The organism is Lujinxingia sediminis (genome assembly GCF_004005565.1).
GTDB classification, from domain to species: Bacteria; Myxococcota_A; Bradymonadia; order Bradymonadales; family Bradymonadaceae; genus Lujinxingia; species Lujinxingia sediminis.
The window spans coordinates 1-57,671 of record NZ_SADD01000017.1 but is presented as its reverse complement, the minus strand read 5'-3'; the positions used below and the strand labels follow the sequence as shown (position 1 = coordinate 57,671).

The window sequence follows — 57,671 nt, the reverse complement described above, 5'->3', positions numbered from 1 at the left end:
CCACCTTTTGAACAGGCATGCCGGGTGCATCAGGCATCATTCGGCGCAGTCACCGTGTCCGATAGCTCGCAGGGAACCTTAGGAGCGAGACGGAAGGTGGCAAGGACGTGTGCGGATTTTTTTGAACAGGTTTTGAAATTCCGCTGAACAGGTCTAGCGCAGCGATTCAAGAAGTTCGCTTAAGCCTTTGTCCGGCGGGATATAGCAACCGCCCAGACAGGGAGGGGTTTCGTCGACGTTCTGAAGATCATCTTTGTAGAGTGACCAGCCCTGGCGGTAGTTGCCCAGGTCTTGACCGGCGAGCTCGCGAAATGCGTCGAACTCTTGCTGCCGCATGCGGGCGTGATGGCCGGGGTGCCACTCGAAGTGAAAGATGTCGTCGTAGCGCGCCCCCCAGATGATCCCGAGTCCTTCGGCCAACTCACCGATGCGCTCCCACTGGTTGCGGTCGGCCTCGTAGTGGCGGTTGGCCTCGCTCATGGTGGCGCGGTGGGTGAGGTTGAGGTCGAAGGCCATGCCGACGTGATGCCAGCTGGCCAGACGCCGCCCGCCGGGAGGACTCCAGCTGCGGTGGCCGGAGATGAACACCACCTCAATGCCCTCATGCTGAAGGAGCGCGTATAAGAGGCGAGCGCGAAGGGCGATCTCGGGGTGGATGGTCTGAAGGTGGTTTCCGCCGCGGATCTCGCCGTAGTCGGGCAGGGTGATGGGCGGAAGCGAGGGGTTGGGGGGAAGCCGCGGTTCGGCGTCGGCATCCGAGAGGGCTGTGGCGGGTCCGGCGAGCTCCGGACTCTCGAAGTCGACCTGGCAGGCGGGGGAGGGGTCGACGCCCATGATGTGGGCGGGGCCCTGGTAGCCGCGCTCGCGCTGGTCGCGAATGAACGCTGCAACCCGGCAAGCATCCACGCCAACCTCTACCATGTGCAGCTCTCCGCCGATGACGCGCAGCTTGCTCAAGCCCTCGAGAGTGGCAAGGCCGGGGAGCCCTACCAGCATCACGTCAGCGCCGACCGCCTCCAGGTTGCGAAGTCCCTCGAGGTGGTTGAGCAAAAAACTCTGCCGGACGATGAGACTGCCCTCGACTCGCTCGATGCTCCCGAGGTCGGGGAGCGCCGACTCCCGGATGTTCTCGATGATCAGGTCGCCGGTGATCCGTGTGCACCCCCCAAGTTCGCTGAGCGGGGCGGGCGGGCATACGCCGGGGCCGGAGCGTGCGCTGTTGGCGCTGCTCGAAGCTCCGGTGGATTGTTCGGCACCCAGGGTCGAGGGGGAAAGCTGGGCGCTCGCGCATCCGGCGAAGGTGAGGAGGGCGGAGGCGGTGAGCGAAGCGACCAGGAGCAGGTGCTCGGCGCGATGTCGTGTAGGGCGGGGAGATACGAGGTTATCAAAAAACATCAGCCAACTCCGGGGTTGGGGGACGCATGAGCATAGCACGGAGCGGCGGTCGCTTCATGGGTTGCGAGTAACCGAGGGTCAGAGGAGGCGACCGAGGGTCGGTCGGAGTGACCGAGGGTCAGAGGAGGCGACCGAGGGTCAGAGGAGGCGACCGAGGGTCAGAGGAGGCGACCGAGGGTTGGTCGGAGTGACCGAGGGTCGGTCGGAGTGACCGAGGGTCGGAGTGACCGAGGGTCGGTCGGAGTGACCGAGGGTCAGAGGAGGCGACCGAGGGGCGGTCGGAGTGACCGAGGGGCGGTCGGAGTGACCGAGGGTCACATTAAGCCCTCTTTTTATGCGGTTTATTGTGGATCCGGTAAAGCGCATGGGTTGTGCGCGAACACGTGTTTGCGGCACTTTTTTGCACATCTCCGGCAACATGTCGCGCCAGCGTTCGATAACGATCGGGAGAGGTACCACATCCCCTCCTTATCGGAGCGTCTTATGACCCGTCCTCGTCGCCATCTTCCCGGTCAGGTTGCTGCGTTGACCCGTCGTACGCACGGTCGTTGCTTTTCTCTGCGGCCCGATGCGCCCATGAACGCCATCGCGGCCTACGAGTTCGCTCGCTCGGCGGAGCGAAGTGAGGTTGAGATGTATGCCGGGGTCGTCATGTCCAACCACGTGCACCTGGTGGTTCACGATAGGCGGGCAAGGCGAAGCGACTTTATGCGCGACGCGATGAGCGGCATTTCGAGCGCTCGCAATAAAGGGCTGGGTCCGGGCGACGGGTTGTGGGACCGCCGTCAGTACGGCGATACGGTGCTGCTTGACCGGGAGGCGTTGGAGAATCACATCCTCTACGTGCTGCTTAATCCGGTGAAGGCCGGGCTTGTGGCGCGCGCCAAAGACTGGCCGGGGTTTAAGATCATGCCCGGGGACTGGGAGAAGACGATCAAAGTGCCGCGTCCAGAGAGCCACTACGGCGACGATCAGCCTGAAACCATTGAGTTTACGCCCCGGCGTCCGCCGGGCTACGACGATATGACACTTGACGAGGTCGTGGCGTATTTTGAGAAGTTGTTGAAAAAGGGCGAGAAGAAGATTCATCGCGAGATGAAGGCGCAAAAGCGTACGTTTTTGGGGGTTGCTGGAGTGCTGGCGACCGATCCTTCGAGCAGCCCCGATACACCGGATCGCCGTGGCGAGGCTGCGCCTAGATTTGCGGCCTGCGAGCCGACGCTACTGGAAGAGGCCCAGGTGCGGGAGAAGGCGTTTCGCGATGCCTATGCCCGGGCGCGTAAGCGCTGGCTTGAGGGGAAAAAGCGCTGCGTCTTTCCCTGTGGCACATTATGGTTGCGGCGAAACGCGCCGATCACGTGTCGGGAGCATGACCCCAGTGAGGCGGGGTTGGTAGCGAATTTTCAGGTCTTTGAGGCTCGCGGTGCGCCCGGGCGAAATGTCGCTTAAAGGTGGCATCGGACGCCGGTTTGAGGGGCGTGTATCGTCGCAAAAGTCCGGCGAAGCGTGATGAAACCGCCAGGACGTAGACAACCCGGGGAGAGTTGTGCTTGTTGCGCGTTGAGGACGCGTTGGGGCGTCGCTCTGTCTGGCGTTGGGTGGCGGGCAGTGGTCCGAGGGCTAAAAACGCCAGAAATCAACGCAAAACTAGCGTGCGGACATGCGAACTGGTCGCTGCTAATCTTGGAGAAGCGGCTCAAGGTTCGAAAGCAACGTGCGGGCGTGTACGTGGCGAGGATATCTGCGCGCGAGGGCTGGCTTTGTGTCGCGTCGACGTTGATGTCAAGGTGCGATCGAGTGCATGAATAAAGGCTGTCGAGCGACTCTCGGTCAGTCTAGCGTCAGTTCGATGACTCTCGGTCACGTGAAGACGACTCTCGGTCACGTGAAGATGACTCTCGGTCACGTGAAGATGACTCTCGGTCTTCTCGTCCTCTGGGGCTTCTTCACCACCTCACCCCGCGCTCCGACCGACCTTTGCCGCCGTTCGTGTGGCCTCCCGTTCGATCAGCCGCGCCAATAGCTCCGGTTTCTCGCTCAAGGGCAGGTGTCCGGCCCCCTCCACCACATCGAGCTGGGCACAGGGGAAGAGCTCCTGCCAGATCGGAATCCCGCGGATCAGCGCCCCGAAGGTGCGCTCGCCATGCACGAGGCTTAAGGGGGTGGTGACCGAGGTGAAGCGGCGTGCGTTGCCCATTCGATCGAGCTCGCGCAGGTACGAAAGTGTGGTGCGGGTCGGTGTTTGGGCGACGGTGGTCATGTCCGGCTGCTCGTCGCTCTGCGCAGCGAGCGAGCGGTTGGTGAGCCATCGCCCCAGAGGGTTGGCAAAGGTCGAGGTGTAGGCCAGGCGACCGAATCCGGGGATGAGAAAGAGCTTCAGATACCAGGGGTTAAACGCAAAGGGCTCGACCATCACGAGGTGGTCAAGCGCGCCGGCGTGGCGGCGCAGAAGCTCAATGCCAAAGAGAGCGCCACTGCAACTTCCTACGGCGATGAAGGGGCCGGGGTGGCGGCCTCGAAGATCGCGCAGCCATCCGGCCACCGGCTCCACGATGGCATCGAGCGTGAAGTCGGCCGGGGCTTGCGAGTGGCCGTAGCCGGGCCAGTCGCAGGCGGCGAAGGCGCGGGTGGGGGGGAGGTGCTCGCGCAGCGGATCGAAGGTGTGGTGGCTTCCGCCCCAGCCGTGCAGGCCGATGATAAGCGGGCCTTCACGCAGTTCTTCTACGACGTGCAGCGATGGCGAGAGGGTGAGGGCGGTGGACATGGAGGGCTCCCGGAAGACGGCGTGTGGGCGGCTGGCAAGATGAGCACCGAGGGTGCGCCGTCCAGAGCCGAAATCTCAGGTGTTGAGCAGACCCTGTAGCTCGCTTACAGCCTCGCGAAGCTGCGCGGGTCGACGGCGCGCGATGTCGAGGAGCTCGACAATAAACTTCATGGACTGGCGCGGGGTGTTGAGAAGCCCGTGGCGATGAAGTCCGCTGACGATGCGGGGAAGAAGCGTGTCGAGGGCGGTGGGAAGGGGCTCTTCGTGGGCATCGCGGTACAGGCGCAGCACCTGGCTTGCGAGTTTTTCGAAGTCATCGCCGTCGAGCAGGTTCAGGTCGATAAAGGCCTCTTTGGGGGCGGCCTGGCGCAGCACGTCAACGCCCTGATCATCGGGGGTCATCGCAAAGATCGCCAGCAGGCCGTGGCGGCTGTGGTAGCGAGCCGGGAGGGTCTGTAAGACGCCCAGCCCACCGCCGGAGAGGTCGTCGCGCTCAAAGGGGGCGGCGTCGGCACCAACGCTGGCTGCCGCCATCGCCTTAAAAAGGTTCTCGGCGTGGGAGCGGTTCTCGCTGGAGAGAAGTGCAAAGCGCTCCGCTTCATCGAAGAGCAGCACCAGCCCCTGGTAGCCGGCGTCGCGGGCCAGGGTGTCGATGCCGCTCAGGAGGTAGGCGTAGATGCGCGCCCAGGGGCGGTAATCTTTGAGGCTGTAGATGGTGCGATGTTTGCCCTGAAGTTTGCGAAGTGCCTGGTCCAGGTCGCGGTTTCGGCCGACGGGCTGACCCTCGATCCAGCGCATCAGGCGGTCGCGAAGCTCGGGGTGAGCGTCGACCGAAAGTCGTTCAAAATGAGTGAGGGCGGCGCTCAGATACAGATGGGGAGAGGGTTCCGGGCGATGACTCTCACGGGTGACCGAGGGTCGTTCTGAGGTGACCGAGGGTCGTTCTGAGGTGACCGAGGGTCGTTCTGAGGTGACCGAGGGTCGTTCTGAGGTGACCGAGGGTCGTTCTGGCGGGGCGGGAAGTTCGAAGCGGGTGCGGGCCGCGGAGCTTTGAAGCGCGCGCTCAAAGAGAGGGGTGAGCCCCTGGCGGGGGGCGTCGGGGCGCTCCGGGTAGGTGAGCTGGTCGATAAGCCCCCGGTAGACACGGCCCGGGTGGCTGGGAGCGGCCCCCTCGGCGTCGAGCACCACACGGGCCACCAGGTAGTTCTGGGCCAGAGCGCGGCGCGCGATGACTTCGAGAAGATGTGTTTTGCCGGCACCGTAGTCGGCCAGAAGCACCCGAAGGTTGCCCGCGCCGTGGGCCAGAGCGCTTAAGTCATCGTCGATAAGGTTGAGCTCGGCGTCGCGGCCCACAGTGTAAGCGTCGACGGACTCGTCGGGCACCACACCCAGACGCATCGCTTCGACAACGCGGGGGGGCAGCCGGGAGTCAGGCGTAACCCGGCAGTCGAGGAGTTCGGCCGGCCCCGGGCCGCGACCGATGAGGGCGGCATGTTGGGCAAAGCGGCGTGCGATCTTCCGGGCGTCATCGGCCTCGATGGGGAAGATTAAAAAGCCATCCTCAACCGGCCACTCGCCGCGGGGATCACGGGCCCGGGTGGGAAGGTGGGGAAGGCTCTTCTGATGCAGAAGGTCGGCCAGTGCGGCGTGAGCTCGGGCGTTCTCGGCAGCGGAACGCAGCCGGGAGGCGGGGTTGTATGCGGTGATCACAGCCCACGGCGTCTGGACATCGAGCCCATCTATACCCAACAAGGCGCCGACATCGTCGCCGACTCGTAACACGATGGGCGCCTCGTCGCGTACGACCTCGTAGATCGCCTCGGTATAAGCCTGAAAGATGGCGTCGTCTGTGGGGGGAGTGGTCATGGAATCGGTGCTCAACATCAAGGGGATGCAGCTTCGGGGCAAGCCTCGACGAAAACGTCGGTGGAGGCAAGCCCGTGAGACGGTGCACGATCTGCGTGTGCGTGGGGGCGCAAGTGCCTGACTCATCTTGAGACATTGCGAAATGAGGTTTTGAACATCGAGAAATTTCGCTACGATGCGAGCATCGAATCTCGAAAGACGTTGTGGGGGCATGTCAACGGCGCATCCCTTTGGCCGGGCCATGTGGGGACATGGTCATAATTTCTGGCGAGGCCTATGGAGATCAGTGAGACGGATGTCACACGCTATCTGAGCTGGGTGGCAGGGGAGCGCGATATGGAAGAGCTCTTCGCGCAGCTGGCGACGTGGGTGGATGGTGACGGGGTGGATACTCTCATCGACACGCTGCCGGCGCGCCTGGCCGGACGTCTGGGGGATGGGTGCGTGGTTGTTGTTGACGATGCGCTGCAGGAGAGCGAGCGCGTGGTTCGGGCGTGGTGCGGTGATGGCGATGCCGGAACGTTGCGGGCGTGGGGTGAGGCGCTGCTCCTGGAGCCCTACGGCGGGGAGGATGATGTTGTGGACCTTTCGCCGCGCGCAGATGAACCCTGGGGTATGGGTCTGGCTCTGCGCCTGGATATCGGTGAGGGCGCCAGGGCGGTGCTGGCGCTGCTGTCGTGGTCGCGTCCTTTTGATGCGACCTCGCGTCGGCTGGCCTCCCGGGCGGCTCGTATCGCCGGCGCTACGATCAAACGTGCGCGACGTACCACCAGGATCGGCGAAGCGCTGACCTACACTCAGTCGCATGCCGCTGAGCTGGAGCAACGCATGGCCCTGAGTCGTGCTGCGGCCCACGGCCTTGGCGAGGGGATGGTGACGCTTGACGCCGCCGGGCGAGTGCAGTTCGCCAACCCCAGCGCTGCCCGGATGCTGGGGCTGAGTGTGGAGGCGATGCAGGGGCGCGACTTTCACTCCCTGGTGCATCCGCAGCGCGCGCTCTGGGCCGAGGAGGGCCCCTGTGCCCTGGAGCTTGCGCTGGCCAGCGGTGCTGATATGCGCTGCCACGATGATACCTTTGAGCGGGCCGACGGCTCGCGTGTTGCCGTCGTCTATACCGTGAGTCCTCTACCGGACGCGGGGGGCGGGCGTGTCGTCGCGATGCGTGACATGAGCGATTATCAAAAGATGCACGCCCATCTCCTCCTCACCGATCGCATGGTTGCGGTGGGCACACTCGCCAGCGGGATTGCCCACGAGATCAACAATCCGCTCTCTTTTGTGGACGCCAACCTGCGATTTTCGTTGCGCGCGCTTCGCAGCGCGACCCCGGCGATCGATGCGGTCGATGCGGTCGATGAGGCGCTTTCCGAGGCGCTCGATGGCGTGGTGCGCATGCGGGGGATTGTTGACGCGATGCGCGCCTTCTCCGGCGGTGCTGACGACGAGGTGAACTGGATCGATCTGGAGCAATGCCTCAAGGACGCGTTGACGATCAGTGCCGGTGAGATTGGCCAGCTCGCTACGGTGCGGCGAGTGGGCGATGGGCTTGGTCAGGTGCGGGCGAATACCACGAGGCTCATGCAGGTCCTGGTCAGCGTGCTGCTGAACGTCACGCACGCCTTTGATGCGAGGACAGAGCGAGGTGAGGTGGTCGTACGCACGCGTCGCGAGCCCGAGCTGGTCACCGTTGAGATTCGCGATAACGGTCGCGGCATCTCCGCCCAGCACCTGCGAAGGATCTTTGATCCTTTCTTCACAACTTCGCCGGTGGGGAGCGGTACGGGGCTGGGGCTTTTTGTGGCCCGCAGCCTTGTTGGGGAGCTCGGCGGGCAACTGACGTGCGAGAGTGTGGTTGGCGAGGGGACCTGCTTTACGCTGCACTTGCCGGTGCAGGGGCGTCAGCGTGCTCGCTGAGTAAGCCGTGGTTCAAGCCCCTCATTCAAAGGTGTAAACCGCATCTTCGCCATGCTCGGCTACCAGGCGGTCGACGTGCATGAGCAACTTCTCGCGTTGCTGCCAGAAGACTTTAAGACGAAGCCGGTCACGGTTGTTCTGCTCAGGAAAGAGGATGGGATCGACGACCTCCGGTCGCATCATGCGCACCGCATCGATCATCGTGCGGCTAAAGCGGGTGACCCCCGGTAGTCGGCGCTCGACCACGGCCATCGGCTGAAACTGGAAGGCCGCACCGTTGTCCAGGCTCATGAAGGCACCGTCCACAAAGTGGTTGTTGACCCCGTAGTACTCCTCCACACCGCTGTAGCGATCGAAGTTGTTGGTCAGGTAATCGAAGACGGTGATGTTGGAGAGCTGGCGCGCGAGTTCGCGCGTCGAAGTCTCTCCCAGCTCTTCTCGAAGTTGGCGGGCCTGGCCGGTTTCATCGCGATCGATGAGCGTCTGAAGGAACTCCGGGGCGGGCTGATCCAAGAGCTTCGGGTCGGCGTTCACGTCAACCAGCGGGTGCCAGATCTCGGTGTATTCAATCGGCCACTGGTAGAGTTCGGGCACCCAGTCTTTGATGACGCCGTGCAAGAATTCCTGCTCCTGCCCGGTTTCATCGCGCTCCAGCACCCAGCGAAGATCGTCGAAGCGGGTCTCGGCGTAGTTGCGCTGACGGGAGGTGTTGATGCGAGCGTAGAGCTCATCGAAGGCCTCGCGGCTCAGGCGCGCGTGTTTGTTTTCGGGCACCCGAAAAGCGCAGGGCAACATCTGGCAGAGGCGGTAGGCGGCGACCTCGGCCTTCCAGCCATCCTCCCACTCAAGCTGGGCGGGTTTAAAGGCGTAGCGACTCTCGCCACCTTCGGTCAGGCGCATACTGACCGAGCGTCCGCCGCCGAGTGCGCGCAGCGCAACCTCTGGCGAGGGCTCAAGCGTCTCGAGCGGAGCATAGAGCGCCGGGTCGACTTCCAGCGATTGGTCGAAGAGCGCCTGCAGGACGCCGGGGGTTAGAGCCTGCGCATACGCACGGGTCAGAATCTCGCGCGCCAGACTGTGGTTGCTCTCGGCCAGGGCGGCTTCGGCGAGCTCGTCGGGGGAGATCTCCAGGGCCTCATCGACGCGGTCGACGGCCACATCGATGGCCTCGTCGATGCGGCGCTGGCGTTCGCGCTCCAGGGCGAAGTCGTCGATGAGCATGGGCTCCACGGCTATCGCCGGAGCATAGGCCCCGCTCTCCGTCTGGGTGGTCGCGGCGGTCGGTGCGAAGGCCGCGTAGGTTACCGCCGCGCTGGCCACGCCTGTAGCCACCAGCGCGAGCGTCCAGGGAAGCACGTGACTGGCGCCGAGGCGACTCCACAGCGAGCGCTCCGCCGGAGCTGGCGTCTCGGCGATCTCGGCGTGGAAGGCCGGCATCTGGCCGGTGTTTGCTGGCGTCGTGCTCTGGCGGGTGGCGTGTGCCAGGAGCATCGCATGCAACCCTCGGGTAAGCGCGGCCTGCACTTTGTCGTAGATCGGGTGCTCTTCGAGGGGCACAAAGGGGCCATCATCTTCGGCGATGGCGTCGGCGATCACCCACACGCCCCGCTGCAAGAGGGCCAGGAGCGTTGGCGTGTCGATGTTGCCGTAGGTCGCATCGCCGATCTTCAGGCGGTAGCGTCGCGCCGAGGGCAGCGCGCTTTCGAGGATGCTCTCGATGTTGAAAGGATCGCGTGTGCCCGATGTCGGCGCAGTACGCGGCGGATCGGGCTGTTGGCCGGGAGGCGCCTCGGCGCGATCTTCCGGCGGAGCGTTGCTCTCCGGGGCGACCCTGGGTTCGTGACGGGAGGCCGGTTCTTGAGGGCGGGGGGCGGGGCCAACACGTCCGGGGGGCAGGTCGCGGGGGGCGAGTTCGGCGTCGTCGATCGCCCCGGTGTCCGGGGCAGACTCGGGCGTGCCGGGGTTCGGGGTATCGGGGATCGGAGTATCAGGGATCGGTGGTGGCGCGCTGCTGGTCGGAGGCCTTGCGTCGTCAGCGCCCGGGAGTCGTTCAAAGGGCGTGGGGGAATCGTCGACGATAAAGATCTCGTCGGCCGCATCGCTGAGTGCATCTCCCAGCCAGCCCTCGCCCCAGCCCTCGTCCAGGGCGCTTAAGTTATCGCCTGCCGGTGCGGCGCGCGAAGGCGTCAGCGGACTTGGCGGGGCCTGGTCGGCGGTCGGTGCGGGCGCTTTGCCACGCAGCTCGCGCAAAAGGGCGGCGGCCAGTGGTCGCATCGGATCGGGGCGATCGGCCTCTGGCGAGCGGTGATGGGCACCGCGAGCCTCAAAGAGGCCCAGACGCGGCTTCGGCAGCGCCGGGTCGACCTCGGGCTCTTCGCTGATTGCGGCCTCACGCCCGGGCACCGCGATGCTCTGGCGTCGCGGTTGCTCGGCGGTGGGAAGCGGCGCCTGGTGGCCAAAGACGCTGGCATGGCTCACTTTCGCAAAACCAGGGTCGCCGCTGCGGTTCAGCGCGATGGGCGCGCCGCATAGCGGGCAGTCCACGCCGGCGGCCAGAGGTTGGCCGGCCGGGCCGCGCACGCGAAATCGCGCCGCGCAGCCGGTGCACTCGATCTCGCGCAGGATGGTGGCGTTGTCCGACATCTTCAACGCAGCGGGAACAGGGAGAGGGCAAGAGGCTTCAAGGGGCGCCCCTATGACGCCTCACTCAGGGTTACCACGACCGGCACGAAATGAAAGAAATTAGCGCACTTCAGGGGCCTCCGCGGCGGGAGCATCCCCGGCGGGTGCGCTGTCAGCCGGGCTTTCCGTTGCATCGCCGCTGCCGGCCTCGGTGGACCGTGGGGCGCTGCTGCGTAGCGTTCCGGCGCTCAACTCCAGAAGCTCCTGTGGGTCGCCCTGCGGGTCGAGCGTGGAGCGCACGCGCTCGATGCGAAGGCCTCGCTCGGTGCGGGTGGCTACGATCTCGGTGATCACATCGGTGGAGGCGCTGCCGTCGTCGACCAGGCTGCGGCCGTGGATCTGCAGGGTGAAGCGATCGTCGTCTTCGCTCAGCGGCGAGGACGGGGAGATGGTTCCGAGGGCGCCCTGGCCGAAGTGGCGCAGGTGGTCGTCCAGGAGCGCGGTGATGGTGTCATCGCCGTGGGTCTCTCGGAGTGCGGGGTCGAGATGGTGCAGCGCGCGCGCCCACTGCGCCTGGCGGGCGGCATTGGCAAAGCGCGTCCAGGTTTCAATCATCTGGCTGCGGGCGTCGTCGGGCTGCGCGGCCGGCGGCAAGCGCTGGCCCTCGCAACTTCCCGTCAGGCGCAGGCTGGCAGACGCCACCTGATCGCCCCGGGGTAGCACCAGCGCGGCGGCAAGAACACGCCCTCGCTCCGAGACCAGGTAGCGAGCGCGAAGGTCGTCGGGTCCGCCCTGCGCAGCGAGGATGAGCGCGCGCTCATCGCCAAGAAGCACGCGGTCTTCGACGCGAACATTCAGCGCGGAAGTCGTTGCCGCGGCGTCTGTCTCCTCGGCGTCGATCAGACCGGGCCAGTCGCGCGCCTCCAGATTCTGAGGCAGGGGCGGAAAGAGCGCTGCCATCGAGAGCATCGAACCGCCCGGCTGCCAGGGCGCGGGCAGGGCCGCAGACTTCAGCAACCCCCGTTCGGGCTGGGTCAGACGAACCGGTTGCAGATCCTCATGCCACCACTCTTTGCCGGGGTGCCTCACACCCCGGTGCACCGGATAAAGACCGGTGGCGCGATTGGCCAGCTCAAAGGCCCCCTGCTCGCGGGGATGTGCGCGCAGCTCCAGCCGACCGGTACTCTGGCGAGCGATGGCGGCGCCCAGCGGCGCGTTAAACTCAAAATCATAGACCAGCGGGCACTCCACGCTGACCTCATAGCCCATCTCGGGCCAGGCCTGTGAGCTCTGCTGTGGCTCCGTCGGCACATCGGCTGTCAATGCCGACCACCGAAGGTCAAGCGCCTGGGTAAGCGCGCGCCCGCGATCGTCCTGGAGCTCGGTAGAGGCCGGCTCTTGCGCCGGCTCCGCCACCACATGACAGCCCGCAATCCCCCATGATAAAAACGCCAGCGTACCGAGCACAGAGCGCCACAGAGCGCCGTGGTGTTCACATGACATCGTCCCCCCTTAAAAGACATATGCGTGTATGCGATAGAAGTGGTGGCTGCGGTGACTACCCTCGCACCTACACCGGCTCGCCGCGGCCACTGCCTTAAGGTGTTCACGGCGAGCGTGCTGGCCAGTTGACTGACAATGACGGTGCGAATGGAGAAGATCCGATGACAGATGCAAACAATCGCGTGGTGGTGGTCACCGGCGCTGCCGGTGCATTGGGCGAACATGTAGTCGCCTACTTTTCGGAGCGTCATGAGCGGGTGGTGTGCTGGGATTTGCACGCTGCCGGCCACGGAAAGCTCGTCGAAGCTAAGGATCGCAGGGGCGTCTGGGAGCAGCAGGTCAACGTGACCGACGCCCAGGCTATCGCCACCGCCGCCGCCAGCGTGCGTGAGGAACTCGGGCCGATCGATGTGTTGGTGCACTGCGCCGGCGGGTTTCGTTGGTCGAAGATCGATGCCATTGCTCCCGACGCCATCGACTTTCTGGTCGACGTGAACCTGCGCTCCTCGCTCTATATGGTGCGTGAGGTGATGGGGTCGATGAAGTCGCGCGGCTATGGGCGAGTGGTGCTTATCAGCTCACGCTCCACGCTCAAACCCGCTGCCGGGGAGGGCGCGTATGCCGCGACCAAGGCCGGGCTCAACGCCCTGGTCAGCGCGGTGGCCGACGAGGTCAAAGGGATGGATGTGACCATCAACGCGGTGCAGCCCTCGATCATCGACACCGAGGCCAACCGTCAGGATATGCCCGACGCCGACTTCGACTCCTGGGTCGACCCCGGTGAGCTGGCGTCGATCATCTACGGGCTTTGCCCGGTCGATGAGCACCCCATCAACGGCGCACTTCTGGTCGTCTCCGGCAGAACCTGAGCGGCGCGCTTGACCGCCCCCGGTCCAGCGGCTACCAACCAGCGGGAAGTTCCCTTTTTGCCTTGCTCAGGAACCCGACCCCACGCGGAGGTGGACCATGGAAGATGTGACCGTCATCGATCACCCGCTGATTCAACACAAGCTCTCGTTGATGCGGGAGAAAGACACCACCACCGCCGCCTTTCGCAGCCTGATGGGTGAGGTGGCGCTTTTGCTCGGCTATGAGGTCACGCGCGATCTGCCGATTGAGTATGCCGAGATCGAGACGCCGCTGACCACGATGAACGCCCCGCACCTGGTGGGTAAAAAGCTCGTGATCGTGCCGATTCTGCGCGCCGGCGTGGGCTTTGTGGATCCGCTTCTCCAGCTTCTTCCTTCGGCCCGCGTCGGCCATATCGGGCTCTACCGTGACCCGGAGACGCTGCAACCGGTGGAGTATTATCTGAAATTGCCCGAGCAGATGGATGATCGCGATGTGATTGTGGTCGATCCCATGCTCGCCACCGGGCATTCGGCGGCCGCGGCGGTCACGCGCATCAAGGCGTTTGGGCCACGCTCCATCAAGTTCATGTGCCTGCTGGCCGCGCCCGAGGGCGTTGAGCATATGCGCAGCGAACACCCGGATGTGCCTATCTATACGGCGGCCATCGACGAGAAGCTCAACGAGAAGGGCTATATCGTGCCCGGTCTCGGGGATGCCGGCGATCGCCTCTACGGCACCAAATAACCCTTCGCGCGCCCGAGCTCGGGCCGCGAGCTCGGGCCGCGTCCTTTTCTTCGAGTACGAGACGATGTCGCAACAGGTTGGTCAGGTGGAGGTCCGTCGCCTCAGCGGCGATTCGGTGCATCAGTACGTCGATGATCTGGCGCGGCTACGCATCCAGATCTTTCGCACCTACCCCTACCTTTACGACGGTGACCTGGATTATGAGCGCCGCTACCTGACGCGCTATCTGGAGTCGAGCGAGAGCGTGCTCGTGGCCGCCTTCGATGGTGAGCGCGTCGTCGGCGTATCGACCGGAATGCCGATGGCCGAGAGCGACGAGGATTTTCAGCGCCCCTTTAAAGAGCTTGGCTATGACGTCGGCGAGATCTTTTATCTGGCGGAGTCGGTGCTTTTGCCGGAGTACAGGGGGCAGGGCGTAGGCGTGAAATTCTTCGGGGAGCGCGAGGCGCATGTAAGTGCGCTTGGGGCCTTTCGTTTCACCTGCTTTGCCGCCGTGGTGCGCCCTCCCGATCATCCGCGCCGGCCCGAGGGCTGGCAGCCCCTGGACGCCTTCTGGCGAAAACGCGGCTACGAGCGTCAGCCTCAGATCCGTACGATGATGCGCTGGAAGGAGATCGGGACGGTCGAAGAGGTGCCGGAAGTCATGGAGATCTGGCTTAAAGATTTGGACAGCGAATGAGCATGGTGCGTGTGGCCACCGCGCAGTATCCGGTGGATTTTCTGGAGGGGTGGAACCATTACGTCGACAAGATCTCGGCCTGGGTCAAGGAAGCGGCCAGTGAGGGGGCGCAGATCGCCGTCTTCCCGGAGTACGCCTCCATGGAGCTGGTCAGCCTCTTTGCCGAAGAGGTACGTCAGGATCTTTCCTTTCAGATGTCGGAGATGCAGCGTCTGCTCGATGATTATCTGGCGCTGCACCGGGAGCTTGCCCGCCAGTACGGGGTCTATGTGATCGGTGGGTCGTACCCGGTACGCCTGCTCGACGGCTCGTATCGCAACCGGGCGTACGTCTTCAGCCCTCAGGGGCGCGTGGACTTTCAGGAAAAGATCCTGATGACGCGTTTTGAAAGTGAGCTCTGGCTGATTTCTTACGGCGACCAGCTCAAGGTCTTCGAGACGCCCTTTGGCGCCTTTGGCATCAACATCTGCTATGACAGCGAATTTCCGCTGCTCGCTCGCCGCCAGGTGGAGGCCGGGGCCAATCTGATCATCGCGCCCAGTTGCACCGATACGCCCTATGGCTACAACCGGGTGAAGATCGGGTGCCAGGCCCGCGCGCTGGAAAACCAGTGTTACGTGGCGCATGCCGTGCTGGTGGGAGATGCTCCCTGGTCGATCGCGATTGAAGAGAACTGCGGGCGCGCGGCGGTCTACACCCCGGTAGATGTAGGCTTTAGCGAGGATGGCATTGAGGCCATCGGCGAGTGGAACGCGCCCTGCTGGGTGTACGCGAATGTGGATCTGGCGCGCAGCGAGGAGGTGCGGGTGCGCGGGGAGGTCTTGAACTTCCGCGACTGGAGCAATCAGGCTGTTGCTGCCAACGCCGAGATCGAGCGGGTGAATCTTGGTACGCCGTGAGCTGTCGTGTCTGGTGCGTTGAGAGCATCCCGGGCGGCGCTGCAAAGCCTCGACGATGCTACAGCATCGCCTGCGTTTTGCGCCGTGCCCGTGCTTCCTCAATGTCGCAGCCATCGACATCACTATCTGCTCACGACGTAGTAAGTGAGAACGTAATTTTACAGCGATGCTATACAAGTTGTTGAAATAAAAGGGGTTTCTGGATCTGCTCTGCGGGGCTAACGTGGCCGAGGTCTGGCTGCACAAGTCTTTCAGAGAGGTCTACGATGAAGTTTCAGAGCCTGATGGCGTTGCTGGCGATCGGTGGTCTGCTGGCGTGCGGGGGCAGCGACGATTTGCGTGTCGATCGCCAGGAGCAGCCCTGTGAGTGGGATTGTGACGAGGTTAGCGAGGTGCCCGAGGTAGCCTGGAGCGAGGGGGATCATCGCACCGAGGTCTACCATCCCGACGAGTCGGAGCCTGAGCCCGAACCTGAGCCCGAGCCTGAGCCCGAACCCGAACCCGAGCCCGAGCCCGAGCCTGAGCCCGAACCCGAGCCTGAGCCCGAGCCCGAGCCCGAACCCGAGCCTGAGCCCGAACCTGAGCCCGAGCCCGAACCTGAGCCCGAGCCCGAACCCGAGCCTGAGCCCGAGCCCGAGCCCGAGCCCGAGCCCGAGCCCGAGCCCGAACCTGAGCCCGAGCCCGAACCCGAGCCTGGCGACGAACTCGCCTGCGGTGCTGTTGAAGGGGTCTGCCGCTTCTGTGGGCCGCCGGCCGACGTGGTCACAAGCTGCCCGGGCAACAGCACCACCTTTGAGTGCGAGGTGTTCCGGCTGACCAACGCCGAGCGCCGTGCTGAGGGGCTTAATGAGTTGACCTACAGCGGGGAGCTCGCCGAGTCGGCGATGATGCACGCCACCGATCTCGATCGTTGCGATTACTTCGCCCACGACTCACTCGATGGGACGAGCTTCTTCCAGCGTTGTGCCGACCAGGGCTACTCTGGCACGTGCACCGGTGAAAATATCGGTGGTGGTCAGCGCACTCCCGAAGCCGTGGTGCAGGCCTGGATGGACTCGCCAGGGCACCGGCGCAACATCCTCTACCCGGCCCACACCCAGCTGGGCGTGGCGTTTCATGAGGGGGATGGGCGCTACAGCCGCTACTGGGTGCAGCACTTCGGGCGCGTGCGTTAAGGGATCAGTGAGAGCGCCCGATGTCCCGTGACATGAAAATCCGCCCGCGAGACTAGCTCGCGGGCGGATTTTTTGGTGCTTGTCAGTGTTTTGTGGATGATATCAAGGGGTTGTGGGCTTGCGTTGCGGCTTTGTTAAGGCAACCAGAGTTCGCCGCGGAAGGTTGCATCCACCATCAAAAACCCCTGTCGAGTGGCCAGGGGCTGAGACTGCTGCAGGGTGAGCTGCAGGTCAGCCAGGGCCGGCGAAAACTCGCCAAGGGCTCCCAGATCCGGCGCAGGCACCGCAAAGGAGAGGCCCTCGCCAAAGGCGCCTTCAATCTCGGGCCAGAGCTGGTCGTACATCAGCTGCTCCAGCATATCGGCGGTGAGTTGAGGCTCGTCCATGGTCGAGCTGATGAGCCACATATGGATGTCGGGTTCTTCGGCCAGGGTGATGCCGATTTCACCACCACTGAGCCCCATGTTGGCACCGACCTTGATACGCGCGCCAAAGCGGTCGACGCGGTCCGGCCAGGTCATCTCGATCTCGAGCTGGCCCAGGTAAATCATCAGGTCGTAGGGCTCGCCGTTTTGCGGGGGGGCGACCAGGGGCGGGAGCTTGCCGTCGATCTGGGCGGCCTGGACCAGCGTGTTGAAGGGGGCCGGGATCATTTCACTGATGTCCATGGTGAGTAGCCCCGCGTTCCACAGGCTGTGGAAAATGCCGTTGACCAGGGCGGTGTTCAGACCGATCTGCAGTCGGGAGCTCTGGAAGTAGGGGAGCGCCGAAGTTGGCGCGCTGAGCAGAGGCACGCCGGGACTCTCGGCAAAGAGGGGGGCAACGCCGGTGGAGAGACGTGCCTGGACGATGCCGTCGAGGCCCTCGCGGTAGACCGGAGCCAGCTGGGAGATCTGGCCGTTGAAGTTCAGCGCGACAGGCTGGCCTGTTCCCAGGTCGAGCTCAAAGCTCTGCTCGGAGATGGCGCCCTCCAGCGAGGTGAAGACGTCGAGAAGGAGCGCGGGAAGTGAATCGATGAAGGAGAGGTTGACGCTCTCTAAGATGATCGATTCGAGGCTTGTGCGCAGGGCGCTGTTGGCCAGCTCAAAGACGGCGTTGACCTCGGGGCTGACGAAGTTGGGCGTGGCTTGTTCGAGGGCGAGCTCGAAGCGCTCCAGTTCGACCTCAAAGGGGGCTTCGGCGCTGGTTTTGGCCACGCTGATCTCGGCGAAGACGGCCAGGCTGGCGCTGAGCTCGCCATCGAGGCTCAACGACTGGTCGTTGAACTCCAGGCCGCCGGCTGTGGTAGCCACCAGGTTGGGGATCTGGGCGAAGAGTTGCAGGCCCTCGTCGGTGACATCGATCTCAACCCGGGGCTCGTTAACGGCGACGTCCAGAATGCGCAGCGTCAGCGCACTGGAGTCGACGACCGGGTCGGGAAGCTGAGAGGTCAGGTCGAGGTAGCGCAACACCAGGTAGAGGATGTCTGCCAGATCATCGGTTGCGACCTGAGCCTCGCTCAAGATTTCGAGAGGTTGGCTGTCATCAAAGAAGTTCTGACCCAGGTTAAGGATCAGGCCGTCGTCCAGGGTCACCGATCCGTCGACGTCGGCCGGGTGATAGGCCGGTGCCCAGATGAAGTTGGCCTCGGCGTAGCCCTCCCGGTCGTGAAGACCGTCAAAGGCGGTGACGTTGACGGCATTAAGCCCGACCCTGGGCTCGAAGGTGGTGCTGAAATGGCCGTCTTCGTCCAGTTCGATCGCCTGTCCGTTGACGTGCACGCTTACGATGGGGTTGGGGTCTGTGACCTGACCGCTGACCTCGATGGTGGGATGCTCGGCTGCCAGAAGCTGCGCGCCGGGAAGCGGGCTCTCCAGCGTGACGGTGGGCGGGCCGGCGTCGACCATCGTGATCCGGCTACCGCAGATCGCCTCGCCATCCTCACGATCGACACATGCCTTGAAGGTCACCGGGCCTTCCTGGCGTACAAACCAGCGATTTTCGTCGCCGTCTTTCTCGACGAACTCGGCCGGGGTGACCAACCAGCGCACCGCCGGCGAGATGCGGCGGTTGAGGCCGTCGTAGACGGTGGCCGTGGGCGTGATGCGCGAGCCGACCGCGTAGGCCTGGCGAGTCGGGGTAACGCTGACACGTACCTCGGCCGGTGCCTCCCACTCGGCGGGTTGGGGTTCGACGTCGGGTTCATCGCCGGCGTCGGTTTCCACGTCCGTATCTTGACCGGTCGTGTTGGGGCCTTCATCGGCACCGCAGGCTGTCAGCGTAAGGCTCCCCAGCGCGAGCGGGAGCAGGGCGATTAAGAGCGTGCTCAGAGGTCGTCGCATAGGTTCACCGGACTCCGAAGTTGCCGCGAAGGATGAGGTGGCGATTGGTCGAATCGAGCGCCGGGTTGGTCAACCCGAGCTCTCCGCCCACCGGCAGGCCGTAAACGCCCAGCGAGGGGGAGATGGCAAAGGAGGGCACCGGGAGCTCCGGCAGCGCCGAGTTAAGAGCATCGTCAAGGAGCGTCTGCAAGAAGCCGCGCAAGAAGCCCTCCAGAATGTCGCGGGTCCCCTCATTGAGCGAGATCTCGTCGGGGGAGAGATGGAACTCGTTGAGGGTGATGTTGGAGAAGCTCAGTTGCCCGTTGTTCATGGCGACTTCGGTATGTGCCGTCGCCCCCAGGCTCAGGGTGACGGGCTCATCGAAGAGGCCCGGGTAGACCATCTCCAGGCGCATGCCGCCCAGCATCAACGTGGCGCTACCGTCGGCGTTGAGTGCGGCCACCGGAGGCAGCGAGGTGCGCAGGCTCACAGCTGCGCCTTCGGCATCTTCGCCAAAGAGGGCCCCGCCAATATCGGCTTCCAGAAGTCCGCCGCGCCACAGCGCGTGCAGGGCCTGGTTGAGCAGCATCAGGTGCACCGACACCGAGGTGTTCTGACCGCCCGAGGGCTCATAAAGGTAGGAGCCCGGGGGCACCGCGACACCCAGGGTCGGGTAGGCAATCGCGGTGGTCTGCGGACGCACCCGGGTGCGCATCCCCAGCAGCATGCGCGCGCTGTTCACCGAGAGCGAGGAGAAGCCCAGGTCGTAGAGGAGCTCGATCTGGCCTGTGCCATCGAGGCGAGGCACCTCGATGCCGCCGCTGAGCGCGTCGGTGCCCAGGTTGCCCAGAAGATCGCCGAGCAGGCTGTCGAAGTTGTCGACGATCGCGGACTCGACGGCGTCTTCGATCATCGATCGGATGATACCCTGGGCCAGGCTGGCGATGGCGCCGTAGACGGCGCTGGAGAACCAGTTGCTGCCGCTGACCGAAATGTTGCCGGAAGTGACTGTGGGGTTGCCCCGAAGGCCCGCGCTGAGCGTCTGTCCATTGAGCGCCAGATCGCTGGTAAGATTCATAGTGACGCTGCTCACATCAGCTTCGGGCTCGAAGGTGCCGACACAGATATTAAAGCCCGACTTGCGGCTGGCGCGAAGTTTAACGCGCACACCGCGGAGGATGGCCTGCATATCTAAACCGCCGCCGACGAGATCGAGTGCGGTGAGGTGACGGTAGAGGTTCCCGGTCCCCAGGTTGATGCCGTAGTACTCAACACCGATGACATAAATGTTGTAGCAGGAGGCGCTGCCAATCGGAGTATTGGGATTAACCACCGCGTCGCGAATCTGCTGCAGCAGCCCGTCGCTGTTGAGCACGCGCAGCAGCACGTCATTGAGGCTCTGAATGGTGGCGGTGTGCCCCTTATCATCGATCGCGTCCTGGGCCAGGCGAAGCGAGACGACATCGTCGGTGGCGAGCAGGTGGTTGCCGTAGGTGTCGGTGGCGAGGAAGGAGCAGGTGCGAACGCTCTCCTCGCCGTAGGTGTCGCGGGCGACCACATCGACAAAATTGATGCCAAATCGGGGGCGGAAGCGAGCGCTGAAGCCGCCCTGATCGTCAAGCGTGGCGGGGCTCCCGTTGACCAGCACCTCTTCGACGCCAAGGCTGTCTTCGACGGTGCCCGTGAAGGTTAGCATCGTGTTGGGGGCATGATTGATCATCGTGCCGTCGCCGGGGCCGGTGCAGACGATCGAGGGACCGTTTTGGTTGACGACGATCTCCACCTCGCGGCTTAGCGGAGCCTCGGTGGCGTTGTTCTCATCGATGGAAGCGCGCAGGGTGTAGACGCCGTCCTGGTCGAAACGGAAGCGGCCGTCACCAAAAGATTCGCCGGCCGGAACCGACTCGTAGGTGATGCGCGCCTGAGGGACGAGGTTGCCGTAGCGGTCCTGCGCTTCGGCGCTCAACGTGATGATTTGCCCGATGCCGTAGACCGGCTGGTCGGGAACCACGCTGACGATGAGCTCCGCGGGAAGATCGGGGACGACCTCCAGGGTGACCTCGTTGAGGTTCTCAACGCCCTCGGCGAAGCAGCTTAAGTTGTAGAATCCGGCGGTGGTGATGGTGGCATCGAGGCCTTCAAGCGTCACCCCGCTGTTGGTCACATCCGAGATCAGGCGGAGCTCGGTGCCGCTTAAATCGACGGGGTTAAAAAACGCATCAAAGCCCCGACAGCTGGCCGATACCGTGTCACCGGCGGTGACCTGGAAGTTGGAGAGCTCGGTGCTCAGAGTGTGGAGCGGACCGGCGACGATCTCGATGGAGGGAGGCGTCTCATCGCGAAGTCCCAGCGCTGGCGAGGCACAGGCGATGGTCGCCTGGCCCACATGTTGCGCTTCCAGCTGGCCGGAGCGAACTTCGAGGAGTCCCGAGGGGGAGTGATCGAAACGAAAAGGTGGCGCTTCACCTTCGGGGTACGCGATGGCATCGCCAGCTTCGTCGAGGAATTCGCACATCACATCGAAGCGCTGACCGGCAATCACCGGCATCGGTACCTCGATCACCGTCACGATGGATGCGGGGCGAGGCGCGAGGGGCTCGGCGTCGGGGCGCTCCTCGTCGACGGGCGCGGTGTCGGCGTCGGCCTCACCACCGGCGTCAGGCTCATCGGTGCTCCAATCGCTGGAGTCGGCGACGTCATCGCCGCCGCAGGCCGCCGAGCCCAGGCTCAGTGTCGCGAGAAGGAGGGACAGCCCCAGACATCGCCGTAGCGCGAGTGCAGGGGTGGGACGGCGTGAAGTGACCATGCGTCAGGCTCCCGTCAGAACGTTGTCAGAAAACAGCGTGTGAATAGCTCAGAGTCTAGCGAGCGGGCGACCGAGGCGCAACTGAGGGTGGTGAACCGTCCTACATGTGCGAGGGTCTGTCTCACCGGCACTAAGGGGTAACGATCAGGGCTCCGGAAGGACTTCTAAGGCGCGTTTAAGGTCGTCGCGCACGCACGCGATGCAATCGCGCCGGTTGAGAAATCCGCAACCGACTTTAGGAGAGTCGCTCATCGCCTGGAGGGTGGGGCGAGCGCGAGGGTCATCGAGGTCGACGATCGCATCGATCTTTTCTTTGTAGTCCTCGCAGTTTCCGGCCACGCGCAGCTCGACGCCCAGGCGTTCCCAACGCTCCAGGTCGTCCAGGGCGTCAGCTTCCTCCAGAAAAGCGTGGGCGCGCCGGCGAAGCGAGGCGCGCTCGCCCTGGCTGGCTACGCGCGCGATGGCCGAGCGAGACGTCGAGGTGAGATGATCTCTGAGCCAGGTCGCGGCGTCGTCGCTACCGGCAGCGAAACGGGCGACGACTTCGTCGACCAGCGCCGGATCGTGGGCATAGCGCTCATCGGCGGCTACGATGGAGCGCGACTCTTCGAGCAGATCGACCTCGCGGTCGACATGCAGGTCGGCCATCAAGGCCAGGTAGCGAAGATCGGCGTCATCGGGGTTTTGAAGGAGCAGCGCTTCCAGGGCTCTGCGATCGCCGGTTCGGGCTGCGGCGATGGCTTCGAGCACCTGCGGATCTTCCATCAGGGCTTCGCGGGAGGCTTCGGTCTGGCGCTGGGCGCGGCTTTCGCCGCTGACGACGTAGATGGTCAGCGCGAGGATGGAGACGAGCATCACCAGCGCGCCGATGGCCAGGCCGCGCACAAGGCGCTGCTCATCCGCGGAGAGGGCCTTCCAGCGGGGGAGAACTTCGGTGCGCCAGCGCTCGCGCAGGGGCTCGCTGGCCTTGATGACGCGATGACGCAGGGGGCCGCTGACGTCGATGGCGCGCTGACCCAGCGAGCTGAGAGAGTCGCCAGCGGCGCTGGCCGCCGCTGTGGCAATGGGGGCGATGGCCGCGGTGAGGGGGCTGTCGTTGAGCGTATCGATCGTCTCAATGAGTGCCTCAGCGCTCTCCGGGCGGGCGTCGGCATCTTTTGCGAGAAGGCGCGCGATGAGGCGTTCGGCCGCCTGGGGAAATGCCACCTCCGGGCAGCGCTCGCGTAGGGTGGGGATCGGGTGCGTGACGTGTTTGCCCATCAGCCGCGCAACATTGTCGTCATCGTAGGGGGGCTGGCCGGTGAGCATTTCGAACAAGACCACGCCCAGGGCGTAGAGATCGGCGCGAGCGTCGACCTCGGCACCGGCGATTTGCTCGGGGGCCATGTAGTGCGGCGTGCCGTAGACCATGCCCTTACGGGTAAGTCGCGTGGGTTTGTCGGCACCAGCTTCCTCGCCCATGGAGATGCGGGCGATGCCGAAGTCCATGATCTTGACGAAGTCCGGGGCGCCCTCGCGATCGACGAGCATGATGTTTTCGGGCTTTAGGTCGCGATGCACGATGCCGTGAGCGTGGGCCTGGCCGAGCGCAGAGGCGATCTGGCGAGCGATATGCGCGGCGCGCACCAGGGGCATCTTTCCCAGCGCCATCGCCTCGTGCAGGGTCTGGCCTTCGAGGTACTCCATGACCAGGAAGAACTCGCCATCGTCGGTCTGGCCAAAATCGGTCGCCTGGCAGACGTGGGGGCTGTCGAGGAGCGCCGCGGCTTGAGCTTCGCGCTGGAAGCGGGCCACAACCTCTTTGTTTTCGGTGAGCTCGGCGTGCAGGACTTTGAGGGCAACGGTCTTGCGCATCAGCACGTGCTCGGCGCGGTAGACCTGCCCCATGCCCCCGTCACCCAGCGGGCGATCGAGACGGTAGCGCCCGGCAATCAGGCTGCCTTTGCTCAGGGAGCCCGCTCGCGTCGAGGGCTCAGCCTCCACGCTCGGGGCGCTGTCACGATCGAGCCCAACCTCGGGCTGGGAACCTGCTTCGACGAGTCGGTCCGCCGCATCCGCGTCCAGAGCACGGGTCGGCTCGGCCTCGGAACTCGCCGGGCCGGGTTGGGTGAGCGTATCCTCGGAAGGAGGAATGACCGGGGTGTCACGCATAAGCAACTATCGCATAGGCAGGGGAGTGCGTGTCGCGAGACGGCGGAAGATATCGCGCAGTCCTGCAACCATCACAAGACCGAGAATCCATCCCGGAACATAGCCGGAGGAAGGCGCGCTGGCGAGCGTCGAACATCCTTCACTTCGTGTCGAACGCGATGCGTCGGTCGCGTCGCGAAGGTCATCGTCGTCACCTGCGTCGCGATTGTTCTCGGCAGTGTCCGAACCGGCGTCCTCCGAGAGGTCAGCCGAATCGGAGGCGGTGTCTGTATCGGCGGGGACTGGCCGGGGGGATGGATCAGCGCGTGAAACACGCAGCAGCGGGGCGGGAAGGCGCTCGCTGGTGAGCCATATTGATTCGCCATCACGGGCGTAGGTCAGGGCCTCACCCTGAAGGGTGCCCGGGGTGACGAAGCGGCGTTGAGGTTCGCTCTCAAACGCCTGGCGCAGAGCACCACCGGGGGCACAGTAGGTGTAGAGGTGAGTGTAGGTTCGCAGCGAAAAGGAGCGCCCGTCAGGCGCCACATCGGCGGCGGTGACCATGCGGCCAAAGCTGAGGGTTTCGGCCAGGGTCAATGTGGCCACAGGCTGCGCCTCAATCACGGCGTTATCTTCGAACGCGCCGGAGAGCTCGAAGACCCGGCTTGAGGCCTCGTCGACTTTTTCGATGATGAAGATCGCGGCGCTCTGAGGATCGACGAGCAGGGCTTCCGCATCGCGGGGGCCTCCCTCATAGGTGAAGCGTTGCGAGGAGATGCCTTCGCTGAGGTTGAGTCGGGTGGGGGGCGTATCATCCAGAAGCGGCTCCTCAAACCTGTAGATCACAACCTCCTCGCGCTCTTTGAGGTTATCTCCAGTATCAGCCACATAGATGCACGACGCGTCGCTGCCGGCGGCGCAGGGGCCGATCGCCACATCTTCCCAGTCGACGTTTTCGATGCCCTCCAGGGTGAGTTCGGTGAGGATCGGGGAGGCGTCGGTCTCGTCGGAGGGAGATGTGGTAAGGGCGAAGAGGCGGGCACGGTCGCCGGAGTCGTTATGGGTCCAGAGGACCTCGGGGTTTCGCCAGCCGGCGGCGAGCCCGGAGGATTCGGCCAGGCGCGCATCGTTGATCTGGGCGACCTGGTGGCCGACCTCCCAGCCCCCGCAGACCTCCTCCTCGGCGCGAAGCTCCGGCGTGCCGCTTAGCACCGCACCACCACTCAAGATGGCCGTCATCAGGGGGACCGCCAGGCGCTGGCGAGCGTGGGGAGATGCCCTCATCGATGTGCTCCGAGTTGTTGGGTGGTCGTCGCGTACGAAAGTATCAGCCGCAAAAGTCAGCAGGCAAGGCGGCGCGCAACAACCTGAACATTATCCCGTCCAACCTGCGACGCCTCGCCGCATGGCAGTTGCCTCCTGCGCGCGGGAGAGTATGGTCGCCGCCCGTATCAGACGCTGCCTCGCGCGGCGATCCGTATCACCACCGAGAGCATGACCATGGACGACACCCCGGCCCTCATCGACATCCACGACCAGCCCACGGGCTTTCAGGCGCTTGCGCTGCGCGAGGAGCGCGACGAGCTGCAGATCGTCGCCATCGCCGAAGCGGGCGCCGGGCGCGAACATCTCGGCCTGGCGCTCAGCTACGATGAGGCTCGCCTTAATGATGTGGCCTACGTCGCCACGCGTCGTGAGCAGCTCAGCCACCTGGCCGACTACCTCGACGCGCTCTCCGAGGGCGGGGTGGTCGCGCGTAAGATCGAGCTGCTGGACATTAAAGAAGGGCCGGGCGGGGCGGGGGAGCCGCTCCTGGTGATCGAACGCTGCGAGGGGCCCACGCTTTTTGAGGCCGTGCAGACGCGCTGGCCGGAGGGCATGCCCGCGGAACTCGCGCTTACGATCATGGCGCAGCTCGGCGACCTGCTCGTGGCCACGCATCAGGCCGGCTATTACTGGCGCGACTTTGACCCGCGGCGTTTTGTCCTTCAGGGCGACGACACCCTGCGCGCTCAGCTCCCGGGCTGTGTGGTGAGCAAAGGCGTCAAGCTCAAGCCCTGGCAGCTCAATACCCACCCGGCCTATACCGCCCCGGAGGTTCGCGAAGAGACCTCCGGCACGATGCTGCGCGCCGCAGCTGACATCTACGGCGCCGGCGCCCTGATGAGCTTTTTGCTCAGCGGCGAGGAGCCTCGCGCGCGGGTGGAGAGCCCGCTGAGCTTCACGGCGTATGAGCGCATTGAGGCGCTGGCGATGCCCGGCATCACTCTGCTGCTGGCGCGTACGCTGCAACCCCTGGCCAAGAAACGTTTTGGGCGCGCCGAGATTTTTCGGCGTTATTTGAGCCTGGATGAGCTTCCCACCCGCGAGCAGAAGGGCTTTGGCATGGTCATGCTGCCGGCGCCCTGGCTGGGGTTGGAGATGGAGAATCCTGAGAAAAATCGCGCGCTCAAGAGCCACCTCTCGTCGGGGCCGCTGATCAGCGTGGCGCGCGAGGAGCCCGCAGAAACAAGCGAGCCCTCGGCTTTAGCCGAGGGCTCTGCGGTGGTTCGTGCAGAAGAGCGCGCTGAGGAAGCCCGCGCCGGGCTGAGGTGGCCCCGGGTTGCGGTGATCATCGTGCTGGTCGTCGCCGCGCTTGCCTACCTCACGCTGCGTGCGCCTTAACCGGCGTCGCGCTCACCTTTTTTAAAGACGAGCGACTCCCCATCCTCGGCGACCTCCACGACGACGTGGTCGCCGGCGACGAACTTGCCTTCGAGCACCTCCACGGCCAGCGGGTCCTGGATGAAGTTGCCGATGGCGCGCTTAAGGGGGCGCGCGCCGTACTCGGGCTCAAAGCCCTCTTCGGCCAGAAAGTCTTTGGCGGCGTCGCTGACCTCGATGGTCATGCGCTGCTCGGCCAGCATCTTGCGAAGACGCTTCTTCTGAATGTCGACGATCAGGCGGATGGCGTCTTTGTCGAGGGCCTGGAAGACGATCGGCGCATCGAGGCGGTTGAGAAACTCCGGGCGGAAGTGATCGCGCAGAATCTCCTGCACCGCGTCGGTCATCTCCTCGCCCGAGGCCTTGCCGCTCAAATCCATGATCTCGCGGCTGCCCACGTTGGAGGTGAGAATCACCAGGGTGTTGGTGAAGTCGACCCGGCGGCCCTGGCTGTCGGTCAGGCGCCCCTCATCCATCAGCTGCAAGAGCAGGTTGAAGACGTCGGGGTGAGCCTTTTCGGCCTCGTCGAAGAGGACCACGCTGTAGGGTTTCAGGCGCACCGCCTCGGTGAGCACGCCGCCCTGTTCGCTGCCCACATAGCCGCGGGCCGAGCCGATGAGCGTGTTGACCTTGGACTGCTCCATGTACTCCGACATGTCGATGCGAACGATGGCGTCTTCGCTGTCGAAGAGGAACTCCGAGAGGGCCTTGGCCAGCTCGGTCTTGCCCACGCCGGTGGGGCCCACGAACATGAAGTTGCCGATGGGGCGGTTGCGGTCCTGAAGGCCCGCGCGCGAGCGCCAGATGGCGCTGCAGATGGTCTCAATCGCCGAGTCCTGCCCGACCACACGCTGGCGCAGGCGATCGGGCATGTTGAGCAGCTTCTCGCGCTCCGACTCCAGCATCTTGCTCACCGGGATGCCGGTCCAATCCGCAATCACCTCGCCGATATCGTTGGCGTCGACGTAATCTTTGAGCAGCCGCTCTTCTTTATGGAGCTCGCTCATCCGGGCCTGGGCGGCCTCCAGCTTCTGCTTGAGCCTGGGCAGCACGCTGTAGCGGATCTCGGCTGCGCGCCCCAGCTCGCCGGCGCGCTGGGCCTCCTGAGAGGTCTTTTCGGTGGCCTCAAGCTCCTCTTTGATGGTGGTGATTTCATCCAGCACCACCTTTTCGGTCTCCCAGCGCACGCGCAGGCGCGCGGCCTCTTCGCGCAGGCTCTCGATGCGGTTCTCAAGCTCGGTGCGCTCCTCGACCGTCTCGGGATTGGTAGCCTCGGCGATCGCCTGACGCTCCATCTCGAGCGCGTGCATGCGGCGCTCCAGCGCGTCGAGTTCGGTGGGTTTGCTGTCGATCTCCAGGCGCAGGCGGCTGGCGGCCTCATCGATGGCGTCGATGGCTTTGTCGGGCAGGTAGCGATCCTGCACATAACGCGCCGTCATCTGGGCGGCGGCCACCAGCGCGCTGTCGTCGATCTGCACGCCGTGGTGAATCTCAAAGCCCTGCTTGATGCCCCGCAGGATCGAGACGCAACCATCGGTGGAGACCTCCTCCACGTGGATTGACTGGAAGCGGCGCTCCAGCGCGGCGTCGGCCTCCACATGCTGGCGGTACTCCTCCACGGTGCTGGTACCGATGCAGCTGAGTTCGCCGCGAGCCAGGGCGGGCTTGAGCATGTTGGAGGCGTTCATGGAGCTGTCTTTGCCCCCGGCGCCCACCAGCTGATGGAGCTCGTCGATGAAGAGAATGATGCGGCCCCGGCTGTTGACCACTTCCTGAACCACGGTCTTGATGCGCTCTTCGAACTGCCCGCGCAGGCTGGTGCCGGCCACCAGCGCGCCCAGATCCAGGCGCATCAGGCGCTTGCCGGCAAGGCCTGTGGGAACATCGCCGGCGACCAGACGCTGGGCCAGGGCGTTGACGATCGAGGTTTTGCCCACGCCGGGGTGCCCGAGGAGCACCGGGTTGTTTTTGGTGCGCCGGGTGAGCACCTGCATCACACGCCGGATCTCGGCGTCGCGTCCGATCACCGGATCGAGCTCGCCGCGCTCGGCCATCGCGGTGATATCCTGGGCGTACTTGCCCAGAATCTCGGAGACGGGGCCCTCGGCGCTGGTGATCTTCTGTCCGCCCCGCGCCTTTCTGACCGCTTCCTCCAACTTCTCGGCGGTGGCTCCGGCCTCACGAAGTTGTTTGCCCGCGTAGCTCGACGTGCGGCGCGCAAAGGCGATCAGCAGATGTTCGCTGCTGGTGAACTGATCGCCCAGGGTGTTGGCAAGCTCCCCGCCTTCCTGAAGCGCCCCGAGCAGATCTTTGCTCACAAAGGGCTGCTCCTGGTTGCGGTAGGTTTTGGGCAAGAGCTCCAGCTCATCGATGAGCTTGCGGCCCAGGGCCTTGGGGTTGGCGCCCAGATTCTCCAGGAGGCTTGTGGCCACCGAGTCGTCCTGCTCGAGCATCGCCAGCAGCGTATGCTCCACCTCGACGTGATCATGGCGCAGCGTCTTTGCGAGGCCCTGGGCGCGCTCCAGCGCTTTGCGGGCTTTTTGAGTGAAGCGAGACAGGTCGAATTTCTGGGGCATCATAAGGCTCGGGGCGACAGGTACGTCCAGTCCATCACGCTCGCCACAAAAGCGAGGCGCACAACAGGTAAGCACGTTCGGGTGGCGGCAATCTGACCCTCGCCGCCGGCCGGTGTCAACCGGGGGCCGGCCCCCCCCGTGAAGGGTTTGAATTCACGTCAGAGACGTGTCGGCATTAGGCGTCAACCGTCTCGGTGGCGACCAGCGCGGCACCCTCACCGGGGCGAGCGACGATCAGGTCGGTGACGCCGCCGATTTGCCCCAACACCGAGCGCACCGCCGAGAGTTCCCGCGCCGGGCAGAAGACTTTGACGTGCGGGCCAGCGTCGATCGTCAAGAAGACCTGCAACCCGTCGCGCCGCGCACGCCGCACCCGGTGGATGAGCTCCAGGGTGGTGGGGTTCCAGTAGATCACCCCGGGGTCGGCGGCCATCGCGCTCGCATGCATGCCCAGGCAGGAGCGCTCAGCGACGCGTCCCAACGCCTGGAAGTCGCGGGCCTGAATGGCCGCGGTGGCCTCTACAATGTCGCCCGCAACCGTGTCGGCCCAGGGTTTAAAGAGCGGCGAACTCTCCTGGGTGCGCAGCATGCCCTCGGTGGAGCTGATCTCTTTCTCACCCTGGGTGGTCACAGCCACCACGCAGCGCAGGTCCCAATGCTCCGGTCCGGCGATGGGCACCGCAAAAGCGTCGTGCCCATCTTTGCGGCTGCCGCGGCGCATCTCGGCAAAACCGCCGTAGATCGAGCGCGCTGCCGAGCCCGATCCGCGCCTCGCCAGCGCCGAGAGCTGCTCATCGAGAAGATGCAGCCCGGCGGCCGACGTCGCTGCCAACGCCAGCGCCGCAAAACCCGAGGCCGAAGACGCCAGCCCGGCCGCAGTGGGGAAGTCGTTGGATGTCTCCACCTCGGCAAAATAGTCGTGGTTGGACTCATTGCGCACCAGCTGCACAAACTCGACGACCCGCTGGTAGGCGCGGCTGCCCTGACGCAACTCTTTGCCGTCGAGGATGACGATGTCGCGATTGATATCCTCGCGGTAGCGCACCCGTGTGGTGGTGGAGAGGCCCCCCAGGGTCAGAGAGAGGCTTCCGGCCACCGGCAGGTTGAGCTCGGTGTCGCGTTTGCCCCAGTACTTCACCAGCGCGATGTTGGGGTGGGCAAAGGCCGTCGCCTCCATCGGAGGCGTCGAGGTGTTGTAAGGGGGAAAGGCAAACATGGTGTCCTTTAGCTCTCGAGGGTGAAGGTGTAGACGGGCCAGCCGCGCACCTCCCAGCCCTCCTGTATCGCCCGGGTTGTAGCCTCATCGGGGCCCAGCGCCACGACACAACCGCCACCTCCGGCGCCGGTCAGCTTCACGCCCGATGCGCCGGCGTCGCGTGCAAGACGGCAGGCCTCGTCGATCGCAGGGATCGACACGCCCAGCGCTGCGAGTAACCCCTGGTTGATGTTCATAAGTTCCCCGACCGCCTGAAGATCGCCGGCTTCCAGCGCCTGGCGACCCTCGGTGGCAACCTGCCCGATGGCCTCGAAGATGGCCGCCGTCGAGCTGCGCCGCTCGGCCAGCGCACTCACCGACGCCACCATCTCGGCGGTGGAGGCCGAGGGGGCCACCTGAGCCACCACCAGCCGGAGCGTCGGCGCGCGCACAGGCTCGATGGTCGGGGGGCCTCCTGCACCGTCGCGCTTAAACGCAAACACCCCGCCACCCAACGCCGCGCTCTGATCGATGCCCGAGGCTTTGCCGTGAAAAAGACCCTCGGCAAAGCTCACCGCCTCCTCGACGGTCTGCGCGTCGCCGCGCCCTGAGAGCTTTTGCGCGGCGCGGGCCAGCGCCACGGCCAGCGCCGCCGAGCTCCCCATCCCCGCGCCCACCGGGACTTCCAGACGCACAAAGCCGTCGAGCTCCTCGAGCCGGAGCCCGAAGCGCGCCACGATGCCGCGCGCGGCCTCAAGCACCTTGCCCTCGGCCTCAAAGCTCCCGGCGGGATGATCCACGCGAAACGACTCCGAGTGCCCCCGGCGCACACACGCCACCGCGCCCAGCGGCAGCCCGCAGGCCACCGCCGCATAGCCGTGCACCACGGCGTGCTCCCCAAAGAGGATCAACTTGCCTCGTCCGCGCCCCTCAGCCGCCTCGCCCATCAACCAAAGAGCCCGCGCGCAAAGCCCGATTCGCTGATCTCCAGGTCGATCGACTCCGGAAGCTCATCGACGTTCTTCTCGGCGTATGCGCTTCCGGCCTCGTACTCCTCGCCACTGAAGAGGCAGAGGTAGACCTGACGCACGTGTTTGAGACGCGGGAGCTCCTCGCCGGTGATCCGCCAGAAGATGTCCATGAACTCTTCCAGCGTAATGCCGCCCATCTGCAAGCCGATCGCCGGAAATGCCACCGCTTTGAGCTCCAGCTCGTCGGCCAAATCGTACGCGTTGAGGATCGCATTGGAGATCAGGCGAGCGTTGATCTTCTTGGCGCCCACGATCGAGACGTGAATCAGGCGCTTGACCGGAAGCTGACCGGCTTCGGTGGCGACGGCGCGGCCCGGCTCCAGACGGTTGTTGCGCAGCCCGCTGCGCGTCATATGCAGGGTCTGCTGCATAAAAGGACCGCCGCGGCGCGCGATCGCGTTGCTCACGGTGTTGTCGCTGCTGCCGCCGCTGTTGAGGATCAGCCCGGTATTCGACGGGTTGACCAGAGCCCCCTCGGGCATCGAGATCAGCGTGATGTCACCCTGGGTGACGATGAGATGGCGTTTGGAATCTTCCATAAAAGGTGTCCTACACAGGGTCAGTCAGGTTGAATGTCTTGGGTTCTTCAGAGGTGGGGCTGGCCCACCGACGCGGGCGGCCAAACGCCCTTTCTAGGTCATCGAGGCCCGGGCAGCAAGGCGGCCCGGATGCAAGCCAGGGGGAGTCCCGACGCCATGCTGCTCGTGTGTGCGGGATTGACGGGCGCCAACCTAAGCGCATCTGGCCAGAGGCAAGCAATCTACCGGTCGACGCGTGCGCTCCGCTCACGCAAACGCGCAGTCGAGCGTAAGCGCCTTCGAAAGCTGCGCTTCATAAGCTTCGCGGCTGATCTCGATCACCCCGAAGCGCTCCAGGTGCGAGGTCTGAAACTGCACATCGAGCAGGCTAAACCCCCGCGCCTTGAGCCGCTCCACCAGATGCACAAGGCAGATCTTGGAGGCGTCGGTGGCCCGATGAAACATCGACTCGCCGGCAAAAAGCCCGCCCAGCGCCACGCCATAAAGACCGCCCACCAGCCGCTCACCCTCCCAGGCTTCGACCGAGTGGGCAAACCCCAGGTGGTGGAGCTCGGTGTAGACCTCCTTAATGCCCTCGGAGATCCACGTCTGCGGCTGGTCGGGCCGCGGCTCGGCGCAGGCTTCGATGACACCCTCAAAATCCGTGTTGAAGCGAATCTCATAGGGTTTCTTGCGCAGAGTTTGCCGAAAACGCCGGGAGATGCGCAGGCCGTCGAGCGGCAAAATCGCCCGCGGATCGGGCGCGTACCAGTAGACGCGCCCCTCCTCCTCGGGATGCGCCATGGGGAAAATCCCCTGGGCGTAGGCCGAGAGTAAAAGCTGTGCGGAGGGGCGCGTCAGATCCATAGCGTTACGCCTTCGCCTTCGGATGCGTCATCGCTTTGGGGTTGATCGCCTTATCGAACTCCTCGCCGCTCAAATACCCCAGCTCGGTGATGGCCTGGCGCAGCGTGGTGTTCTCTTTGTGGGCCTTCTTGGCGACTTCGGCGGCCTTGTCGTAGCCGATCACCGGGTTGAGCGCGGTCACCAGCATCAGGCAGCGCTCCAGATCTTCGGCGATCTGCTCGCGGTTGGGCTCAATGCCCACCACGCAGTTGTCGGTGAAGGAGTGCATCGCGTCGGTGAGCAGGCGCGTCGATTCGAGCACGTTATGCACGAGCATCGGCTTGTAGACGTTGAGCTCAAAGTTGCCGTTGGCCGCCGCAAAGCCCACGGCCGCGTCGTTGCCGAAGACGTGCGCGCAGACCATCGTCATCGCCTCGGACTGGGTCGGGTTGACCTTGCCGGGCATGATCGAGGAGCCGGGCTCGTTGCTCGGCAGCGTCAGCTCGCCAAATCCGCAGCGGGGGCCGCTGCCCATCCAGCGGATGTCGTTGGCGATCTTGTTGAGCGAGGTCGCCAGCGTCTTGAGCGCGCCGTGGGCCTCCACGATCGCCTCTTTGCCGGCGAGCAGCGCAAACTTGTTGGGCGCCGGCTTGAAGTCGTAGCCGCTCATGGCGGCCAGCGCGTCGCAGACCGCCTTATCGTAACCCTCGACCGTGTTCAGGCCGCTTCCCACCGCGGTGCCGCCGATGGCCAGCTCCACCAGAAGCTCCAGCGACTGGCGGACGGCGCGCTCGGCGTAGGTCAGCTGCGCCGAGTAGCCCGAAAACTCCTGACCCAGGGTCAGCGGCGTGGCGTCCATCAGGTGGGTGCGTCCCACCTTCACGATGTCGGCAAACGCGGCGGCTTTGGCGTCGAGCGCGTCGCGCAGGTGCGCCAGCGCCGGAAGGAGCGCGCTCTCAAACTGGTCGACGATCGCCACGGCGCTGGCCGTGGGAAAGCTGTCGTTGGTCGACTGGCTCTTGTTCACATCGTCGTTGGGGTGAATCGGGCTCTTGGAGCCCAGTTCGCCGCCGAGCATCTCGATGGCGCGGTTCGCGATGACCTCGTTGGTATTCATGTTGGTCTGCGTGCCGCTTCCGGTCTGCCAGACCACCAGCGGGAAATGCTCATCGAGCTTTCCGTCGATGACCTCCTGAGCGGCGGCCTGAATCGCTTTCTTCTTATCGTCGCTCAGAATCCCCAGGCCGCAGTTGGCCTCGGCGGTGGCGTGCTTGACCATCCCTAACGCCTTGATCATGGGCCGGGGCATGCGGTGGCCGCCGATCTTGAAGTTCTGGATGGAGCGCTGGGTCTGCGCGCCCCAGTAGGCGTCGGAGGGCACTTCCACCGCGCCCATCGAGTCGTATTCGGTGCGAGTCGACATCTTTTGATCCTTTTTGGTTGAGCGTGTTGAGGCATACATCGGTCGTTTTGGCGCCTGCATTATGAGGGTCAGCGCGTCAAACTCAAGCCGTGAGATGCGCGCCAGGTCCATCGGCCCAAACCTCCGCGGCGGTGGTCACCGTGGCCCGCGTGGCCATAATGTGCTCTGAGGCCAGCGCACGGGGACACCTATGAGCGATGACGCAGTTAAGGACCGGGGGAGCAGGGGCAAGACCCCCACCTCCCAGACCCTTGACCCCGCAGACGAGGCGATGCGCCGCCTCCTGGTCGAACTTCAAGAGCGCCCGCTGCGCCACACCGAGCTCCGGCCGCTTCCCTCCGCCACCCTCGACGCCAGGTCGCCCCACCGCACCGACGAGGAGCGCCGCCGCCCCCGGCGTTTTCTCTACTTCGATCGCGAAAAGGGCGCGGGCCTGGCCGTGCTCAGCTACTGCTCGGTGCTCTTTGGTGTGCCCTTTTTTCTCGTGCCCCTCGTGCTGCGCGACAATCCCTTTAGTCTGCACCACGCCAAAGCCGCCGGCGCGATCTACCTTCTGTGTTACGCCTTTGTGCTGATGGCCACGCTCAACTGCGCGCTCTTCTTGCCCCTGGCGCTTCTGGCCTATATCCCTGCCCTGATTGGTATCTACCGCGCCTCGGCCGGCGTTGAAGCCGGCCAGGCCGCGCTCGGCCCCCCTGGCGAGCGTTTGTTTCGATGCATTGAGGTCAAGAAGTGACGAAGACGTTGCGCACTAAGAAGGCAAAAAAAGCCCGCGCCGAGACCATCGGCCAGATCCTCGACGAGCTCTACCCCACCACGCCCGTGCCCCTGGACCATAAAGACGCCTACACGCTGCTCGTCGCCGTGCTTCTCTCGGCGCAGTGCACCGACAAACGCGTCAACATGGTCACTCCCGACCTCTTCGCGCTGGCCGACAACCCCCATGACATGGCCCGCCAGCCCGTCGATAAAATCCAGCACACCATCCGCTCCTGCGGGCTCGCCCCCACCAAAGCCAAAAACGTGCACGCGCTCTCGCATATGCTGGTCGATGAGTTCGATGGCGAGGTGCCCGGCACGCTCAAAGAGCTCACCAAACTCCCGGGCGTCGGCCGAAAAACCGCCCAGGTCGTGCTCTCGCAGTGGTTCGACGTGCCCTCCTTTCCCGTCGACACCCACATCCACCGCCTGGCCGAGCGCTGGGGCTTAAGCAAAGCCAAAAACGTCCGCCAGACCGAAGACGACCTGCGCGAGCTTTTTGACGAGTCCACCTGGAACGCTCGCCATCTCCAGATCATCTTCTACGGCCGCGAGTACTGCCCGGCCCGCGGCCACGACCTGGAGACGTGTGTGATCTGCCGGCAGATCGAGGCCGGGGAGCTCTGAGCTAAAGCCGGCGTGTCTCGACGAAGGGGACCTGAACACGTGCGGGAGGCGTTCGTCACGTCACAGCACCGTCGAAATTGCCCATAAGGGGGTGTTCGTCGAATCGCAGTCGCTCAAAATTTACCCATAAGGGGGTATTCGTCGCGTTGACGAAGGGGGGCTTACGAGCTTGAGAGGGGGTTCGTTGACGTGACGAAGGGGGGATGAAGGCGTTGATGGGGTGTTCGTCACTTCAAAGTCACTCGCCGGAACCAGGCGGCGGTCGGAGCGCCCGACCCACGAGCAAAAAACCTCGCCAGGCACAGGCCTGGCGAGGTTTCTTTGTAGCGGGTAGCGCGGCGCGCGCTTGCTCGCCGGGGTTAGTCGACGGAGTTAGTCGACGGGCACCAGCTGGTAGCCTTCCAGGCGGCTGGCCGCCCGGTCGCTCGGGCAGGACGAGACAAAGATGCGGTCATCAACGCGCAAGGGCCAGGTGTAGCGCTGGCCACGGCCGGCCAGGTCGGCGTCGAAGAGGGCTTCGCCGGTGAGCGGGTCCAGCGCGATCAAACGCCCCGTCGCCCCGGGATCGCCGACCTCCACCAGCCAGGCCACCGGCTCGCCGCCTTCCTTAAGCGGCGCGGCGACCACGCGGCCCGGGTGCTCGCGAAAGCGGGTGATGGCCTCGGCTTTGTCGAATGTCGGGAACTCCCAGCGCCGCTCAAAGCGCGGGCCGTCCTCGGTGTCCACGATGGCCAGTGCCACCACGCCGGCGGCGTGCGTGCTGTCGGGCATGAAGGTGGGGATCAACGCGAGCGGCCCCTCCTCGGTGGTCATGATCAGGGGCTGGGTGACGGCCATTCCCGCCCAGGTCTTGCGGCAGGCGTCGTCGGCGGTGCCGCAGAGATCCACGAGCTTATGGCGATCGTGCATCGTGCCCATGTGCTCGGCGTCGACCAGGTAGGCGTGGCCATCCTTGGTGGGGTAGACCAGCACCGCCCCCTCGCCAAGTTCGACCCGGGCGGGTGTGCTGCCGCCGATGTAGTCCATCTCCTGCCAGCACTCAAAGAGCGTCATCTCGTCGGTGCAGCGCCCGTCGGCGGGGCGCGGCGGGGCCTGGCCTGCGAGCAGGCGCGGGATGAAGAGATCCTGGCAGCTCTCGACACATTCGAGGGAGGGAGCGTCGGGGTTGAAGTCGGCGCAGGCCTCGGCGTCGCACATCGGCTCAAAGCTGAGTCCGGGGCCCAGGCGAAGGAGGGTGTTGGCGTAGTCCTGGCGGTCCAGGTTGAGCTGGCCGTTACCGGCGCCCACGATCAGGTGGTAGCCGCCGCCTTCTTCCTCGACCAGGAGGGGGCCGGTGGGCGCCCACAGGCCGCCACCGCAGCGGCGTTCGCGCGAGCCGGAGGTGCCCTCCGGGCCGCAGTTCTCGTCGGGCTCGGGCGTGGTGTTGAACACCGCGTGGATCGCCTCGCCAGCGCCCTGGTCGGCCCAGGCGTCCAGGTCGATCTCAAAGGCCCAGCCGTGCCAGGGCTGAATGTCGCGGGTATTGCCCAGGGTGATGTAGGCGCGCCCCAGGGTGGCGCCGGCCGGGCGGCCAATCACCACGTCGCCACGGCTGAGGGCCCGCTCCGGCCTGAAGCTCAGGGTGGCGTCATCGTTGGCCGGGAGCGTGGCCTCCAGGGTCAGCGGTTCAAACTCCGAGGAGATCGCGCGCTGGGCCAGGTCCACCACGACCACCCGGTGGCTTAAGCGCTGCACGTTGGCGTCGTAGGGCGCTTCATGATCGGCGGGCACCGTGTGGTAGGCCACCACCAGGCGCGAATCATCGAGCCAGGCCGGCTGCGCCAGCGCAAACACCCCTTCACCCTCCGGCGCGGGCAGCTCCACCGACCAGGCCACCTCGCCAGTGGCCACATCGTGGGCGGCGAGCTGACCTTCACCGGTCATCGCCAGCACCCAGTCCTGCGCACCGTCGTGGTAGTGCATTGGCGAGGCAAAGACACAGGACTCAAACTCCTGGCCGGGGTGGGTGTCCGTGGGAAAGACGCGCTCCAGGCGCAGCTCTCCGTGTTCCACAATGGGATCGGGGGCGGGCTCCTCGCCCTCACAACCAGTGGTGATCATCAAGGCGCCGAGCGCCGCCAATGCCCAAATGTTGAACTTCATAAAAGCCTCGTTCCAAAGAGGGAGCCATTGTCTGGAATGAACGGGCGTTCTGCTAGCAAGGAGACAGTCGTGATGCAAGGGGGGGGGGGCGCGTCGGTCACCGCTCCACCGGCATCGTAAAAAGGGTCGCGCGATGATCGTCGGTGATCGGCACGTCCCCGCTCACCTCCACGCGTCCCTTCTCCTTGTGGTAGATGCCGATGCGCAGCTTGAATTCGCCAGGGCGCCAGTCCCGCGGCACGTGGAAGGTCTGCTCGTCGACAATAAACTCCCCGGGCTTCCAGCGGTGCAAGGGATGGAGTCCGTTGACCGGGACGTGGTCCAGGTTTTTGGTTTTATGCGGCCCGTTGCCGTGCACAAAGAGCAGCCAGCCCTCGGGAATGGGCTTCAAGGCCTCAAAGACGTAGGTGATCGTCGCTTTGCTTCCCGGACGCAGCGCGTCGGTGGAGAGGGAGTAGCCGCGGATGCGTGCAAAGTCCCCGAGGGTGACGTTGACCTCATGCTCTACGGGCGGCATCGCATCGAGGATCTTGCCATCGAGCAGCTGCAGGCTGTGCTGTGCGTGCCAGGCGTTCACCGAGGCGCGCCACGTGTGCAGCTCCCGCTCCCGGGCGGCGTTGTCGTCATGACGCGCCAGCGCCGAGCTCGTCTCCAGTGGGTCGGCGCCCAGGTCAAAACGCTCGTCGGGCTGCGTATCAAAGTGGTGGATGTACTTATCGTCGCCGCGGATGCTGGCCATGCAGCGGCGCTCGTACCAGCAATGCGAGAAGATGGAGCGCTCTTCGGGGGCCTCCCGCAGATCAACGCCCGGGTAATCCGTATCGAGCGCGTAGCCCAGAAGGGAGGCGATGGTGGGCAAAAGATCGATCTGGCTGACCGGGGGCTCAACGCGGCCAGCCAGGTCGGGAAGCGCGGGGCTGTAGAGCATCATCGGGATATGCAGCCCCTCCTGGTAAATCACGTTGTCGTGCTGGCGACGTCCGTGCTCACCAAAGCCCTCGCCATGGTCGCCGACGATCACAAAGAGGGTGTCCTCATAGAACCCCAGCTCCTTGTACTGCGCCATGACGTTGGCCACGAAGTGGTCCACGTAGCGGATGGTGTTGTGGTAGTCGTTGAGCTCCTCATCCGGGTCAAAATCGTGATGCCCGTAGCGCTCCGGGGCCAGGTAGTCGTGGTGCGGGGTCAGGGTGAGGTAGGTCAAAAAGGTGGGGCGCTTCTTTTGCTCGCTCAGCCAGGTGCGGCCGGGCTCGAGCATGATGTCGTCCTCGTAGCCAAAATAATTGGCCTTCTCAAAGCCGCGGGTGCGCATCTCGTCGACCGGCAAAAAGTGCTCATAGCCCATGTTGTCGATGAGCTGGCGTCGCCCCTCAAAATGTTCGGTGGCCGACTGGAAGAATGCCGTCGCAAAGCCTCGCTGGCGAAGCAGATCGGCCAGGCAGCGCGCCGGAAGCGCGCCCGGGTAGGACTCGGTGATAGGCATGTTGAGCCGCGGCTCGATGCCGCAGAGCGTGGCCACCAGCGCCTTGGAGGTATGCGGCACGACGGCGTGGGCCCGCTCGGCCACCAGACTCTTCTCGGCCAACGCGGCGAGAAAGGGAGTGGTGTCGAGCTCCGGGTTGTAGACCGAGAGCGAGCGGGCGCGGGTCGACTCGAGCACGATCAGCGCGACGTGTTTCGGTCGAGCCCCGTGGGTTTCGGTCGACGCAACGAGCGAGGCTTTTGAGAGGTCGGGGCGCGCAACAATCGTGACGTCCTGGTCCCCGCCTCGATCCAGCGCGCTCATCCCCAGGTTCACCACCGAAGCCCGCGCAAAGGGCGCGTAGGGCTCGGCCAGCGGAGGCGTGCAGGCCAGTGCCAGCATACAGACCGAACCCGCCAGCATCGCCCCCGACCAGGGTCTTGTGTCAGCGAGGGGGTCCGGCGAGTCACGGCGTTGCAGCAGCAGGGGCCCTGTTAGAAAGAAGACCACCGCTACGATCAGCGCGCCCAGAGTCCACCAGGGCACCTCGCTGGAGATCACGTTCCAGGTCTCCTCGAAGTTTTTCAGCGAGAACATCAGGAGGGAGGCATCCAGGGTGGAGCCGGTCGAGATGTAAAAATGGTGCGCGACGATCTCGACCCCGGCGACCAGCGCGGCGACCCCGCCCAGCGCAACGTGTGTGATCGTGCGCGCGCGAGACGAGCGGAGAAACCCCAGCAGAGAGACGCCTGCCAGCGCAAACCCCAGCCCGAAGAGCAGCTCGGATTTAAAGAGATCCAGCGCGCCGAGAACGCCCTCGATGTGCGCGCGTTTGAGTACGCGTGCGCTCTTGAGCCCCAGCAGCAAGAGCATCAGGGGCAGGGCATGGAGGATCAAAAAGCGGCGCTGAGCGGCCAGGCTACGGTGGCGCAGAAGGTCGAGCATGGAAGGAGTCGCGGGTGGGGGAGGGGGAGAGCGAAGGAAGGGAAGGGGAAAAAGCCGCGGCAGAAAGGGGGGGAGGGATAGGGCTGCCGCAGAGGAGGATGTCGGGGGACGTTGCAGGTATTTCCGGCGGAGGGCGCGGCGAGGGGAAGGCTTGAGCCGCAAGGTGCGGGGCGCCGCAGGTCCCTTGCATTGCTCTACCACACACTCTAGCCTCTCGCGCTCTCGATCGCGTTACCCCGAGGAGGTGAGATGCACAGGATCTGGTCGCGCTGGAGGGCGACACTGGCGATAACGCTCTTCTGCGTGGGCTTCTCCTGGCTCTTCCTCGACGTCAGCGCGCCCAACGAGCGCACGCGCATCTACCTGACCTGGGCCATGCTGCATGAAGGCACCCTGGCCATCGACGTGCCCATGGAGCGCTTTGGGCGCGTCTTTGATCTGGCGGCGTTTGAGGGGCACTACTACACCGACAAGGCTCCCGGGCTGAGTTTTCTGGCGTTGCCGGTGTACGCGATCGCGATGCTCTTCGGGGCGGGGGAGTGGGCGTTCGAGTCGCTTTTGATGCTCTTTCGCCTGGGCGTGATGCTGCCCCTGGCGGCGCTGGGGATGGTGGCGTTGCGGGGCATCTTAAAGCGTTTGCAGGTCTCCGAAGGGAGCATTGAGCTGGCCACGGTGGCGTGGATGCTGGGGAGCGCGGCGTTTCACTACTCGGGGGCGTTTTTTGGCCATCACGCCGTGGCGGTGGCGCTGCTGGTGGCGCTCTGGCAGCTGGAGCGTGCGCGAGAGCGGGTCGCAGGCGGTGTATCGGAGCTCCGAGGTGGGGTGCTGGCCGCCTTCGGTGCGGGGCTGGCCGCCGGGGTGGCGGGGCTCATCGAGTTTCAGGCGGGCGTGGCCTGCGTGCTGCTGGCCGCCTACGTGGTGTTGGAGCCGGGCTTAAGACGCTGGCCGGTGTGGGTGGGGTTTGGATTGGGGGCGCTCGGCCCGCTTCTGCTCCTGCTCGCCTACAATAACGCGGCCTTCGGGGGCCCCCTGGAACTCTCGTACCACCACCTGGTCAACGACCATCTCAGCGATTTGCACACGCAGGGCGTGGGCGGGGTGACGCTCCCGAAGTGGGAGTACTTTGAGGGCATTGTGTTGAGCATGCATCGGGGGCTTTTGCCCTCGTCGCCCTGGGTGCTGCTGGCGATCCCGGGGGCATACCTGCTCTATCAGCGTCGACCGGCACTCAGCCTGCTGCTCAGCGCGGTGGTGCTGGCCTATCTGGCGGTCGTCTCCAGCGCCAATATGTGGTTTGCGGGCTGGGGCTTTGGCCCGCGCCTGCTGGTGCCCTCGCTGGGGGCCTGGGCGGTGCTGGCCGCCGTGGGCCTGGAGGGCTGCCGGCGCCATTTCTGGGCCGCGCTGCTGGCGCTGGGCCTCATCGTCTGGGGCGTGGTGTACACCCAGCTCGGGGCGGCGACGATGCCCGAGCTGCCGCCCTATTTTACGAACCCCTTGCCCGACATCGTGCTTCCCCTGCTGGGCGCGGGCTACGTCAGCGAAAACGCGCTCTCGCTCGGGCTGGGGTCCGCCTCCCCGTGGACCCTGCTCCCGCTGGTGGTCGGGGTGCTGGCGCTCCTGGCGTGGGCCACCACGCGCTGGCTTGTGCCGCGCGGGCTTACGCAGGCGCTCGGAGGGCTCGGACTCGTGCTGATGCTGGTGCTGGGCGGGGTGTGGGGACTGGGGCAGGTCGAGCCCGGGGTGAGCCCGGCCAAACAGGATAGCTTCATCCGTCTGGTCGAGGGCTGGCGCGATGCAGGGATGGACTCCCGACGCTGAAGCCTCAATCGCCACCCGGTGTTGCCCCGCAAACAGAACATTTGCGTTTGCTCTCCACCCCTTTCTAGGGTCCTCCCATCGCAACGCACAGGTGACTCCGAGCGGGTGGAGTCACGCACCGCGTCGGTCGTGGGGACCGAGGGTTTGAATCTTTGATGTTCACTGAATTCTTTTTGGAGGAGCACCACCATGAGCGAAAAACTCACCCTTCTGGCCACCTGCCCCTCGTGCATGTCCCACGTGCGCGTGGAGCGCGACGCGCCCGAGGCCGAGTGTCCTTTTTGTGCGACCAAGTTTGGGCCGCAGGCGTCGCGTCAGTCGCGCGGCACAGTTGCACGTTTGGCGCAACGTTCTACCGGGATTGCTGCGGCCTCTGCGCTTAGCCTCACTCTGTTCGGGGCCTGTGGCGGCGAGGACATCGATGATCCTTCGCCGGACGTGGAACAAGAAGACGCTGGTGACGCTGGCGACACCTGGGACGCGCCAGACGATAGCATCATGCAGGATGTGTATGGTGCCCCGGCTGATGTCGACGCCGATTTTGATCAGGATGCCGACGAGAGCGCCGATGCCGACTGAGCCGAAGGCAAGACGCCCGGTGCGGGCGGTACGGCCGGAAGATCTGGAGCGCGGCACGCCGCTGTATTGCGTCTGGGAAATCACCCTGGCCTGCGACCTGGGGTGCCGCCACTGCGGCTCGCGCGCCGGCAAAGCGCGCCCTGATGAGCTCAGCACCAAAGAGTGCCTGGAGGTCGTCGACCAGCTCGCAAAACTCGGCATTCGCGAGGTGACGCTGATCGGCGGCGAGGCCTATCTGCGGGAGGACTGGCCCCAGATCGCCGCCGAGATCACGCGTCAGGGGATGGTCTGCAGCATGACCACCGGCGGGCGTGATTTGAGCGCAAAGCGGGTGGAGCAGGCCGTGGAGTCGGGCATCCGGATCATCTCGGTGTCGCTCGACGGGCTGCAGCAGACCCACGACGCCCTGCGCGGTCGCAAGGGCGCCTTTGAGAGCGCGCTGGCCTCGGCGCGCCGTATCGCCGACTCGCCCATTCGCCTCGGGGTCAACACCCAGATCAACCGCCTCTCGTTGCCGGAGCTCCCGGCCCTGGTCGATGTGCTGGTGGAGCTGGGCATCAACGCCTGGCAGCTGCAGCTGACCGTGCCGATGGGGCGCGCCGCTGACCGCCCCGAGCTCCTCTTGCAGCCCTATGACCTGCTCGAAGTCTTTCCCCTCCTGGCCTACCTCAAGGCCACCAAACTTGCGCCCAGGGGCATCGGGCTCTACCCGGGGAACAACATCGGGTACTTCGGGCCCTACGAGCAGATGCTGCGCTTTCGCGGCGAGGAGGGCGTGCATTGGAGCGGGTGCTCGGCGGGCAAGTGGTCGATTGGGTTGGAGGCCGACGGCAAGATCAAGGGCTGCCCCTCGCTGCCCACCCAGCATTATACCGGCGCCAACGTACGCGACTTGAGCATCGCCGAGACGGTCGCCACCACCCCGGAGCTTAAGTACCTGCGGGAGCGCACCGTCGAAGACCTCTGGGGCTACTGCCGCACCTGTTACTACGCCGCCGAATGCAAAGCGGGCTGCTCCTGGACCTCGCACAGCCTTCTGGGCAAGACCGGCAACAACCCCTACTGCATCCACCGCGCGATGGATTTTGAGCGCCGGGGCCAGCGTGAGCGCGTTGTGAAGGTGGAGGGCGCCAGCGGAAAACCCTTTGATACCGGTCGCTTCGAGATCGTGGTCGAGGCGATGGAGGAGCGCGCCCCGCTGGAGCTGCGCACCATTCTGGGACGCAGCCAGGAGGAGGTCGCCTCGCTGAGCGGTGACGCGCCGAGCATCTGGAGTCTGGAGCATATTCGCCAGGCCTTAAAAAGGAGCTGAGTCGGGCCGGCGAGCCCGCAGTCGGCTGCTGCTCACAGCATTATAGAGCGGGGGCAAAAGCCGGTGGGCTCCCGCGTTCTGCTCTTTGTTGGCAAAGCCCGTGGTGCCCTGCCTTGCACCGGGCTTCGACCTGCGTTTAGGGTCGGGGCATTCCCAGCGATGGCCGCCCTTCCCCCCGGGGGGCAGGCTTGCTTTCGAAAAACATGCGAAGCGCCCGGCGACCCGAGAGCCGAACGTCCTGTGGAGCACATGATGACAGACCAGAAAACCTTGCTCGTACCTTGCCCCGGATGTCAGGCCCATGTGCGGGTTTTTGAGGACATCCCGCGGGGGGGCTGCCCCTTTTGCGGGGTCGAATTTGATCCGGCGCAGGCGCGTCAGGCTCGCGCGCGCGTGGGAGAGCTCGCCAGGGGGAGGGCCGCCGGGCTGGCCGCGGCCTCGGCGATAGGCTTGACCCTGTTGACGGCCTGTGAGCATGGCGAGGGCCCCACGACAGAGCCGGACGAAGCGCCTGCGCAGATGCAGGTCCAGGAGCCCTTAGACGCCTCGCCGGCGTCGGCAAACTCGCCGAACAACGCAGCCCCCTCGGGCGATGATGCCTCGGAGGGCGAGTCCACGGACCCGACTCCCGAAGAGGACGACGTGTGGGATGCCCCGCGGAAGGTGGTGGACGAACAACTTTACGGGGCCCCGCCCTTCGACGAAGAAGACCTGGAGCTCACGACGGCCCCGGCGCCAGAGGATGGCGAGGCGCGGGAGTCGGAGGGCGACTAAGTCAGGGGATGAAGCGGCCCCCCCGGGCCGCGGCGTCCAACACTCCATGGAAATGACGTAACGTGAGATGTTGAAGTGAACGATAGTCCGGAAGCGCTCGAAGGGAATTGGCGAAGAAGTCTGCCCTGGCTCGTGGCGATGGCTGCCCCGCTGGTGGTGTTGGGCGTGATGATCTGGCAGCGGCGCTGGACGAGCGACGACGGGTTTATCAACCTGCGCGTGATCGAGAACCTGCTGGCCGGCGCCGGGCCGGTGTTCAACGCCGGCGAGCGCATTGAGGCCTATACCAGCACGCTGTGGGTGGGGATTGTGGCGGTGCTCGGGGGGCTGGGCGTGCGCCTGGAGATCGCGGCGATGGTCGCGGGGGGGGCGCTCTCGGTGGTGGGTCTGGGCTTTGCCCAGTGGGGAGCCCTGGTGCTGGCCGGACGTGCCCGGGAGGGCCTCGGGGGCATCTGGCGCGCGGCGCCCTTGCCGTTGGGGGCGTTGATTTATGCGGTGCTGCCCCCGGCCTGGGATTTTGGGACGTCCGGGCTGGAGACGGGGCTGGCGATCGGGTGGCTGGGGTTCGCTTTTTATCGGGTGGCCCGGGTGGTGGATCACCCCCGGGAGCGCCCGGCCCGGGTGCCCTATGGGACGATGGCGCTGCTGGGCCTGGGGCCCCTGGTGCGGCCGGAGCTCGCGCTCTTTAGCCTGGGGATGATGCTGCCGGTGATCGGCGCCACATTGCGCGCCCGGGGCTGGCCGAGCGTCAAGGCATCGGCGCTCCTCGTGGTGAAGATGGGAGCGGCGATGGGGGCGATTCCCGTGGCCTACCAGATCTTTCGCATGGGGTATTTTGCGGCGATTGTGCCCAATACGGCGATCGCCAAATCGGCCTTTGGCTCGCGTTGGGAGCAGGGCATGCACTACGCCGAGAACTTTTTCGGCCTTTATATGCTGGCTCTGCCCCTTCTGGTCGCGCTGGGATTCTGGATGCGACGGGTCGTCACCACCGCTCAAGAGCGTGAGGTTCTGCGCTTGATGGCGATCGTCATCCCGACCTTCGTGGGGCTCTTTCATTGCGTCTACGTCATCAAGGTAGGCGGGGGCTTTATGCACGGGCGGCTCTTTTTGCCGGCGCTCTTCGGGCTCTTGCTGCCGGTGGCGGCGGTACCGCTGCGCGGGGCGAGGCTACCCGCTTCGGGCCGGAGTTCGGGGGCTGGCGTGTGGGTGGGCGCGGTGGGAGTGGTGCTGGTGGCCGGGTGGGCGGCTTACTGCGGCACCTCGTTGCGCGTCGCGGTCGAGAATGTGCATGGCATCGGCGATGAGCGGGGCTGGTATGCGCGCCTGGCCAAACACGAGAACCCGGTGCTCCTGGAAGAGTACGAGGCGATGTACTTTATCAAGGAGTCCAAACAGGCCCTGAGCTTTGCCGAGCGGCGCTGCCCCTCGGGTCAGTGGCATGAGGACGGAGCCCCTGCAGGGTGCACGCCCTTTGTGTACGTCCAGAAAAAGCACGGGGAGCTGTGGCCCTACGCTCCGGCCTATACGCTGCGTGAGGATCTGGCGGCCCGGGGGTTCAAGATGGCGCAGATGCGCATCAGCATCGGGATGACCAGTCTCTGGCTGGGACGAGATGTGTATGTGGTCGATCGGGTGGGCCTGGCGAACCCGATTTCGGCGCGCCTCAAGCTGACGAAGCGTGGTCGTCCGGGGCACGAGAAGATGCTCTCCAACAGCTGGTATGTGGCCCGTTTTTCGGCCCCGACCCCGGGGGAGGACGCCAGCGTGGCGGCCGCCCGCCGCGCCCTGAACTGCGGAGAGCTCGCTGAGCTGGAGGAGGCGGTGCGGGGAGAGCTGAGCATGGAGCGCTTCTTCAGCAACATCGCGGCCGCCGCGCGTCTGCATCGGTTGAAGATCGACCCGGATCCCTGGCGGGCCGCGCAGGATTTCTGTGGGGAGCCCGCGCTCTTTGAGGCGCTGGCCGGGGGCCGGGGTGGAGATCCGGCGCGCTGGCAGTGCCCGCAGGGCCAGGCTCTGGGCGGATACCAGGTGCGCCTCTCGGAGGACGGCGCGTCGGTCGCCGCGATTCGGCCGCGATGCGCGCGAGAGGGTCAGCCGGGGCCGGGCCGCGTGCAGGGGCCGACCTTCGGTGGTGAGGGCGGCGCCTGGAAGCCTCTTGCCTGCGAGCCCGGTGAGCGTCTGGTTGGGGTGCACGCTGGCGTGGATCGCTGGCTGCGAAGCGTAGGCGTGGTGTGCGAGGCCGGTGGCACCCGGCGGCAGGCTCCGCGGGTCGGAGAAGGTGGCGAGCTGGTGGAGGCGCGATGCCCGGACGGAGCGCAGGCGGTCGGGATGGTGGCGCGCACGGGGGCGCTGGTAGACGCCCTCGGCGTGGTGTGCCGAGCGCCCCAGGACGACGCTGACGGCGTCGTCAGGGATTCGCGGTAGCGCTGCTACAGCTTCATCCCTGCCTTCTTGTCAGGCGCCGCCCTGGATGCGCTCGGGTGTGCCGAGCGCCCCAGGACGACGCTGACGGCGTCGTCCTGGATGCCCTCGGGTTATGGGGTTCGCGTTGTGGTTGTGTGGTTGTGTGGTTAGGTGGTTGTGGGACGCCGGGGTTTGCGATGAGGGTCGATTTGAGTGCACCCCCCGGCGGCTCACGCCTTTCGAGGGCGCGTTCGAGAGCGCGTTCGAGCCCGAGCCCGAGCCCGAGCCCAAGCCCGGCTACTCGTTCGCCTTTTCGGCGTCCTTTGCAAAAGGTGTGAGCGCCTCTTCGCGCTCGCGCAGCCATTGAAGGCGCTGGCCGGTGATGTAGCGGAAAATCTCGGCGCGCTCCGGATCCTCCTTCGAGACGTCGTGCGCGTCGAGGGGGTCGTCGCGCCAGCGGATCAGGCGTCGGACACCGTTTTTGCGGTCATCAAAATAATAAAAATCATCGGTGCGGGTGCCGATCATCTCAAAGGTCTCCTCGCCGCGTTTGGCCGCCTCGGGGATGTAGAAGAGCGAGTGTATGACGTCTTTCTGCGGCGGCGTTCCGGCGACCAGGGAGGGCACCAACGACTCGCCGAGCCAGTCTTCGCGGGGCTCCAGATCCAGGAGGTTGGCCAGGGTGGGGAGCACGTCGATGTGGCCGGCGAGCCCCTCGATGCGTTGGCCGCGGCCGAAGGGGGCCTGGATGATCAGGGGGACGTGCAGCGGGCGAGTGAAGATGTTGTAGCCGTGGTGGTGGCGCTGATGGTTGGCGTCGAAGGCTTCGCCATGGTCGGCGGTGAAGAGCATCACGTACTCCTCGGGCTCCCAACGGGCCTCGACCGCCTCGAAGAGACGTCCCCAGCTCTGGTCGGCGAACCAGAGCTCGCTCTCGAAGCGCTCCATGCTGCTCTTGCCCTTACCAAAGGTTTTGGCGCCTTCGGGGATGGTGTAGGGGCCGTGGTGATCGAAATAATGGACCCAGATGGCCAGGGGGCGATCGTCGTCGTGCTCCTCGATGATTTCGATGGCGCGCTCGGTGAGCGCCGGGGAGTTATGGCCGTTTTCGTCGGTGCTTTTGTAGGCCCGGGTATCAAACTCCTCAAAGCCCAGGGCGTGGGTGCGCCAGCGCGTAAAGTAGCGCTCCCCGGGGATATGGACGGTGCGGTAGCCCGCGTCGCGCAGCATGGTGCCCAGGGTGACTTCGTCGGAGGGGTAGGGGTAGGGGTGCCCCCGGCGATCGAGCATGCGCATCTGGCTGTTCATTTTGCTGGCGATCAGCCCGGGCATGGCCAGGCGCGTGGAGGTGGCGATGGAGAAGGCGGTCTCGTAGACCGTGGCACGCTCAGCCCAGGCGGCCAGGTGTGGGGTGGTGTCACGTTCGTAGCCGCCGGCGCTGGTATGGGGAAAGGAGAGGGCGTCGGTGGTCACGAGGATCATGTTCGGGCGGCGATGGATGCCCTCGGGGGGCTCGACGCGTCTGGGGCCCGGGCTGAAGTCGGCCACATCAAAGGCGAGGTCTGCGCCGGAGCAGTTCTGGTCGACGCCGTCGTTGGGCGTCTCGACCTGATGGGGACCACGCGAGGCGTCAAAGGGGGCGCAGTCGCCGCCGGCGTAGAGCGAAAGCGCGCCGTCCTCGTCGAAGTCCAGAGGGCCGGCCAGAGCGCTGTAGAGGTGGCTGGCGACCGCTGGCTTGTCGCTAAAGGAGCTGCGCGCGCGCTCTATGGCCCGGGGCATCATCAGCGCGAAAACGCTCAGCAGCACGAGCGAGGTGGGGAGCGCGCGCATCAGCGGGGTTTTGAGTGCCGGCCGTGCGCTAAGGAGCTTCCACGAGAGGGGCAGGACGGCCAGCCCCGCGCATCCGGTCGCCACATAGCTCCAGGGAAGCACCTTGAGCGCGCCCGGACCGACCAGCGGCATGATCAGGGCGACGAGCGCCCCGCCGGCCAGCAACGCCGGCACCCAGAGAGCCGCGCGCAGGATAAAGCGACCCACCGGGTGCTTCGTCACCCTGGCGAGCAGACGACGCACGAGCAGGACCAGTGGCGAGCTCATCGCCAGGATCGCGCCCGCGGCGACCGCCGAGAGCAGCGCGCCGAGAAGCGCGCCCATCCAGGGGGTGGCGATGCGTCCGTCGAGCTTCAGCGTGACCAGGGTCGCCACGGCGATCCAGGCGCCCAGGAGCGCCGGCGCGCTTACGAGCCCTGCCACCATCGTCAGCGGCGCGGGCGCGCGCTCCTTCCAGAGCCCGGCCCAGCTCCGCGCGACCACCACGCCCATGGCGGCTCCCAGAAGGACGAGGGGGCCGCCCACGCCGACGTGCGTCGGCAGCATCCATAGCGCAACGGTCGGCTCGCTCAGCGTGAGCGCCAGGGCCTCCACGCTCAACGCGAGCACGCCGGCCAGGATCAACGAGAGAAAAGCGACGCGAGAGGTGTCGGTGGGCATACGCAAACGAGGTCTCGACGGTGGGGCAGGTGCGATAGCAGAGGTCGCGTTGGTGGCGCAGGACATAGCGCATGAGGGGGACGCAGGGAAAGCGTGCCCGGTCGCCCCGCTGCCCTCGGGAGGCTCGCGGGCTGGCGAGGAGGGAAAGTGCCTTTACCGCGGTGACTCGTCCCTCGTAGGCTCAAACGTCAGCGATCCCCATGAATCATTCCCCCTCGCCAGGGCCTGGCGAGCGAACACACGAGGTACGCGTTGAGACGAGCGCTTGCAGTTCCGATGGTATCGGTGGTGATCAGTATGCTTTTTTGGGCGATGAGCGCTCCGGCCACAGCCCAGCAGGCCCGCTCGGGCTACAAGGGCTGGAAGGCCCCCAACCGGGCCAGCATTCCGGTGCAGGTCGGGGTAGGGCCGGCCGGGGTGATGGTGGGGGCGCCATCGCTCTCCAGCGGCTACAGCGGGGCGGTGTTTGAAGACCAGCCTCTTCACCTGGGCGTGCGCATCGATCTGGAGGCGGTGATCACCGCCGATCTGGTGCGGGAGCATCCGAAGGTGGTGCCCCGGCAGTACCGAAGTCGGCTCCTGGCGGCCGGGGAGGTGCGCTACCGTCCCGGAATCGCCGCGCTTTTACCTCGCACGGTCTACTTCTCGCCGAAGCTCCAAAATACCGGGATGTACGGTGCGACCTGGTCCTTGCTGGGGGCTGGCCTGGCGCTCAGCCCCAGCCCCTTTCGGGTGAGCCTGGGGGCCTCGTTGATCGGAACCGCCCTCTTTATGCACTCCGAGACGCTGCCTTCTCCGACCTTCTTTGTGCGCCCCGGCGTCGACATTACCCTGGATATTGAAATTCAGGTTGCGCGTGACTTCGGATTAAGCTTTGGTTGGTCGTCGATGATGCATATCCCCCAGGCGTTGGGCGGGCCGGTCCTGGATCTGGACGGGGATGAGGGCTCGATCTGGCATATCGGGCAGTTCTATGTGCAGGGAAATGTTCGCTTTCCCTATCATATGACGTACCGCTGAAGGGAGGGGCCATTCAATGGCTGGAGAGGCGTGTGGTGATATCGTATGCCCTGTTTTAGGTAAATTTTTGAAAACTATGTTGATGAATTGCATCTGACTGTCTTATCCTGACTACAGCATCCATGTGAAACAACGTGTAGATCGACGACTCTTTGGGGACGACGTCGGCGTCAATGACGCCGACGTCGTTTGCTTTGGAGCCTGTAGTAGGGAGTGCATTATGTGGCAGAAGACGGTGGGCAGTTGTGTTGGGATGATAGTGGTCTGCGGGACGAGCCTAGCCTGGGCGCAGGAGGCAGGGTTTGATGTTGAGACCTTTGAGCCGATGGCCGGGGCGACGAGCACGACGTTGAACTTGAGTTCTTCGGAAGTGCTCGGGCATCAGCAGTTTGCGGTGGGGATGATGCTGCATATGTCCGACGGAGCGTTGAGGGTCTACGACCGGCAGGCCGGCGAATTTATTGAAGGGGTGGACTACCGGCTTAAAGGGGAGCTTATGGCCGCGCTTGGCCTCTGGGATCGCGCCGAGGTGGGATTGGCGCTGCCGGTGGCCCTTGTGCAGTCGGGCGAGGGGATCAGCGCCGGGACCAACTTCTCGGGTGCCTCGCTGGCGGATCTGCGTTTGATGGCCAAATACGCGCTCTTGCGCCAGGGCGAAAACAGCCCGGTGGGTCTGGCCTTGCAGGGGCAGGTGTGGGTGCCGATGGGCGATGAGGCGACGTTCAACTCCGATGGCAAGGTGCGCGTGGAGCCGCGGGTGGCCATGGACTGGAGCCATGGCGGCTGGCGCGTGGGCGCGAACCTGGCGTACCGCTATCGCCCCGATCAGGAGGTGTATAACTACGTGGGTACCAGCGCGGTGCGCTGGGGCGTCGGTGGTGAGGCACCGCTCTGGGAGGACCGCCTGGCGTTTATCACCTCGATTTTTGGGGATGTGGCCACGCAGCAGGTGGAGTTGTCGCGCAACAACCCGGCCGAAGCTCTGGTGGGTCTGCGTTATTACCTGACGCCTGACTTTACGACCGAGGTGGGCGGTGGCGGGGGCCTGACGCCGAGCGTGGGATCTCCGAATTTCCGCGTCTTTGCGAACGTGATCTTCCGTCCTTCGCAGCCTGCCTCGGGGCTGGAGGAGGGGCCGGTGCTGACCTCGTGTGAGGATGATCCGGAGGGATGCCGCCCCACGGCGGTGGAGATTGTGGAGAAGGAGGAGGTCGTCACCGCGCCTGAGCCCGAGCCCGAGCCCGAGCCCGAGCCCGAGCCTGTGGTCGAGCCCGAGCCTGTGGTCGAGCCCGAGCCTGTAGTCGAGCCCGAGCCCGAGCCTGAGCCCGAGGTTGTGGTCGTGCGGGAGCGGACGATCGAGGTCAATGAGAACATCTTCTTCGACACCAACGAAGCGACGATCAAGGCCGAATCGCGGTGGTTGGTCGCGAAGATCGCCGGCGTACTTCAGGACAACCCCCAGCTTACGCGTGTTCGCGTGGAGGGGCATACCGACTCCCGCGCGTCGGAGGCGTACAACCTGCGCCTCTCGGAGCGTCGCTCGGCGGCCGTCGTTGAGGCGCTGATCGGCTTTGGCGTCTCGCCGGAGCGTCTGGAGTCGTTGGGGCTGGGACAAAGCCGCCCGATTGCCAGCAACGAGACGATCGAAGGCATGGCGCGAAACCGACGTGTGGAATTCCACATCGTCTCGGTCGATGGAGAGCCTATCTCCGCCGAGCGCAGCGTGACGATCGAAGAGGACGTCATCCAGACCGAATAAAGAGTGCGCCGTGAGCGGTCGTTGAGGTCGTGTTCAGCGACATCACCACCCGCTCACGACGTGGTGGATCGGCGGCGCAGCATAAGGTTGAGAATTTCCCATAATGTACGTGTGTAGATGGAGGATGTGATGAGTAAGAAACTGGGACGATGGAGTGGCTACCTGGTGACCGTGGTCGCCCTGGCGGCCGGGGTGATGGGATGTCAGAGCGAAACGGGACTGCAAGGTCATTGCGATGATCGTTACGTCGTTCAGGGAGGACGCGGGGATGCGGTGGGGGCACCGGAGTGCCCGCCCCGGGACGGGCAATGCCTCACGGCGGCCGAGGCCTGCACGGAAAACGTGTGTGGAGGGGTCGATGATCGCTGCGGCGGGATGATCCATTGCGGGCCCTGCGAAGGGAGCTGCAATGACGTGGAGCTGGAGTGCGGCGATCATGGCCAATGCGAAGATGACGAGGAAGGCCTGGCCCAATGCGTCTGTGAAGAGGGGTACGTCGGTCCCTACTGCCTCCCGGAGGATAGCTGCTTGAGCGAGGCTCAGGCATGCACCGAGGGTGTCTGCGGCGGGGTCGATGACCTCTGCGGCGGGGTTGTGGACTGCGGCGTCTGTGAGGGGAGCTGCGAGGAGGTTGAACTCGACTGTGGCGAGCAGGGCCAGTGCGAAACCAACGACGACGGAATCGCCGAGTGCGTGTGCGAGGCGGGCTATGAGGGCCTTCGTTGCGGCGAGCCCATCGAGGTCTGTTTGACCCCGGAGCAGGCCTGCACCGAGGGCGTCTGCGGCGGGGTCGATGACCTCTGCGGCGGGGTTGTGGACTGCGGCGCCTGTGAGGGGAGCTGCGAGGAGGTTGAGCTCGACTGTGGCGAGCAGGGCCAGTGCGAAACCAACGACGACGGAGTCGCCGAGTGCGTGTGCGAGGCGGGCTATGAAGGTCTTCGTTGCGACGAACCCACCGGGGCCTGTTTGACCCGGGAGCAGGCGTGCACCGAGGGCGTCTGTGGTGGGGTGGATAACGGCTGCGGCGCGTTCATCGACTGCGGCGCCTGCGAGGGAAGCTGCGAGGAGGTTGAACTCGAGTGTGGCGAGCAGGGCCGGTGCGTGGATGATGAGGAAGGCAACGCGCAGTGCATCTGTGAGGAAGGTCGCGCGGGGCTTGCCTGTGGCGAGTGTGCCGAGGGCTACTTTGATGTCGACGGGACCTGCCGCGCCGACTGCACGGTCTTTGACGCGACGTGCTCCGGTCAGGGCAGCTGCGAGGTGCCCGAGGGCGGCGAGCAGGGGCTTTGCGTCTGTGAGGGCGATCGCATGGGTGATCTCTGCGAGGCGTGCCCCGAAGGCACCCAGGATAACGATGGCGACGGCGTCTGTGAGGTGAGCTGTGAGGAGGCCGCGCTGGCATGTGGTGTCGGCGGGAGCTGCGACGACAGCAGCGGCCAGGCCCAGTGTGCCTGCCGACCGGGCTTTGCCGGGGAGCAATGCGAGAGCTGCGCGGAGGGCTACCAGGATAATAACGATGACGGTGAGTGCCGACTGGGCTGCGATAACACGACGATTGAAGCCTGCCCCTCGACCCAGGTCTGCGACGATAGCTCGGGAATCGCCCAATGCCTGTGCACCGAGGGTGCCCAGTGCGAGACCTGCGATGAGGGCTACGCCCTTCTGAACGGCGCGTGTGTGTTTGCGCCGCAGAACTGCAGCGCGATCCTGGAGCAGAGCCCCGGTGCCGAAGATGGGACCTACGAGCTCTTCTATGAGGGCGACCCGCTTAAGCCCTGGGTTGGCTACTGCGCGGGTATGGAAACGGGCACGCCCGTGGAGTACCTGCCCTTTGTGCGCACCGGACGGTCGCGCAACTTCGCCTCGTACACCAGCCGCCTGCTCTTTATCGGGGAGTCGGTCCGCACGGTCTTCTCGGCGGTGCGCATTGACCCGGAGACGTTGGTCATCGACATCAACGACTTCACCTTCGCGGCGACCAGCGCTGTGGGCACGCCGGAGTACATGTCGGTGCCGGTGAACCAGATGCCCTTCGGGACGGCGGCGACCTGCGGGATTCTCGACGCGACCTCCGGGAATATCGACCTGCGCGGCACGCCCTTCCGGGTGCAGAGTAACTTCTGCTCGTCGAGCCTGCTTCAGGCCAATTTCAGCCGGGATCGTCAGGTCGTGAACCTGACCATTGGTCTGTTGGGCTGCTACTGGATGGCACCGAACCCCTGCCCCTCGGAAGTGCCGATTAACGACTTCGGTGACTCCGATGTGGTGTTGGAGTACCGGGGCTTCTAAGCGGCGGTGAGTTGAGGTCGGTGCGGCGTTTGCGGCATCGACCTCGACGCATTCGGTCGAAGCTCGAAGCAAACGCGCGTGGCCTCCGGGAGGGGGGCGCGCGCGAAAAAGGCAGCACGCTGAGGCGTGTTGCCTTTATTTGTTTGGGGGGAGGGGCGCAGCCCTCAGGTGGCGTTCTTATGGTAGGGGTTTGGCGAGGGGCCCTCGGGCTGGGCGGCCTTGCGGCGAGCCTCGGCATCGGGGTCGAGGCCGGGGGGCCGAGGGATGACCTCGTTGTCGCCGGGCTGGTAGAAGCGCTGGCCCTGCAGGTCTTCGGGCAGGTAGGACTCCCCGGCGACATAGTTCCCCGAAAAGTTATGGGGGTATTTGTAGCCGCGCCCGTGGCCCAGGTTGGCCATGAGTTTGGTCGGGGCGTTGAGCAGGTGTTTGGGCAGCGGCAGGTTGCCGGAGTGCTGCAGGGCCTTGCGGGCCGCGGCGTAGGTGGTCAGCGCGCTGTTCGATTTGGGAGCGCAGGCTAAATAGATCACGGCCTGAGTCATCGGGAGCACGCCCTCGGGCATGCCCATGAATCGAAAAGCCTCGGCGGCATCCAGGGCCACGCGCAGGGCGCCGGGGTCGGCGTTGCCGATGTCTTCGCTGGCGAAGATGACCATGCGCCGCAGGACAAAGAGGGGATCTTCGCCGCCCTCGAGCATGCGGACCATGTAGTAGACGGCGGCATCGGGATCAGAGCCCCGCATGCTTTTGATGAACGCGCTCACCGTGTTGTAGTGGGCGTCGCCGGCTTTGTCGTAGCGGATGACGCGCTGTTGGGCGGCCTCCTCCACATCGGGGTGCTCGATGGTGGTGCTGCCCCTGGCCGCGGCGAAGGTGGCGGCCAGCTCCAGGGTGTTGAGCGCGGAGCGGGCGTCGCCTTCGGCCACGTTGAGGAGGGCACCCAGGGCGTCGTCGCTCAGGGCTTCGTCGGGAAGTCCCAGGCCGCGGGCGCGGTCGGTGAGGGCCTGGCGGAGGATGCGCTCGAGCGCTGCCTCGTCGAGCGCTTCCAGCACCAGGGTGCGGCAGCGCGAGAGCAGCGCGGCGTTGACCTCAAAGCTGGGGTTCTCGGTGGTGGCGCCGATCAGCGTGACGGTGCCCTGCTCCACATGCGGCAAGAGGGCGTCTTGCTGCGCTTTATTAAAGCGGTGGATCTCATCGACGAAGAGCACCGTGGTCTGGCCGAGCATCCGGCGCAGATCGCCGGCCTGCTCCACGGCCTGGCGGATGTCTTTGACACCGCCGCTGACCGCGGAGAGGGGCGCAAGCTGCGCGCCGACCTCGTCGCTTAAGATTTTGGCCAGGGTGGTCTTGCCGCAGCCGGGAGGGCCCCACAAAATCAGACTTGGGAGGCGCCCCCGGGAGAGCGCGCTGGCCAGAAGTTTGCCTTCGGCCAGGAGGTGGCGCTGGCCCACGAAGTGCTCAAGCGTGGACGGGCGCATGCGCTCGGCCAGCGGGCGCCGGGCGTTGGGGCTGCTCATCGTGATGCTCGATGGCAAAAGGGGGGGGGAGGGCGCCTTAGACGCTCTTGGCCGGCGAGATGTTGCCGCCGGAGACCGTGGGAAGCTGACGCCCGGAGACGCGGTAGCTCTTGAGCACGCCGTGCTCTTCCATCAGCTTCTTGCGCGTGGCGCGGCAGTCAGCGTGGTTAAAGGGAAGCTCGGGGTGAGCCTCGCGCACCTGCGCCTCCAGGTGCTGCGGGAGGTCGATGAACGAGGTCTTGTAGGACTCGCACATCGGGCAGTTCTGCTTGGGCTGGCCGCCTTCGTACACAAAGGCGCAGTTCTTACAGGTCCACAAAAGCGCCTGCATAAAGGGCTGGTAGTTCGTCACGGTCACACCTACTTCAAAGCGTTGAATAGCGTCGGCATTCGTTGAAATGCATGGGGTAGAGACGCCCCGGGGATCACTCCCCTGGCGAGTCCGGGCAGTCTAGTCTGGAACGCAGGTATTGGGAAAGGGCCTGCTGCATGGAGTCGGGCATCTTTGCCTGCAGCACCTTTTTGCACACCGGGCCGGTGCGTTTGTAGCTCTTGAGGAAGTCGACGCAGGGCGGGCAAAACGCCAGATGTTCCTCGAGGTGGACGCGCTCGTCGTCGGCGAGCTCTCCTTCGAGGTAATCCGTCAAAAGATCCACGAGCTTTTGACATTTCATAGGTCGACTCCCTGGCAAGATGGGGCAGTAAAGTGGCCCGAATGATGCCGTGACGGACTACTGATCGAGGTACTTATCGAGGAAGAGGCCCAGCTTCTTACGGGCCTCCTCGGGGATGGCTTCAGCCGGCGTCATGATGCCGAACTGCAGGGCGTTTGCCGCCTCCGATTCCGCTTCGCGCTCCAGGGGAATGGCCGGGATTACGCGCTGAAGGATGCGGCGCACGTTGGCGACGTTCTGCTTGATGATCGCCATCACGTTGGTAACGTCCACCTCGTCGTCATCCTTCCAGCAGTCGTAATCGGTGGAGAGCGCGATGGTGGCGTAGCAGAGCTCGGCTTCGCGTGCCAGCCGGGCCTCGGGCATCGCGGTCATGCCGATGAGCGAGGCGCCCCAGGAGCGGTGAAGTTCGCTCTCGGCACGGGTGCTGAACGCGGGACCTTCCATGCAAACGTAGGTGCCCTCGGTGTGGCAGGGCACGCCCTCGGCCTTGACGCAATCAATGAGCACGTCGCGCAAGATCGGATCGAAGGGAGCGGTCAGGTTGACGTGCACCGCCAGCTCATCAAAGAGGGTGTTGGCGCGGCGGTAGGTCTTGTCGATGATGTTGTCGGGGATGACCATATGGCCCGGCACGATCTCTTCTTTGAGTGAGCCCACCGCGCTGACGGTGACGACCCAGAAGACCCCCAGGCTTTTGAGCGCCCAGATGTTGGCGCGGTAGGGTACCGTTGAGGGGTTGTACTCGTGGTGCTTGCCATGGCGGGGCAAGAAGGCCACGCGGCGACCGTCGAGCTCACCGATAAGAATCGGCGCGCTGGGCATGCCAAAGGGGGTCTCGATGGTACGCTCTTCGATGACCTTGAGGCCGTCGAGCTCATAGAGGCCACTGCCGCCGATGATGGCGATGGGGACGCGAGGATCGTTGTTGCCCGTAGACATGATGCTCCCTTCAGACGGTGAGAAGTCGTGGCGCGTGCTGCCTGTGGCGAGCAGCGCAACGCCGATGAGATGCGAAGCGCGTGGCGCGCGTTTCAAAGTTTTTGATGCCTGCGCAGAGGATGGCGCAGGTGTAAAAGCATGCAGAGCGCGTGAGGCGGGCGGCGGCGGGGGGAGGCGGCCGCCACGGTAAGTTAAACAAGCCCCCCAGGTCGCAAATT

General features: G+C 65.1%; 40 protein-coding genes. 18 read left to right on the top strand and 22 right to left on the bottom strand.

What is annotated here, in order from left to right:
* Nucleotides 1-153: 153 nt before the first annotated feature.
* Complete coding sequence (locus EA187_RS18635; protein WP_127781246.1) at nt 154-1,395, bottom strand: M15 family metallopeptidase; 1,242 nt, start codon at nt 1,393-1,395, stop codon at nt 154-156.
* A gap of 483 nt (nt 1,396-1,878) precedes the next feature.
* Here EA187_RS18635 and EA187_RS18630 point away from each other — a divergent pair, with 483 nt between their 5' ends.
* Nucleotides 1,879-2,844: a hypothetical protein gene (locus EA187_RS18630; RefSeq protein WP_127781245.1), complete on the top strand. Its 966-nt coding sequence runs from the start codon at nt 1,879-1,881 to the stop codon at nt 2,842-2,844.
* Nucleotides 2,845-3,349: 505 nt separating this feature from the next.
* Here EA187_RS18630 and EA187_RS18625 read toward each other — a convergent pair.
* Together EA187_RS18625 and EA187_RS18620 are read right to left on the bottom strand one after the other, a co-directional pair.
* On the bottom strand, nt 3,350-4,159 hold the full coding sequence (locus tag EA187_RS18625; RefSeq protein WP_115608113.1) for an alpha/beta fold hydrolase: 810 nt from the start codon (nt 4,157-4,159) through the stop codon (nt 3,350-3,352).
* A gap of 75 nt (nt 4,160-4,234) precedes the next feature.
* Nucleotides 4,235-6,025, bottom strand: coding sequence for a BREX system ATP-binding domain-containing protein (locus tag EA187_RS18620; protein ID WP_164856401.1), 1,791 nt, complete (start codon nt 6,023-6,025; stop codon nt 4,235-4,237).
* A gap of 276 nt (nt 6,026-6,301) precedes the next feature.
* Here EA187_RS18620 and EA187_RS18615 point away from each other — a divergent pair, with 276 nt between their 5' ends.
* Complete coding sequence (locus EA187_RS18615) at nt 6,302-7,939, top strand: two-component system sensor histidine kinase NtrB (RefSeq protein WP_127781243.1); 1,638 nt, start codon at nt 6,302-6,304, stop codon at nt 7,937-7,939.
* A 21-nt stretch (nt 7,940-7,960) separates the two neighbouring features.
* On the opposite strand, the gene EA187_RS18610 is transcribed toward EA187_RS18615, so the two are convergent.
* Nucleotides 7,961-10,582, bottom strand: a complete 2,622-nt coding sequence (locus EA187_RS18610; protein ID WP_127781242.1) for a hypothetical protein — start codon at nt 10,580-10,582, stop codon at nt 7,961-7,963.
* Nucleotides 10,583-10,681: 99 nt separating this feature from the next.
* A complete protein-coding gene (locus tag EA187_RS18605; protein WP_127781241.1) occupies nt 10,682-12,064 on the bottom strand; it encodes a hypothetical protein in 1,383 nt (460 codons plus the stop codon).
* 161 nt (nt 12,065-12,225) lie between these two features.
* Between EA187_RS18605 and EA187_RS18600 the strand changes: the two genes are divergently transcribed.
* The 5 genes from EA187_RS18600 to EA187_RS18580 all read left to right on the top strand — a co-directional run bounded on the left by EA187_RS18600 (nt 12,226) and on the right by EA187_RS18580 (nt 16,413).
* Entirely contained in the window at nt 12,226-12,933 is a 708-nt protein-coding gene (locus tag EA187_RS18600) for an SDR family NAD(P)-dependent oxidoreductase (RefSeq protein ID WP_115608104.1), read from the top strand.
* Nucleotides 12,934-13,030: 97 nt separating this feature from the next.
* A complete protein-coding gene (gene upp, locus EA187_RS18595; RefSeq protein ID WP_115608102.1) occupies nt 13,031-13,660 on the top strand; it encodes a uracil phosphoribosyltransferase in 630 nt (209 codons plus the stop codon).
* 64 nt (nt 13,661-13,724) lie between these two features.
* Nucleotides 13,725-14,339 carry a GNAT family N-acetyltransferase gene (locus EA187_RS18590; protein ID WP_115608100.1) on the top strand — a complete coding sequence of 205 codons (615 nt, stop codon included), beginning with the start codon at nt 13,725-13,727 and terminating at the stop codon, nt 14,337-14,339.
* A complete protein-coding gene (locus EA187_RS18585; RefSeq protein ID WP_206524424.1) occupies nt 14,336-15,238 on the top strand; it encodes a carbon-nitrogen hydrolase family protein in 903 nt (300 codons plus the stop codon). Before EA187_RS18590 ends, EA187_RS18585 begins: the two co-directional genes overlap by 4 nt.
* Before the next feature lie 266 nt (nt 15,239-15,504).
* Nucleotides 15,505-16,413 (top strand): CAP domain-containing protein, encoded by a 909-nt coding sequence (locus EA187_RS18580; protein WP_127781240.1) that lies wholly within the window; start codon nt 15,505-15,507, stop codon nt 16,411-16,413.
* A 134-nt stretch (nt 16,414-16,547) separates the two neighbouring features.
* Here EA187_RS18580 and EA187_RS18575 read toward each other — a convergent pair whose 3' ends face one another.
* The 4 genes from EA187_RS18575 to EA187_RS18560 all read right to left on the bottom strand — a co-directional run bounded on the left by EA187_RS18575 (nt 16,548) and on the right by EA187_RS18560 (nt 24,933).
* Complete coding sequence (locus tag EA187_RS18575) at nt 16,548-18,734, bottom strand: Ig-like domain-containing protein (RefSeq protein WP_127781239.1); 2,187 nt, start codon at nt 18,732-18,734, stop codon at nt 16,548-16,550.
* Between the two features lie 4 nt (nt 18,735-18,738).
* Nucleotides 18,739-21,519 (bottom strand): hypothetical protein, encoded by a 2,781-nt coding sequence (locus tag EA187_RS18570; RefSeq protein WP_127781238.1) that lies wholly within the window; start codon nt 21,517-21,519, stop codon nt 18,739-18,741.
* A 144-nt stretch (nt 21,520-21,663) separates the two neighbouring features.
* On the bottom strand, nt 21,664-23,670 hold the full coding sequence (locus EA187_RS18565) for a serine/threonine-protein kinase (RefSeq protein ID WP_127781237.1): 2,007 nt from the start codon (nt 23,668-23,670) through the stop codon (nt 21,664-21,666).
* Between the two features lie 6 nt (nt 23,671-23,676).
* A complete protein-coding gene (locus tag EA187_RS18560) occupies nt 23,677-24,933 on the bottom strand; it encodes a hypothetical protein (RefSeq protein WP_127781236.1) in 1,257 nt (418 codons plus the stop codon).
* 210 nt (nt 24,934-25,143) lie between these two features.
* Between EA187_RS18560 and EA187_RS18555 the strand changes: the two genes are divergently transcribed.
* The gene (locus EA187_RS18555; protein WP_127781235.1) at nt 25,144-26,313 is read left to right on the top strand and encodes a serine/threonine-protein kinase; all 1,170 of its coding nucleotides are present in this window, start codon (nt 25,144-25,146) and stop codon (nt 26,311-26,313) included.
* On the opposite strand, the gene EA187_RS18550 is transcribed toward EA187_RS18555, so the two are convergent.
* The 6 genes from EA187_RS18550 to fumC form a co-directional block, all read right to left on the bottom strand.
* Nucleotides 26,310-28,928, bottom strand: coding sequence for an ATP-dependent Clp protease ATP-binding subunit (locus tag EA187_RS18550; protein ID WP_127781234.1), 2,619 nt, complete (start codon nt 28,926-28,928; stop codon nt 26,310-26,312). The two genes, EA187_RS18555 and EA187_RS18550, sit on opposite strands and share 4 nt — an antisense overlap.
* Nucleotides 28,929-29,103: 175 nt before the next feature.
* Nucleotides 29,104-30,144, bottom strand: a complete 1,041-nt coding sequence (gene mvaD / locus EA187_RS18545) for a diphosphomevalonate decarboxylase (protein ID WP_206524423.1) — start codon at nt 30,142-30,144, stop codon at nt 29,104-29,106.
* 8 nt (nt 30,145-30,152) lie between these two features.
* Nucleotides 30,153-31,034 carry a mevalonate kinase gene (mvk, locus tag EA187_RS18540; RefSeq protein ID WP_164856400.1) on the bottom strand — a complete coding sequence of 294 codons (882 nt, stop codon included), beginning with the start codon at nt 31,032-31,034 and terminating at the stop codon, nt 30,153-30,155.
* Nucleotides 31,035-31,069: 35 nt separating this feature from the next.
* The gene (locus EA187_RS18535) at nt 31,070-31,693 is read right to left on the bottom strand and encodes a macro domain-containing protein (RefSeq protein WP_115608082.1); all 624 of its coding nucleotides are present in this window, start codon (nt 31,691-31,693) and stop codon (nt 31,070-31,072) included.
* A gap of 246 nt (nt 31,694-31,939) precedes the next feature.
* Nucleotides 31,940-32,539 carry a leucyl/phenylalanyl-tRNA--protein transferase gene (gene aat / locus EA187_RS18530; protein ID WP_115608080.1) on the bottom strand — a complete coding sequence of 200 codons (600 nt, stop codon included), beginning with the start codon at nt 32,537-32,539 and terminating at the stop codon, nt 31,940-31,942.
* A 4-nt stretch (nt 32,540-32,543) separates the two neighbouring features.
* Nucleotides 32,544-33,941 carry a class II fumarate hydratase gene (gene fumC / locus EA187_RS18525; protein ID WP_127781233.1) on the bottom strand — a complete coding sequence of 466 codons (1,398 nt, stop codon included), beginning with the start codon at nt 33,939-33,941 and terminating at the stop codon, nt 32,544-32,546.
* A gap of 190 nt (nt 33,942-34,131) precedes the next feature.
* Between fumC and EA187_RS18520 the strand changes: the two genes are divergently transcribed.
* Nucleotides 34,132-34,677, top strand: a complete 546-nt coding sequence (locus EA187_RS18520; protein ID WP_127781232.1) for a hypothetical protein — start codon at nt 34,132-34,134, stop codon at nt 34,675-34,677.
* The gene (gene nth / locus EA187_RS18515) at nt 34,674-35,327 is read left to right on the top strand and encodes an endonuclease III (RefSeq protein ID WP_206524422.1); all 654 of its coding nucleotides are present in this window, start codon (nt 34,674-34,676) and stop codon (nt 35,325-35,327) included. The genes EA187_RS18520 and nth overlap by 4 nt, the downstream gene beginning before the upstream one ends.
* A gap of 372 nt (nt 35,328-35,699) precedes the next feature.
* On the opposite strand, the gene EA187_RS18510 is transcribed toward nth, so the two are convergent.
* Complete coding sequence (locus EA187_RS18510) at nt 35,700-37,469, bottom strand: hypothetical protein (protein ID WP_127781231.1); 1,770 nt, start codon at nt 37,467-37,469, stop codon at nt 35,700-35,702.
* Between the two features lie 97 nt (nt 37,470-37,566).
* A complete protein-coding gene (locus tag EA187_RS18505) occupies nt 37,567-39,876 on the bottom strand; it encodes an LTA synthase family protein (RefSeq protein ID WP_127781230.1) in 2,310 nt (769 codons plus the stop codon).
* Nucleotides 39,877-40,125: 249 nt separating this feature from the next.
* Between EA187_RS18505 and EA187_RS18500 the strand changes: the two genes are divergently transcribed.
* The 5 genes from EA187_RS18500 (at nt 40,126) to EA187_RS18485 (ending at nt 46,786) form a co-directional block, all read left to right on the top strand.
* A complete protein-coding gene (locus EA187_RS18500; RefSeq protein ID WP_127781229.1) occupies nt 40,126-41,694 on the top strand; it encodes a hypothetical protein in 1,569 nt (522 codons plus the stop codon).
* A 189-nt stretch (nt 41,695-41,883) separates the two neighbouring features.
* Nucleotides 41,884-42,273, top strand: coding sequence for a hypothetical protein (locus tag EA187_RS20490; RefSeq protein WP_164856399.1), 390 nt, complete (start codon nt 41,884-41,886; stop codon nt 42,271-42,273).
* Entirely contained in the window at nt 42,263-43,585 is a 1,323-nt protein-coding gene (locus tag EA187_RS18495) for a radical SAM/SPASM domain-containing protein (protein ID WP_164856398.1), read from the top strand. The genes EA187_RS20490 and EA187_RS18495 overlap by 11 nt, the downstream gene beginning before the upstream one ends.
* Nucleotides 43,586-43,837: 252 nt before the next feature.
* Nucleotides 43,838-44,359, top strand: coding sequence for a hypothetical protein (locus EA187_RS18490; RefSeq protein ID WP_127781227.1), 522 nt, complete (start codon nt 43,838-43,840; stop codon nt 44,357-44,359).
* Between the two features lie 75 nt (nt 44,360-44,434).
* Nucleotides 44,435-46,786, top strand: coding sequence for an arabinofuranosyltransferase AftB family protein (locus EA187_RS18485; RefSeq protein WP_127781226.1), 2,352 nt, complete (start codon nt 44,435-44,437; stop codon nt 46,784-46,786).
* Nucleotides 46,787-47,062: 276 nt separating this feature from the next.
* Here the strand turns inward: EA187_RS18485 and EA187_RS18480 are convergent, their stop codons facing one another.
* Entirely contained in the window at nt 47,063-49,255 is a 2,193-nt protein-coding gene (locus EA187_RS18480) for a sulfatase-like hydrolase/transferase (RefSeq protein ID WP_241250215.1), read from the bottom strand.
* 297 nt (nt 49,256-49,552) lie between these two features.
* Between EA187_RS18480 and EA187_RS18475 the strand changes: the two genes are divergently transcribed.
* From EA187_RS18475 to EA187_RS18465, 3 genes are all read left to right on the top strand, one after another.
* The gene (locus EA187_RS18475; protein ID WP_127781224.1) at nt 49,553-50,275 is read left to right on the top strand and encodes a hypothetical protein; all 723 of its coding nucleotides are present in this window, start codon (nt 49,553-49,555) and stop codon (nt 50,273-50,275) included.
* 220 nt (nt 50,276-50,495) lie between these two features.
* Nucleotides 50,496-52,034, top strand: a complete 1,539-nt coding sequence (locus tag EA187_RS18470) for an OmpA family protein (RefSeq protein WP_127781223.1) — start codon at nt 50,496-50,498, stop codon at nt 52,032-52,034.
* 129 nt (nt 52,035-52,163) lie between these two features.
* Complete coding sequence (locus EA187_RS18465) at nt 52,164-54,323, top strand: hypothetical protein (RefSeq protein WP_164856397.1); 2,160 nt, start codon at nt 52,164-52,166, stop codon at nt 54,321-54,323.
* 164 nt (nt 54,324-54,487) lie between these two features.
* On the opposite strand, the gene EA187_RS18460 is transcribed toward EA187_RS18465, so the two are convergent.
* The 4 genes from EA187_RS18460 to mtnP all read right to left on the bottom strand — a co-directional run bounded on the left by EA187_RS18460 (nt 54,488) and on the right by mtnP (nt 57,453).
* Complete coding sequence (locus tag EA187_RS18460; RefSeq protein WP_127781221.1) at nt 54,488-55,837, bottom strand: replication-associated recombination protein A; 1,350 nt, start codon at nt 55,835-55,837, stop codon at nt 54,488-54,490.
* Nucleotides 55,838-55,874: 37 nt separating this feature from the next.
* On the bottom strand, nt 55,875-56,195 hold the full coding sequence (locus tag EA187_RS18455) for a rubredoxin-like domain-containing protein (RefSeq protein WP_115608059.1): 321 nt from the start codon (nt 56,193-56,195) through the stop codon (nt 55,875-55,877).
* Nucleotides 56,196-56,262: 67 nt separating this feature from the next.
* Entirely contained in the window at nt 56,263-56,511 is a 249-nt protein-coding gene (locus EA187_RS18450; protein WP_115608057.1) for an anti-sigma factor family protein, read from the bottom strand.
* 57 nt (nt 56,512-56,568) lie between these two features.
* Entirely contained in the window at nt 56,569-57,453 is an 885-nt protein-coding gene (mtnP, locus tag EA187_RS18445; RefSeq protein ID WP_115608055.1) for an S-methyl-5'-thioadenosine phosphorylase, read from the bottom strand.
* Nucleotides 57,454-57,671: the final 218 nt, after the last annotated feature.

Coding starts and splice junctions, on each gene's coding strand:
- EA187_RS18635 (WP_127781246.1), bottom strand. CDS start 1,395: ATGTTTTTTGATAACCTCGTATCTCCCCGCCCTACACGACATCGCGCC.
- EA187_RS18630 (WP_127781245.1), top strand. CDS start 1,879: ATGACCCGTCCTCGTCGCCATCTTCCCGGTCAGGTTGCTGCGTTGACC.
- EA187_RS18625 (WP_115608113.1), bottom strand. CDS start 4,159: ATGTCCACCGCCCTCACCCTCTCGCCATCGCTGCACGTCGTAGAAGAA.
- EA187_RS18620 (WP_164856401.1), bottom strand. CDS start 6,025: ATGACCACTCCCCCCACAGACGACGCCATCTTTCAGGCTTATACCGAG.
- EA187_RS18615 (WP_127781243.1), top strand. CDS start 6,302: ATGGAGATCAGTGAGACGGATGTCACACGCTATCTGAGCTGGGTGGCA.
- EA187_RS18610 (WP_127781242.1), bottom strand. CDS start 10,582: ATGTCGGACAACGCCACCATCCTGCGCGAGATCGAGTGCACCGGCTGC.
- EA187_RS18605 (WP_127781241.1), bottom strand. CDS start 12,064: ATGTCATGTGAACACCACGGCGCTCTGTGGCGCTCTGTGCTCGGTACG.
- EA187_RS18600 (WP_115608104.1), top strand. CDS start 12,226: ATGACAGATGCAAACAATCGCGTGGTGGTGGTCACCGGCGCTGCCGGT.
- upp (WP_115608102.1), top strand. CDS start 13,031: ATGGAAGATGTGACCGTCATCGATCACCCGCTGATTCAACACAAGCTC.
- EA187_RS18590 (WP_115608100.1), top strand. CDS start 13,725: ATGTCGCAACAGGTTGGTCAGGTGGAGGTCCGTCGCCTCAGCGGCGAT.
- EA187_RS18585 (WP_206524424.1), top strand. CDS start 14,336: ATGAGCATGGTGCGTGTGGCCACCGCGCAGTATCCGGTGGATTTTCTG.
- EA187_RS18580 (WP_127781240.1), top strand. CDS start 15,505: ATGAAGTTTCAGAGCCTGATGGCGTTGCTGGCGATCGGTGGTCTGCTG.
- EA187_RS18575 (WP_127781239.1), bottom strand. CDS start 18,734: ATGCGACGACCTCTGAGCACGCTCTTAATCGCCCTGCTCCCGCTCGCG.
- EA187_RS18570 (WP_127781238.1), bottom strand. CDS start 21,519: ATGGTCACTTCACGCCGTCCCACCCCTGCACTCGCGCTACGGCGATGT.
- EA187_RS18565 (WP_127781237.1), bottom strand. CDS start 23,670: ATGCGTGACACCCCGGTCATTCCTCCTTCCGAGGATACGCTCACCCAA.
- EA187_RS18560 (WP_127781236.1), bottom strand. CDS start 24,933: ATGAGGGCATCTCCCCACGCTCGCCAGCGCCTGGCGGTCCCCCTGATG.
- EA187_RS18555 (WP_127781235.1), top strand. CDS start 25,144: ATGACCATGGACGACACCCCGGCCCTCATCGACATCCACGACCAGCCC.
- EA187_RS18550 (WP_127781234.1), bottom strand. CDS start 28,928: ATGCCCCAGAAATTCGACCTGTCTCGCTTCACTCAAAAAGCCCGCAAA.
- mvaD (WP_206524423.1), bottom strand. CDS start 30,144: ATGTTTGCCTTTCCCCCTTACAACACCTCGACGCCTCCGATGGAGGCG.
- EA187_RS18535 (WP_115608082.1), bottom strand. CDS start 31,693: ATGGAAGATTCCAAACGCCATCTCATCGTCACCCAGGGTGACATCACG.
- aat (WP_115608080.1), bottom strand. CDS start 32,539: ATGGATCTGACGCGCCCCTCCGCACAGCTTTTACTCTCGGCCTACGCC.
- fumC (WP_127781233.1), bottom strand. CDS start 33,941: ATGTCGACTCGCACCGAATACGACTCGATGGGCGCGGTGGAAGTGCCC.
- EA187_RS18520 (WP_127781232.1), top strand. CDS start 34,132: ATGAGCGATGACGCAGTTAAGGACCGGGGGAGCAGGGGCAAGACCCCC.
- EA187_RS18510 (WP_127781231.1), bottom strand. CDS start 37,469: ATGAAGTTCAACATTTGGGCATTGGCGGCGCTCGGCGCCTTGATGATC.
- EA187_RS18505 (WP_127781230.1), bottom strand. CDS start 39,876: ATGCTCGACCTTCTGCGCCACCGTAGCCTGGCCGCTCAGCGCCGCTTT.
- EA187_RS18500 (WP_127781229.1), top strand. CDS start 40,126: ATGCACAGGATCTGGTCGCGCTGGAGGGCGACACTGGCGATAACGCTC.
- EA187_RS20490 (WP_164856399.1), top strand. CDS start 41,884: ATGAGCGAAAAACTCACCCTTCTGGCCACCTGCCCCTCGTGCATGTCC.
- EA187_RS18495 (WP_164856398.1), top strand. CDS start 42,263: ATGCCGACTGAGCCGAAGGCAAGACGCCCGGTGCGGGCGGTACGGCCG.
- EA187_RS18490 (WP_127781227.1), top strand. CDS start 43,838: ATGACAGACCAGAAAACCTTGCTCGTACCTTGCCCCGGATGTCAGGCC.
- EA187_RS18480 (WP_241250215.1), bottom strand. CDS start 49,255: ATGCCCACCGACACCTCTCGCGTCGCTTTTCTCTCGTTGATCCTGGCC.
- EA187_RS18475 (WP_127781224.1), top strand. CDS start 49,553: ATGCTTTTTTGGGCGATGAGCGCTCCGGCCACAGCCCAGCAGGCCCGC.
- EA187_RS18470 (WP_127781223.1), top strand. CDS start 50,496: ATGTGGCAGAAGACGGTGGGCAGTTGTGTTGGGATGATAGTGGTCTGC.
- EA187_RS18465 (WP_164856397.1), top strand. CDS start 52,164: ATGAGTAAGAAACTGGGACGATGGAGTGGCTACCTGGTGACCGTGGTC.
- EA187_RS18460 (WP_127781221.1), bottom strand. CDS start 55,837: ATGAGCAGCCCCAACGCCCGGCGCCCGCTGGCCGAGCGCATGCGCCCG.
- EA187_RS18450 (WP_115608057.1), bottom strand. CDS start 56,511: ATGAAATGTCAAAAGCTCGTGGATCTTTTGACGGATTACCTCGAAGGA.
- mtnP (WP_115608055.1), bottom strand. CDS start 57,453: ATGTCTACGGGCAACAACGATCCTCGCGTCCCCATCGCCATCATCGGC.